Origin of the sequence: Bifidobacterium sp. W8110, from assembly GCF_016101375.1 — a bacterium.
GTDB classification, from domain to species: Bacteria; Actinomycetota; Actinomycetes; order Actinomycetales; family Bifidobacteriaceae; genus Bombiscardovia; species Bombiscardovia asteroides.
Map to the genome: position 1 here is coordinate 1 of NZ_JACFQO010000005.1, position 57,671 is coordinate 57,671.

A 57,671-nucleotide genomic window follows, 5' to 3' on the forward strand; every position below is an offset into this window, starting at 1 on the left:
AGATACCCCAACACCACACTCTGACCAACACACAACCAAACCCACACACAGAACCTAAAACAACGCGTTTAGTTCCTATAGGCCAGGTTCTGGGAGATAGTGTTTTGTTTTGCCAGAGAGGCTGCGGGGGGGGGCTGCAGATGTCTTATTAGGGGAACCGCAGAGATTCCGTATTGCCGATGGCTGATCGAATTAATAAGTGAGTTTTTTCTTCTTTCTATGAATGTGTGGCAGATACTGGTGGTTCGCTCGATTTGTCAATGCGTTGAGTTACCTTTTCCTCTTTAGATTTGTGGACAGGTACTTGAACATTAGGTCATAACTGCTAGTGGTTCTGATGCTGATATATTTCAATCACCATTGGTGCTATTGTTTTTGAAGAGTGTCTGGCAGGTTTAGCCGCTCAATGCAATGAAACTTTAACGAACCGCTGTACCTACCATAAAGGGTGGCACCAATGAATGCTGCTATAGAACTTGGCAATCTGGTTAAAGAGTATGAAACGCCAGCAGGGGTTATCAAGGCGCTGGATCACCTTGATCTGATTGTCCCTGAAGGGGGCATCTTTGGTCTGTTGGGCCCTAACGGTGCTGGAAAATCAACAACGCTCGAAATAGCTGTCGGCTTGAGAAAACCGACTTCCGGATCTGTCAGCATATTTGGCAGGAATCCGCAGACTGATTCGCAGTGGATTCATCAGCGGGTGAGTATTCAACCCCAGGAGTCCACTATCTTTCCCCAGGAAAGAGTGGGCGAGATACTGTCATTTTGGGCCAGTCTTTATGATCACCCGCGCGACGTGGATCAAGTCGCAAAATGGATGGGCTTGGACGAATTGCTGCTCCGCAAAGTAGCGAAATTATCAGGTGGACAAAAACAGCGACTGAACGTTGGTTTATGCATCATAGGGCGGACGAAATTATCCATACTTGACGAACCTTCTACTGGTCTTGATGTAATGGCTCGAGACGACCTTTGGAAGGTGCTTAGGTTTCTGGCTGAAGAAGGTACGACGATTGTCTTATCGACACATGATTTAGATGAGGCGAGGATTCTGTGCCACGAAGTTGCGGTGATAGATCATGGTCAGTCTGTGGCCCAAGGCAGTCCGGAGGAACTCATCAGGAAGCATGCCAAGGGGACGTTGGTATCCTGCCAAGTAACGCCAGATGGAATATCGGACCTTGTGAGCATGCTTCGAACTTTTGGCGTACCGGAAGTCGTTGATAAGACAACCATCTCAATACGTGCCGACGATACGGATCCTGTTATTGCTGTGCTGTCGAGCAATCCTGCGGTTTCCCAATTGCGTATGAACGAACCAAGCCTTTATGATGCCTTCGTGAGGCTGACCGGGCATGATTTTGAATAGTTGATGATACTCATTTTTGATAGGACTCCAGATGACACAAAAACGGGACCTTCGCCCCCTGTTGGCGCTACAGACTCGTGAACTAATCAGGAACACTTCATACTTTATTTTTGTCATAATTTTCCCTTTTGCCATGGCGGGAATGTTCCTTCTCATGTCCGAGATGATGAAAGGACAGGCTGATGCTCCGGACTTCAGCCCATTCGTTATGCCCATGGCGCTCTTTCTGGCAGTGACCGGTACAGCTTTGACCATGACCGCAGGTCCTTTGGCCGAAGTCAGGCAATCAGGAGCCCTCAGGGTACTTTCAACAACGCCGATCCGAAAAGCAGACTATTTGATGACGTATCTTGCTGTAAGGCTCATTATGACGACCCTGCAGATCCTTGTGATAGTAGGTGCTTCGGTATTGCTGAATCTGCTTCCGTTCAGGGATGTAGGTCGAGTTTTTGTCGTGTCCTTATTGGGACTGGTCATGTTTCTTGCCTTGGGGTATTTAATGGGTGGCTGGCTTTCGTCACCGCAGTTGGCAACCAACTTGGGAGCTCTCGTGCAACTGTTGGCGTTGTTTTTGAGTGGCCTGGCCATACCTTTCGCCATCCTTCCGGATTGGTTGACGAATGTTATCAGATGGATTCCGTCGACTCTCTTTGGAGATCTCATTTTCTGGGCATCAAAAAATCCTCTGCAGCAAACGGGCACTATGCTTTCAACTTCCATCGTGCTTGCTGTTACCGCAGTGCTTGTGTTTTTGGCGGTTCGCGGTTTCAAATGGGATGTGGAGTGAGTTTGGAACCCGAAGTGTCATTGATTAAACATCTTTGAAAGTTGAAATATTCAAGCAAGTCATAAGTTATCCATGCCACCAGCCATAGGAGGGTTAGAGGGCCAAACTCGGTTTTTCTCTTGGTTATTTGTCCATGTCTGGGACTGCAGCACCATACTCTGTTGGTCTGATTCAGCTCGTCCACGCTACCCTCAGCGCCTGCGGTTATTTCTCCTGATATGAATCTGATCTTGCCGCCTGCCGGGCGGCGGGGGCCGCTATCATGAGAGCCGGAACAGGATCGAGCGGGTCCTTCGGATTGGGGCCCGATGAAGGAATGCGTACATGGCGGATATGGTTGACAATCACAATGACGACGAAGGCCCGGACCTGGGCAGGACCTACCACAGCGGTCCGGTCATCATGCGCGGGCCCATGATTCCTGAAGCGGACGCCAATGCTGGTTTACTCTCATCGGGCGGTGACACGGACTGGCTGCATATGGATCCTTGGCGGGTGCTGCGCATCCAGGCTGAGTTCGTCGACGGGTTCGGTGCATTGGCGGAGCTGGGGCCGGCAGCCGCCATCTTCGGTTCTGCACGGACCGGCAGGGAGGATCCCAACTATACTGCTGCGCGCAAGATGGGCGGCGACCTGGCCAAGGCCGGCATGGCGGTCATCACCGGGGGAGGCCCCGGCATCATGGAGGCGGCCAACAAAGGCGCTGCTGAGGTCGGCGGCAAGTCCGTCGGTCTGGGCATCGAATTGCCGATGGAGCAGGGACTGAACCGCTGGGTGAATCTGGGCATCACCTTCCGCTACTTCTTCGTACGCAAGATGATGTTCATGAAATACTCCTCGGGCATCATCGTCTGCCCCGGTGGGTTCGGCACCCTGGACGAGATGTTCGAAGTGTTGACCCTGGTCCAAACCCGTAAGGCACCCAGCATGCCCATCGTCCTCTTCGACAGGGCCTACTGGCAGGGGCTCTTCGATTGGATCTCAGACACGGTGAGGCAGCGGGGCATGATCTCTGATCTGGACCCCGATCTGGTCATCCGCACTGATGATCCCGATGAGGCTGTCCAGGCTATCCTGCGTCACCGTGCCTGAAAATTAGGCGAGCGGCAGTCAGCGGGCGCGGGTGGCCATGATCATGCCCGTGCCGATGGGCAGCAGGCAGGATTCCCAGGCATTGTCTTTGCTTATGTCTTCCATGATGGTGCGTAAGGTGGTCGTTTTCTCGGATCTATTGGCCGGGTTGAGCACGCCACCCTTGTCAGGCTCGTCCAGCAGATCGAAGGCATCGGTAAAGATCAGCTGTCCCCGGTCCTTGAGCAAGCGCGGGGCCTGGTCCATAACCTGTTGGTAGTTGTCCCCATTGCCCGAGACGACGATAAGGTCGTAGTCGCTGGGGTTGAGCCTGGGGAAGTAGGTTCGGGCAGCAGCGTTGACCGCCCGCAGCCTCATGCCGGGGTGGGCTTTCTCCATGCCCGCGAATATTTTTTTGACCAGAGAGGTGCCTTGGGCTGTGGAGTCGACGGCGGTGAACTGGCCATGGCCGTGTAGGCCCGTCATCAGGCGCAGGGCTTCGACCACGGAGCCATTGCCGACCAGGATGATGGATGCCGGAGCGTTCCGGCCAGCCAAGAACTGCAGGAAGGCGCCCTGAGACCGGGAGCATTGGGCGAAGCCGGCCTCCGAAGCCTTGTTTCGCAAGGTCTGCAACTTGTCGGATTCGACGTTCAGAGCGCTTGCCTCGGCGAATTCCCATCCTCTGGCGATGTTGTTGTACGAGGTTTTGTCCATGCTAACCATGGTAACGACTAGAGGGCACAAGCCTGTCGCCAGCTCATGCCGCCCTGTGTATGCATGAGTCTGACTACTCCTTGACGGCTTCGACCAGTTTCCACATCTCTTCACCCACGTCGATGCCTCTGGGGCAGGGTCGGGTGCAGGCCCGTATGGACTGGCATGCCTGGATTCCGTCCACCTGGTCAATGGCCTCAAGACGTTCCCGCCGATGGCTGTCGCGGGAATCGTTGATGAATCGAGCCGCTGCAATCATGGCTGCCGGACCGGCAAAGGCCTCACCGCCCGCATAAATAGGACAGGCGCCCTGGCAGAGCCCACAGGCGATACAGGTGCTGAGCAGTTCATACCGGGACAGTTCCTCCGGAGTTTGCCGGTATTCCGACGATGGTTGTGTATCGGCCGCCTTTGATTGGGCTACTTGGCTCGCTGCTTTGGCTAACGGATCCTGGGCAGAATCATGGGATTGCTGCTGACCGGATACGGTGTGATTTTGGTTGCTATCAGGAGAGGAATCATCATGGAGCAGATAAGGCTTGAAGCGTCGAATCTGCTCAAACATGGCATCGGTGTCCACTATAAGGTCTCTGAGCGGGGTGAAGCCGGGAAGCGGGCGAATCTCCACTACTGAAGATTCTGCATGGCCTGATGTTTTAGTTGGGTGTGATGGGTCTGTAAGGTCTGTAGCTTTTGTAGCGGTTGCAGTTTCCGTAGGATCTGTGGCCGAGAAGTCTGTGGCGGTTGAGTCAGAGCCCGAATCCGAATGCGATGACGACGGGGGGTGGGTCGCTGTGCGAGTGCGACGGAAGGCCGGAGGCTGCTGAGCCCGTAGGTTTCCAGTAGCTACACCGGGTGAGGTGTATGCGTTCGGCATGGTCTTGGACGCAGACAGGCAGTCGGCGATGGTGGCTGTGCAGAGCAAATCCGGGCGGCCGTTGATGAGCACGGCATCCGACCCGCACATGCCATGTCCACAGGAGTACCGGAAGTTCAGTGTGGGATCCGCCTCTCGCTTGATCTGCAGAAGGGCATCCAGAACGGTGCGCTGCGGGGCGATGCGGATTGTATACTCCTGCGTCCAATGACGGCCTCGGGTCCGTCGGTTGCTCGCTGCGGCGAAGGGGTTGCTTTTGGCGAATGGGTTGGTTCGTGCCGGACGCTCTGATTGAGATCGTGAGGTAAACCGTGCTATTCGGAAGGTCACCGGACGAGGATCGCGGTCCGGTGCGGATGCCTTGGATCCGTCTAAGCCAGTGGACTGTAATGTCACGGTTGCTCCTGTCCTTGCCGGGATACCCATTGATGTGCGCGGACTCCATCCTAATCCCCGACTGATCAGGATAGGTGTCGAGTATGTGCCTGACTGGACAGATTGGGCTCAGTGTCCATCAATAGTTGCGGCCCTTGGGAGGCATGTCGACGATATGAACAGGCTGCCAGGAGACGTCTTCCTTGGCATCGATCATGGTGTGAACCAGATAGTGTTCGTCATCGCGCTGCGGATAATCGCTCCGGTACAGAGCACCACGGGATTCCTGACGCCGCAGGCTGGCGTTCAGCACAGCCCGGGCCAGGGTCAGCAGGTTGTCCACCTCCATGATGGCGGTCACCTCCTGGTTGAATACTGCTGTACCGCTGTGCGCACGTAGCTGTTTGGCGTCGTCATCCAGTTGATCCAGGCCGCGCAAACCCTTTTCGATGCTGCCCTGATCGCATCGGACGGCAACGGCCTCCTCCATCAGCCGTCCCAGTCGACCCATCAGCGCATAGGGATTGTTCAGGCTGGCATCGTCATCGGGCTTGGATTCTTCGTCTTGGTTGTCAGCCGATGCTGGTTCCGAGGGGTCGGTTTTACTTGCGCCAGACAGCAACTCATCCAGGAAGGCCTGACGCCTTTGCAGGACCTGCGTGAGTGAAGGTGCGTCGGCCATGTCGTTTGGCTTGTTGGCATTGGCCATGGCGGCAGCGATGGTCTGTCCGGTTCTGGCACCAAAAAGGCAGGCATCCAGCAGGGAGTTGCCGCCCAGCCGGTTGGCTCCATGAACGCTGACACAGGAGCACTCGCCAGCAGCGTACAGTCCGTCGACGATTCGACGGCGGCCATCCCGCCAACGATAGACGCGGCCCCGATCGGTGATGGGTATGCCTCCCATGGTGTAGTGGGCGGTGGGTTTGACCGGAACCATATCCACAGTGGGATCCAGGTGGGCGTAGCGATGGATGGTCTCTGTGACCTGGGGGAGCAGAGCGGTCATGCGCTGGCCGTCAATGCCGGTCATGTCCAGCCAGACGCAATCATGAGGCCCGTCAGGGTCCGATGGATCGGCCACTCCGTGACCTGCATCAATCTCGGCCATGATGGAACGGCTGACGACATCCCTGGCGGCAAGGTCGCCGTGCCCCGGCGCGTAGTCCTGCATGAAGGCTCGTCCCTGACTGTTCCTGAGCACGCCGCCTTCCGCGCGGGAGGCCTCCGAAAGTAGGATGCCAGTGTGGCCCAGGCCGGTGGGGTGAAATTGGATGAACTCCACATCCTCCAACTGCAGGCCGGCCTGCAGGGCGAGCGCCATGCCGTCACCGGTCAGATCCCAGGAGTTGGAGGTCGTATGGAAGAGTCGGCCGGCCCCGCCCGTGCACAGGACGATATTGTCGGCTTGGATGGTCTGCAGCTTGCCGGCATGGGTGTCCAGGACGATCAGTCCTCGGGCATGGCCGCCGGATTCGTCGTCAGCGGGCGGGTCAACGACCAGATCAGTCACATACCATTCCTCAGCAAACTCGACTCCCTGACGCAGGCACTGCTGCCAAAGGGCGTGCAAAATCTGGTGGCCGATACGGTCGGCTGCATAGGCTGCTCTCCTGACTGGATGGCCACCATAATCCGCAGTATGGCCTCCGAACTTCCTCTGGGCGATGTGACCGTCTTCAGTTCTTGAGAAGGCCACTCCATCATGTTCCAGTTCGATGACGATGCCCGGGGCCTGCTCGGCCAGAATCCGCACGGCGTCCTGGTCAGCCAGCCAGTCGCTGCCCTTGATGGTGTCGTAGTAGTGCCAATGCCAGTCGTCCTTTTCCTGATTACCCAGACTGGCCGCGATACCGCCCTCTGCTGAGCCGGTGTGAGAGCGTAGAGGTTGCAGCTTGGAGACGACCAGGACCCTTGGCGTCAAACTGCTTTTGCTCTCTGTGTCCTCTAAAGCTCTATACAGTCCCAGAGCCGTTGACAGCCCGGCCGCTCCGGCTCCGACGATGACGGCATCATAGCGGTTCTTGACCTTCTGCGGATTCATACCATTGATACTGTCACGACCCGTTGATAGCGGCGGCCCTACCAGTGCATGTCTGCTTACGCGAGCAAAATGGATTTTATGACCGAGCTTTCCTTCTCCCAGCAGGTTTATCAGGTCGTCAGGCGGATCCCTCGCGGCAAGGTGGCCACCTATGGCCAGGTCGCCTCCCTGACTGGGCATCCGCGCAACGCAAGGTTCGTGGGTTATGCGCTTCATGACAATCCTGAACCTGGGGTGATTCCCTGTCATCGTGTGGTCTTCCGTGATGGTTCTCTGGCCCCGGGATTCGCCTTTGGCGGTCCTGAACGTCAGCGTCAGCTGCTGGAGAATGAGGGTGTTCATTTTGTTCCTCCCCGTGGCGATGATCCGGCTGGCGCCGACGGCTGGGTAGTGGATTTGGATCGCTGTCACTGGCAGGCCTGACTCTTCGGATGCTCAGCCACGACGCATCCGTCCTGCAGCTTGATCAGACCACGAACCTCCAGAGATCCCAGCAGTTGCATCAAATGCCTGACGGAGAGCCCTCGTCCCTGCCTAGCCAGTTCAGCGCGAAGCCGGCCCGTCATGGGCGGACCATTCCGACGCTGACAGTTGCGGACCGCCGCCAGAACTGTTGTCTCTTCCTTGGTCAGGCGCTCGTCATCCGCTTTTTTGCATTCATTGTCAGTCGCTAAATCTGATGGCGGGATTGAAGAATCCTCTCTGTGCTGAGAGTGGGTTGGAGGTTCGTCTCTATCGGTCCGGGATTGTTTGAGCACGGTTGAGTGCAGATGACCGTCGTGGATGGTCTGCGTCGGATGATTGGAGTCAATCGTCGGTGTGCGCTGCCTGCTCTGCCTGTTCATTTGATTATCATGTGATTCGGCGGTATTGACTGAAGTGGAGGCTTCTTGACGGGCGGACCTGCCGGGGTGAAGTGGTCCATGGGCAGGGTGGCAGATGTCTCGGATATCGGATGCCGACAGGAGCAGCTCCGCTTTCCCCTCATGGATGAGTCGGTTGCAGCCGGTGTTTTCCGGCTGGTCGATTCTACCAGGAGCAGCCAGCACTCGGCGACCCAATTCCACGCCCCAGTTGGCTGTGTTCAGAGCACCGGATCGGTGCCGTGCCTGCGCCACTACGATGGTAGAGGCAAGAGCGGCGATGATCCGGTTTCGTAGTAGGAACCGACGCGCCTCGGGGATTGTGGCGGGCGGCAGCTCGCTGATCAGTGCGCCGCCATCTACCTCAATGTTCTCGAACAGACGGCTGTTGCGTTTGGGACCCATATGCAGCAAGCCTCCGGCAAAAACGGCGACTGTACGCCCGCCACCAGCGGCAAGGGCTCCCCAGTGGGCGGCGGCATCCGTACCCATGGCCCCGCCGGAGACGACCAGGTGGCCTTCGCCGGCAGCCTGTCTGGCTATTTGGTGAGCGGTGGACCGGCCATACTCGTCACATGTTCTTGACCCGACCACGGCCAAGGGACGCTCACAGCAGACCAATGTTTCAGGATTGCCTTGTCCCCACAGGCAGAGGGGAGGAGCCCAATCAGAGCGGCGTGCCAGGTCATCTACTTGGCCCGGCCAACACGGATCGCCTGGGGTCATCACCCAGAATCGGCCTCCGCCGGTCATCATGGTCCGCACCTGGTCGGTGTCCATGGCCAGTAAGGGTGTCAGGCGTCTTCGCCAGGAGTTGCTGATCTTGTGGAACCGGATGAGGTCTTCAGGGCTCGTTTGCCGTCCCCACCGAGCCGTCCCCTTCAGAAAGCGTTCATCCAGTCTCTTGCGAGCTGCATCATGAGGGCTGTCATTCTCCGACGTGTTTGGCGCTTCAAGTTCTATCAGGTTTCGGCACAAGTCGGCCGCTCGGGCCGAGCCCAGAAGACAGGCAACCATAAAAGCATCGGGGCCATCTGCCGCCAGAGTTAGCACGGTTCTGGCAAGCCAGTCGCTTTCGACCATGGTCATCGGTCGCGGCTGGCCGTCGGGCATGGTCTTCATCATGGGTCCGGTCATCTTAGACGGCCCTTGTCCTGAGTAGGAGGCCGGTGGTCACATCGTCGGCGTCGGGGCTGGTCCGCCCGTCCAGGTCTGCCAGAGTCCAAGCCAGGCGCATGGTCCGGTCTGCACCGCGCAGACTGATCCGTTGCCCGCGCAAGGCCTGATCCACGACCGAACGTGCCTTGGCTGATGTGTTCCGGCGCAGCCATTCGCCACTGATCTGGGCGTTGCAGATCCAACCTTCCTTGCGAAAACGCTCTTTTGCCGTTTGGCGGGCGCGGGTCACACGCTTGCGGATCTGAGCGCTGCGCTGGCGTGGACGGTGGTCATCGAATCCCGGGTCGGTCACCGGCGGGACTGTGGTCTGGATGTCGATGCGGTCCATAATGGGCCCCGACAGCCTGTTCCAGTAACGGAGGCGCTCGCGGGCTGTGCAGGTGCATCGCTCGCCGGTGCCGTATCCGTATCCGCAGGGGCAGGGGTTGGCAGCCATGACCAGCTGGAAACGAGCCGGGAAGGTGGTATTGCCCTTGGCCCGGGACAGAAAGATACGCCCGATCTCCAGTGGTTCGCGCAGGGATTGGATCACCCTTGGAGAAAATTCCGGAGCCTCGTCCATAAAGAGGACCCCGCGATGGGCACGGGTGATGGCACCAGGGGTGGCCAGTCCGGCGCCGCCCCCGACCATTGCAGCCATGGAGATCGTATGATGTGGGGCCTCGAAGGGTGGCACATCGGTGATACCATACTGGCTCAGCGTGCCACAGAGGGATCGGATGGAGGCCACTTCCAGCTGTTGAACAGCATCCAGGGCGGGCATGATGCCGGGAAGCCGTGCTGCCAGCATGCTTTTGCCGGCTCCTGGAGGACCGACCATGAGCATATGGTGACCGCCGGCTGCAGCCACCATCATGGCCCACTTGGTCTCCTCTTGGCCGATTACGTCAGCCATGTCCGGCTTGGGCGGAGATGGGTCGGAATTGGCGGAGGAGTTGTCTCCATGACCCGGGTTACTGGGGTGCATACTCGCTATGGCCGTTGACTTGTCGGTGTTCTTGTGGCTGTCTGCTTTGGGGACGGCAATCCTGCTTCGCCCCCCCAGGGCCTGGATAAGCTGACCCAGGTGACATAGTCCCACGATCTCGATATCTGGAACCAGACGGGCCTCTTCAAGGTTGTCTGCAGGGACGAAAGCCCGTGTGATTCCCTGGGCTCTGGCCTGCATCAGGATAGGCAGCAGACCATTGATGGGCAGAATCGTGCCGTCCAGGTTGAGTTCGCCCAGGATGACCGTATGATCCAGGCCTTCCGTCGGCAATGCCCCGCCGGCTTCCAGAACACTGGTCGCAATGGCCAGATCGTGTGAAGAGCCATGCTTGGGTTTTGAAGCAGGGGACATGTTGACGGTGACCCTGGTCTGCGGCCACCGGAATCCACAGGCTGAGCAGGCGGATTTGACCCGTTCGCGTGACTCCGACAAGGAGGCATCCGGCAGGCCGATGATGGAGAAGTAAGGCAGCCCTGGGGAGATGAAGGACTGCACGTGGATGAGAAAGGCCTTGAGACCTATCAATCCCACGGATTCAGCAGATCCAAGACGCATCAGAAGGCCTCCCTGGTATGTCTGAGAAAGACTGATCCCGGATTCCAACCGCCTCTGCTTGAACGGTTGGAGCCATTGGCGGCCTGGGTGGAAGTCTGATAGGAAGCCAGGGGATAGGCGCCCTCGCAATGCATGTGGCTGTCAGGGTCGGACTTGACTGACAGGCTGATGACATCGAAACGGGTGCCACGATGTCGTGCGCCGGGATCTCGGTCGTGGCTGATCAGCCATTGGACTGCTGCGCGACGCAGGTGGGTCTGCTTGCGCGGACCGACAGCCTGTTCCGGGGAACCGAACCGACCGGTGCGTCTGGTCTTGACCTCTACGAATACCAGAATTGAGTCGGAATCCAGGGCGATGATGTCCAGCTCGCCGAACCGGCTTCTCCAATTTCTGGCTAGGATTTTCCAGTTCCGTTGCCGCAACCACTGGCAGGCGTAGTCCTCACCCAATCGTCCGAGCTCTCGGCTGTTGATGTCACCGGCCCTGATTTGTCGTTCAATATCTGCCAGCTCCATGCCTATAGATTCATGGTTGCTCGTATCTGGTTCATTTGTCCAAGATTGCACGTTTTCTGGATCATCAGCGGATTCTTTGAAATCGGGCAGAGCGCTTATGGGCTGTGCGATCGATGGGTCTGCGATTATAGCCTCGGCATCAGTTCCGTCGTTCACGTCATTGATGACTGTGTGGTGATTGGTTGGTCTGGTCAGTGCTTGTGTGTCCATGTTTCCAGGAGACCACTGGAAGGAAGTCGGTGACTAGTCGAACCAGGCATGTGGTCGAACGAGCCTGTGATAGCAAGAAGGTGGACGAACGAGTGGATTTCCGATGCTGACCTTGTATCGATTGTACTCATCTCTGTATCAGTAAGGGAGGTGGAGACGAAAAAGAAAAATATTGAAACAGAGATGAAAATAGAAATGAGAGAAAGCAGAAACAAAGGAAGCAGAAACCAAGGAAGCAGAAACGAGCAGCCCAAGGAAAAGCGAGCAAACGAGGGAAGCAGTGCAATAAGCAAAGGACTCAGCGAACATGCCAAAAGAGCCGGTGACGGTTTCCGCTGTTGTCCTGCACCTGGATGAGGGAACCAGACATTAAAAAGAATTGAAGGAGACCAGGAGGCGCAACCGGTGGATTCCTGAGAAGCACCTTCCGTGCTCCTCTTGTTGAATTGCCTTATGAACAATACGGCTAACTGGTTAGATAGCGATCGGATTTCTGGTCGATAAAGATGCTCTGATGGAGGCGAATTAGACGGGTGTGACGCGGCTCCGTGGAAACCACGTCACACTCAGTTAGCGCCTAATGGACCGGTTGAAGGAATCAGGCCGCGGTGACCACATTCATGTCGGCACGGGAAATGGCCTGGTCGAAGTCCCTGGTGCCCTTGAAGACCTCCCGGGTCCAGGGGTTGATGTGCTGACGGCGTGCACGGACCAGGATGTAGCCCAGTGCGAGCACGTTGGCGGCCAGGGAGAGGATGGAGACCGTCAGGTTGACCCCGGCCTTGTTGACCGACTGGGTTGAGAAGACCGAGTAGTCCTGGAACATGGGCAGGACCTGAGCGAACATGCACCAGATGGCCAGGGTGTTGGCCCGGTTCTGGATCCAGCCCCCCTTGTTCCAGAGGAAGTTGGCGAAGGTGGGCGCCAGGAGGAGGGCCAGGCCGCAGTACCAGGCATGGTTGGGCAGGCAGTTGTAGGTGTAGCAGAAGTTCCACAGGTCATAGGAGATGATGAAGACCCAGGTCATGTCGGGCCAGAGCATGTCGCGACGGTCCTTGGACGCATAGATGCCGAAGATTCCGGTCATGCAGAAGATGTTGATCAGGCCTGCCACCCCATTGAAGATGTTGTGCCAGCCGCCCATCAGGGTGATACCCTCGGTGGACACCCAGGTTCCGCCCCATCCGCGCAAGGCGGATTCGAAGTCGGAGACCACGGCGATCAGGATGTTGATGGCGACGATGATGAAGGGGAAGCACTTGAACCAGTGGGACTTGCCGATCTTGCCCCATCCGTACTTGAGGGCCATGAAGCCGATGCAGCCGGCGGTGGCGGCATAGAGCTTGGCATAGTGGAACCAGCTGGTCATATGGACGTAGGTCGGGTTATGCAGCGCCCAATCGGCCCCGAAGGCCGCCGAGACGTAGATGGTCAGGAAGTACGCGGACAGGGCAGCGGGAATGGCAAGGAAGCAGATGATGCCTCCCGTCTTGCTCCGCCTGGCGACTTCGTTGAGACCGATCAGGCATGCGAAGACCAGAATCCAGCCCAACCATTGGTAGGGGGCATTGGCTCCGTAGACTTGGAACAACATGACGATGTCCTTTCTTCTGTTCTGTGTCAGGTGTTCGTTGGTTTGGTTCTTGGCAGCGGATGTCGGGAAGGGCACCGTCGCCTTACAGGTAGGGCTCCAGGTGGAGCGTCTGGACGGCCATGCGAATGAAGGTTTCGTCGCTGGTGTCCGGCTGCACCCTAAGGAGGGTGATGAACCCGGAAATCAGGACGATCAGCATTTCGCGCACATGGTCGATGGGCAGTTGATCCTGGTGGTGCCTGGCGAAGTCCTGAACCGCCGTCCGGCAGAAGTAGTCGGCTATGGCCTTGGAGACCTCGTCCACGAATCGCGTGTAGAGCCCTCCGTTGCCCGAGTGGATCATCTGCTGTCGGAGCGGGCTGTTGTCGGCGATGATCGACCGGGCCACCTGTACGACGGTCTCCAGAGCTCCCTTGACATCACCGGGTGTCCGCTTCCTGTTCCATTCCTCCATCCGTGACAGAACCTGCTTGACGGACTTGTCCACCATGGCCTGGGCCAGGGTCTCCTTGTCGGGGAAGTAGTGGTAGAAGAGGGACCTGGTCATCCCCACCTGCTTGGCGATGTCCTTGATGGTGATGTGGGAGAATCCCTTGTTCCTGCAGATATCGATCACAGCCTGGACGATTTCGTCGCTTTTCCTGGACCTCTTGCGTGAAGGTCGCGGAGCGAAAGCTGACTTGTCTTCTGTAGCTGCTGCCTGCATGGTTACTTCCTGTCCTTCCGGAGTCTGACGACTCCAGGAACTGAACTTTGACACTATGTCAACATTGACAGCTCAAGTATAAAACCGACTTTGACAAAGTGTCAATTTCGTCTGGATGCCTATCTATAGGCAGATACCGAGTTTCACCTCATGCTGAGGACGGGGGTTATAGGAAGACCCCGAAGCGCAAAATGCTCCGGGGTCCTTTGGAAACCTGTGATCAATGGATTTATATTTATGACGCCATGACCTCAGGTGCAGGCGACCGCCTTAGCCGACCAATCCGGTCAGCAGGCCCAGGTCCAGCTCGAAGCTGACCCCGCGTTGCTGATAGTCAGGCTGATTGCGTGTATGCTGCATGGCCGAGCGGACGAATTCGCCGGCGATCCGGGCGGCATCGGCCAGGCCTCGTCCTGCAAAAAGCGCCCCGCAGAGGCTGGAGGCGAAGGCATCGCCGGTTCCGTGGATCATGAAGGGCAGCTTGTCGTGGATCAGTTCGGTGCGCCCGCTGACTCCGCCGTGATCTGCCGAGGCCACGAAGTTGCGCAGCTTACCGTCCTTCCGGTCAATGCCCTTGATGATGACGTTTTTCGCGCCCATGTCCAGCAGACGGCCCAGACGCTCGCCAACCTGGGCATCGTCGAGGTCCTGGCCTTCGTAGTCGATGCCGGTCAGCAGACTGACCTCGGTCAGGTTGGGCATGAGCAGGTCGGCTCCATCGACCAGATTGGTCACGGCCCGGCACATCTCCTCGGTGTAGGTGGGATACATGGATCCGCCGTCGCCCATGACCGGGTCGACCAGCCGCAGGGCTTCGGGGTATTCCCCATACATGCGCTGAATGATGTCGACCTGTTCGGCGCTGCCCAGGAACCCGCTGTAGATCCCGTCCAGCTCGACCCCCTCCTTCTGCCAGGCATCCAGGTATCCCGGCAGCATCTCGGTGGTGTCGTGGAAGGTGTAGTCCTTGAACATGGTGTGTGCGCTGAACAGGGCTGTGGGCACCGGGCAGACGTCGCATCCGGCTGCAGAAAGGATGGGGATGGCGGCCGTCAGCGAGCACTTGCCATACCCGCACATGTCATGCACAGCGGCGACTCGGGGAATGTACTTGCTGTCGCGCTGGTAGAGCCTGTTCTGATCGTCCGTCTGTCCGGCCATCTCTTGAACTCCTTCATGCCTGCTGAGGCTGTTCGCAGCGGAGCCTTCTCCGTTGCTTACTCGACTCTACAGCGGAGGGATTAAACGGGCACCGCCGCGTGTGGAATGGCGAGATGGAAAAGGGCGCGCTTTCAACCTTTTGGAAGCTGTTATAAAAAAGGACGATACCGAAAAGTCCTTTCTGGCTTGAACTGGTGGGCTTGGGCCGCTTATGGTCACAGTCAAGAACTCAGACAAGGATGAACCTCCCACGGGTACTTCATTCATCAGAAACAGATAGGAATCGACATGACCGACCAGAACCCGCACAAGTACCATTTCGAGACGCTTCAGCTCCATGTGGGGCAGGAGCAGGCCGACCCCGCCACTGATTCCCGGGCCGTGCCCATCTACGCCACCACCAGCTACGTCTTCCACAACTTCGATCACGCCGAGGCCCGATTCGCGCTGAAGGATCCGGGCAACATCTACGGCCGTCTGACCAACTCCACCCAGGGGGTCTTCGAGGACAGGATCACCGCCCTGGAGAACGGCACCGCCGGTTTGGCCGTGGCCTCTGGAGCCGCAGCCGTGGAGTATGCCTTCCGGAACATCACCCAGACCGGGGACCATATTGTGTCCTCCAAGAACATCTACGGCGGCACCTTCAACCTGCTCAAGCACACCCTGCCCCGTGATGGTGTCGAGACCACCTTCGTGGATCCTTCGGAACCGGCCAACTTCGAGTCGGCCATCCAGGAGAACACCAAGCTGGTCTTCTTCGAGACCTTCGGCAACCCCAACGCCGACCTGCCCGACTTCGAAGCCATTTCAAAGATCGCCCATGACCACAACCTGCCGGTGATCGTCGACAACACCTTCGCCACTCCTTACCTGTTCCGTCCGCTGGAGCACGGTGCTGACATCGTCGTGGAATCTGCCACCAAGTTCATCGGCGGCCATGGCACCACCCTGGGCGGGGTCGTCGTGGAAGGCGGCAAGTTCGACTGGGCGGCAGTGCCCGGCAAGTTCCCCACCTTGACCGAACCCGACCCCAGCTACCACGGTCTGCGCTTCTACCAGGATCTGGGGGCTGCGGCCTTCGTCACCCGCATTCGCGCCATCCTCCTGCGCGACACCGGCGCCGTCATCTCGCCCTTTGCAGCCTTCCTCCTCCTGCAGGGGACCGAGACGCTCTCGCTGAGGGTTGAGCGCCACGTTGAGAACGCCCTGAAGGTGGTGGATTATCTGCAGACCGTACCGGAGGTGGAGTCGGTCAGCCACCCGGCCATCGAGGGGCGCCCCGACCATGAACTTTACAAGCGGTACTTCCCGAACGGGGCTGGCTCCATCTTCACCTTCGATCTGAAGGGCGGCAAGGATGCGGCCAGGGTCTTCATCAACAACCTGCATCTGTTCTCCCTGCTGGCCAACGTGGCTGATGTGAAGTCCCTGGCCATCCATCCGGCATCGACCACACACTCCCAGGAGACGCCGGAGGAGCTGGAGGATCAGGCCATCCATCCCGGCACCATCAGGCTCTCCATCGGCACGGAGAACATCGAGGACATTCTGGATGACCTCAAGGGCGCCTTCCAGGCATTGAAGGAGTCCGGGCTGGCCAAGTAATAGGCAATCATACTTCCTTCCTGGTCACGTATATGCGTGATATATGACCGAGAAGGCGAGAAAACAGAAGGTGCCTGTCGAAACCTCATTACGTTTCGATGGGCACCTTTGTATATGCCTTCCCCTTGCCTCTCCAGTGGCAGACAGTACCTGACTGGTCAGGCGGAAATGTCCTGGTGGGTAAGATGGGTGGCATGAAACATGGAGCAAAGACGAGGGCGTCTTCTGATTCGTCGTCCGGCGCGGGGAAACCGAGGCAGATCGCACAGGTGGCCATCAAGGCCCAGGGGCTGACCAAGGACTATGGAAGTGGGGAGAACCTGGTCCATGCCCTGAGGGGTGTGGATGTCGAGTTCGAACGGGGCAGGTTCACGGTCATCATGGGTCCCTCCGGGTCGGGCAAGTCCACCCTCATGCATACCTTGGCCGGCTTGGACACTGCTACCTCCGGGCATGTCTACCTGAACGGGACCGATGCCGCCGGGGTGAAGGGCAAGCGGACCAGCCGTCGTGGAGGGCGGAGGGGAGTGGTCGACCTGACCAAGCTCAACGACAATCAGCTGACCCTCTTGAGGCGCCAGAGCCTGGGCTTCATTTTCCAGAGCTTCAACCTCCTGCCCATGTTTACGGCCAAGCAGAATATTCTCATGCCCCTGATCCTGGATGGGGCCAAGCCGGACACAGCCTGGCTGGATGTTCTGGCCAAGACTCTGGGCCTGGAGGACAGGCTGAGCCACCGGCCCAGCGAGCTTTCGGGCGGTCAGCAGCAGCGTGTGGCCATTGCCAGGGCCCTCATCACCAAACCTTCTATTGTCTTTGCAGACGAACCCACCGGAAACCTGGACACAGCCTCCTCGACCGAGGTCCTCAGCTTCCTGCGGGACTCGGTCCGCGAGCTGGGACAGACCATAATCATGGTCACGCATGATGTCTTTGCAGCCTCTTTCGCCGACCGGGCTCTGGTATTTGCGGATGGGCGAATCGTGGCAGATCAGGACAGACCCACCGTTGATTCCATGAACGCCCTGCTCTCCGAGGAAGTCATGGCCTCCGCAGCTACAGCTGACTCGGCTGCTCATCGCTGAGGGGAATGCTCATGTGGTTCATTGCCAGAAAAATGATGCGGCATGACCTGGGCATGATGATTCCCGCCGGCATCGCCATTGTCATCGGAACACTGTTCATTGCCATGACCTTCCTCTTCGGCAATACCATGGACGTTTCCATGCGGCGGATGGTCTCATCCGATGCTGCCCAGGCCAACTACGCCATCATCCCCGCGGAAGGGAGCCATCCCGATCAGAAAAGGGTGAAGGACTTCAAAACCGAGGAGCTGGCAAAAGTCCCAGGCGTTCACGCAGTCAGATCGGACACCCAGCTTATGGTGGATGTCCGCGCCGGCAGGATCAAGAGCGAGAGCGTGATCGCCATTCCCATGGCGGACTCATCGCTGATGCCGGTCGGTCTGTCCAAGGGATCCTGGCCCAGCGCCGATGACCAGGTGGTCCTACCCGGGCCGACTGTGTCCAGGCTCAGGCTCTCCCTGGGCGACAAGGTGAATCTGAACCTGTCGCCTAATATGCTGTATGTTTCCGAGGACCTTGGGCCGAAAGGGCAGGCCGGCGCTGACCAGGTGGCGGGCAGGTTCATATCGAAGCCCCTGACCTTGTCGGGCGTCAGCTCGAACAAGGGCAACGAGGGCGGCGAATTTGGCGAGTCGGGCGGCGCAATAGTGCTGACCCCCAAGACCATAGATGTCTTTATGGTTACAGCAGGTTTTGGTGGCATAGGTAACCTGTATGCCCAGAACGTTTACCTGAATGTTGGCGGGCAGGGCAGCGACCTTGATGGGAGTCTGGCCTCTCTGCGCAAGCTCATGCCTTCCGGCTATTCCCTTGAGGACCGTCACACTATGGAGGACCGACTGGTCAAGACCGCGCTCGGCGGTTCCCAAAACCCCGTCACCACCTTCCTTCTGGTCTTTGGCACCCTGGCCATGTTCGTGGCTGCCACAGTCATTGCCAACACCTTCCAGGTCATGGTCGCTCGGCAACGTCGCTACCTGGCCCTCCTGAGGACGATAGGCGCCAATAAGAGCCAGGTAAGGGCCAGTGTTCTGATGCGTTCCATCATCCTGGGCGCTGTGGCATCCCTTATCGGGGTCGTTGCCGCCATCGGCATCATGGCCATTCTGGGTGCAGCCAAGGCTCATACAAGTTCCCTCTACTTCCAATTGAAGCTGACTCCGGCGGTTATCCTGGTGCCTCTCGTTTTCGGCATCGTCGTCACGGTCCTGGCCTCCCTTGGCTCCTCTTGGGCCGCCACCAGGGTCAGTCCTTTGGAGGCGTTGAGGCCTGCCGATCTTCTGGAGAACAAGCGGACGAGCAGGATACGTCTGTTTGTCAGCGTGGCCATGATTCTGCTGGGCGTCGCCATGACGGTCTGGTCCCTCTGGCAGGTCAGGCTCAATGTTACGGCAGACAAGGCCAGCAAGCCATCCGGAGATGGGCCGAACATTGTTGCTGCTATGGCTGTCATCGGCATTGTCCTGGCCTTCCTGGGCATCCTTTTCAGTGCAAATCGTTGGATTCCTTTCCTGCTCAAGGGAGTCGGGTCCCTGGTTTCTCGAATCGGGCCCTCGTCCACAATCGCCGTGGCTAACATCGCACGGAATCATTCCCGTGTGGCGGCTACGGGTACCGCCCTCTTGATTGGTGTGACACTGGTTGCCACTCTGAGCACAGGCGCCGCCAGCGCCAAACAGACCATGGCCGACATGCTGGATGAGCACTACTCGGTCGATCTGCAGATCAGCGCTGATGGCTTGGATGCCGAGGCTCTGAACGCCATTCGTCGAATCGACGGGGTTGCGCAGGCCGAGCTGGTGCCCCAATATGCCGCCATGGTCAAATCAGGTGGCGAGAACGGTGCGGGAATGACTATTTTCGCTCTGGATCCACACAAGATCGATTGTCTCCTGAACGCCAAAGTCGGCAAGGATCTTTCCGGACAAGATGCCCTTCTTCTTCCAAAAAGCCTCATGGACAAACAGAAGGATTTTCATGACGGCGGGAATCTGGGACTCAATATACTCAACCCGATTCAAGGCGGCGCTCATGGCGGATCCGCATCGGTGGCTCAAAGACTCTTCGTGACCAGTGTCTATGCGCCTTTCCAGGGAATTGATGCCAACAATTTATATGGCCTGACTGACTCATCCTTGCTAAATGGCATTCAGCCTCAGACGGTGCAGATCTGGGTCAAGATCGATGGCTCGCCAACAGTCCCGGCATTCATGGACAAGGTGAAAGACGCGCTTTCTGGGTATTCGGCTGTTTCCGTCAAGGGTGGGTTGGCTGAGAAGCAGCAGTGGGATCGGACCATCGACAGCCTGCTCATGATCATCCTGGCTCTTCTGGCGGTGGCGGTTGCCATCGCCCTGATCGGCGTGGCCAATACGCTTTCCCTTTCGGTGCTGGAACGCCGGCGGGAGTCCGCCACCCTGCGGGCCATTGGGATGACCCGGAAGCAGATTAGACGGTCACTGGCTGTGGAATCAGGGCTGATAGCCCTGGGGTCGTCCTTGTCTGGCATGGTCCTGGGCCTGCTCTTCGGCTGGGCTGCAGCCTATGAGATATTCTCCTCTCTGGGTACGGTGGCTTTCCCCATTCCCTGGTCCACCGGGCTGGTGATTCTGCTGGTGGCGCTCGTAGCGGCGATTCTGGCAAGTGTTCTGCCCGCAAGGCGCGTCAACCGGACCCCACCGGTCGTGGCTCTTGCTGAGGAATGACGGCAAGCAGCCTTCATCCTGGCATGCTTTGGTCGGCGTCGGGAATGAATGACTCATTCTACCGGGTGATGATTTCCTTGATGCTGCTCGGAAACGATTCAGCTTGAGCTAAGGAAGCTCGTTATTCCTGTAGTCAATCAAGGAGATCTAGGCAACAGCCTCAATTCCTTGGTCCGATGGTTGCATGTTTTGTGACTCATGTCTCTTGTGCTGAACATGATTCGCTTCATCTCCGCAGATGTCCATCCCCGCCGCCCCGTGTTGATTTGGATGGTGCCAGCCTAACAGAAGGAGTTCTTCAGCACACTCATCCGTAAGGATGATTCTCTTCATCGCTCCCAGGGAGCATATCGCGACAGCCGATGGCCGCATAGGGTCGGAAGCTGACGGGAGAAAGGCTTCCTCGCAGATAAGGAGCACCATGCAGAACAAAGCGGATACTTCGTCTTCACAAGGGTTAATTGACAGAGCAGGTCCAGGCGTCGCGGGACCGCCGGCCGTCAGCGCCAGGCAGCTGACCAAGGATTATGGGCAAGGATCGAACGCCGTCCATGCCCTGCGTGGAATTGACGTGAATTTCGAACAAGGTCGGTTCACGGCCATCATGGGTCCTTCAGGTTCGGGCAAGTCAACGCTCATGCACGTTCTGGCTGGTCTGGATACTGTCACCTCAGGTCATGTCTATATGGGCGCTGATCTTCTGCATTCGAAGAGCGGAGATCGTCACCATCCATCGATTGATCAGGCCGGCCGAGTCGACCTGACACGAATGGACGACCGTCAGCTGACCCTTATCAGGAGACGGCATCTGGGATTCATCTTCCAGAGCTTCAACCTATTGCCTATGTTCACTGCCAAACAGAACATCCTCATGCCGCTGGTACTGGACGACGTTCGGCCCGACACCTCATGGATGGAGCAGCTGGTAGAGACTCTGGGATTGTCGGAGAGGCTGGACCATCGGCCCAGCGAGCTCTCGGGTGGCCAGCAGCAGCGAGTGGCAATCGCCAGGGCCCTCATCACCAAGCCTTCGATCGTCTTTGCGGACGAGCCTACGGGAAACCTGGACACGGCTTCCTCGACCGAGGTGCTCAGCTTCCTTCGGGATTCGGTCCGCGAGCTGGGGCAGACCGTCATCATGGTCACGCATGATGCCTATGCCGCATCCTACGCCGATCGTGCGCTGGTCTTTGCCGACGGACGGATAGTCGCGGACCGACAGAATCCGACAGTGAAGGCCATGAATGACCTTCTGGCTGAACAAGTGTCGGCTGGCGCTGCAGGCGATTCCCAGGTACGGGACTAGGGGGTGCACTGTGTGGCGGATAACCCGTACGATGATGAAGCGCGATGCACGTATGATGATGCCGGCTGGTCTGGCCATCGTTATCGGCACCCTCTTTATGTGCCTGACGCTCCTTTTTGGCAACGTGGCGAAAGCCTCCATGCGTCGCGAGATCAGCGTGGATGCTGGTCAAGCCAACTATGTTGTGGCCTCCAGAGAGGATCAGGACAAGCCAATCCTGTTCGACGAGTTTGACGGCAAAGGACTGTCGAACTTGCAGGGGGTTCGTGGTCTGCGCCCTGATGTCAGCCTCTTGGTGGATACGGAAGCGAACGGTCAATCCAGCAAGGGGATTCTGGCCATTGTGAGTGCCAGGCAGGAACTCATGCCTGTTGATCTGGTCCGGGGGCAATGGCCGGATTCAGATGATCAGGTTGTGCTGCCGCATCCCGTCTCCGACAGGCTCCAGGCGGGCCTGGGTGATAAGGTGCGCCTCCATCTGTCCACCTTGATGCTGCCAGGTAGTGATAGCGATAGTGCTCAGGATTCTGCAAGCAAAGAACGCCTTGTTGACCAAGGAACCGTGGACTTGACCATCTCAGGCATCAGCAAGAGCCGTGGTCGACAGTACGATGCCTTCGGTGGAGCTGTGGTGCTGAGGGATTCTCGGATTGAGCGTCTGCTGAGTATGGCGGGAATAGTTGGACCGGAGTCTCCTCCTGTGAATAATGTCTATCTGCAGGTTGATGGCCAAGGCAAGGAGCTTCAGAACACTCTGCAAAATATCAGGCGATACGTTCCCAAGGGATACCAGCTGGAGGATCGTCGTACCATGGAGGACAGGCTGCTCAGAGAGCAGACCGGTGATGGTGTGGACATCACAACTCTTTTCCTCATGACTTTTGGTTTGCTGGCCATGGTGGTGGCTGCCTTGGTGATTGCCAACACCTTCCAGATCATGGTGGCCAGACAGCGCAGGTATCTGGCCCTGCTGAGGATTATTGGTGCTGATCGACGGCAAATCAGGGTAGGCGTGCTGCAGCAGGCCCTGCTTCTTGGCGTCATATCGTCCCTGATCGGCATCCTGCTGGCCATGGGCTTGATGGGCCTTGCCGGTTGCCTTGGTTTGCATTCGGGCACCATGAAGTTTGAACTCCTGCTTACACCCTCCTCCCTCCTGGTTCCGTTTGTGCTCGGTGTTTTGGCAACCCTGGTGGCTGCCTTTGGATCTAGTCATAGGGCTATCAGAGTCAGACCGCTTGAAGCCCTGCAGCCAGTGGATTATCAGGAGCAGGGCAGCAGGAATCGGACCGGTTTACGAATCAGTATCCTGCTGGCTGTCATTGGTCTGGCGTTGGTGACCTGGTCATCTTGGCGCGTAGGGGAGTTAGTCCGGACAAACTCTGGCGACACAGTCCAGACCAGTAATCAGCAGGAACGATTGCTAGGTCTCGCAGTATTGGGTGTTTTGCTGATCTTTCTGAGTGCGCTGGTAGGGGCTCGGCGATGGATTCCGGCTCTTCTGCGTTGTTTGGGTAAACCTGTGTCCAAGATTGGACCATCTTGCAGGGTCGGAGTGGCGAATATCGCTCGAAATCCCTCACGGGTCGCTGCCACAGGTGTTGCTCTGCTGATTGGCGTAACTCTGGTCTCCACTCTGGCTACGGGTGCGGTAACCGCTAAACGTACTTTGTTCAAGGATATTGATCAGCGTTATTCCGTGGATATTGAAATATCTGGTCAGGGGCTGAACAAGAGAAATGTGCGGGCCATTGAGCGTGTCGAAGGTGTTGCAGATGCAGAGCTGGTGCAGCGATTCAATGCCAAGGTCGAGTCAGGAGGCCCCTCACAAGCTTCCATGACTGTCTATGCCTTGGATGCTTCACGGATCAAGCGAGTGCTTCATGCCGATCTGGGTCCAGGTATGCAAAGGTCGGATGCGCTGCTGGTGTCGACCAGAACGATTTCCAAGCATTCCGGTTACCGGGATGGAAGTCGGCTGAAGTTGTCGATAGCCGATCCTCAGGCGGACGATGAACGTGAAAAGGAGGCAGATGCAAGAAGAACATTGACTGGGGTCTTTGCCGGATTCGGCGGGCTGGATACCAGTGGCGTCTATGCAATCACGGACTCCCGGAATGTCGCTGGGATTGACACCAAGACGCATGAAATCTGGATTAGGACGCAGGGAGATTGCGATACCGCACTGCTCTTGGATGACATACGTCAGGCTGTAGGAGAGCATGACGACATGGCTATGAGCGGAGGGCTGACGCAAATGAGGACATGGAGCGAAAGAATCGATTCCTTGTTGGCAATCATGGTGGCGTTGCTGGGCGTTGCTGTGATTATCGCCCTGATAGGGGTTTCCAACACTTTGATGATGTCGGTGCTGGAACGCCGTCGTGAGACTGCCACGCTCAGGGCAATCGGCATGAGCAGCGTCCAGGTTCGTCGATCCTTGGGAGTCGAGGCCTGCATGATAGCCCTGGGAGCCAGTCTGGCTGGAATCGTTCTAGGAACGCTCTTCGGATGGATAGGAGCCTACCAGGTCTTTGTGCCCTTAGGGTCCGTGACTTTCACCGTGCCATGGTCGGCTTTTGTGCTGATACTGCCAGTGGCCTTGCTGGCTGCTGTGGCAGCCAGTGTGCTGCCAGCCAGGGAGGCAGTCAAGGTTTCACCCATTGAGGCTCTTAGTGACGATTGATGCTGCATGACGTCCAGGTTCATACCAGATGGTTTTCGTAAGCGAAGACCACCGCCTGGACGCGGTCGCGGGCATTGATCTTCTGGAGAATGTGAGTGACATGAGTTTTCACTGTGGGCAGTGAGATCCCCAGATTGTCGGCAATCTCCTGGTTGCTCAGACCTTGGGCTATGTGAACCAGAACCTGCAGCTCACGATCAGTGAGCAGGTCCGCTTCGGGATCGCGATAGGTCGTTCCCGATGGCATGGACCCGGTCGCAGGCATGTCATGGGCCATGTGTTCTATCAGACGTTTTGTAGCCGAAGGGGCAATGATCGCGTTGCCCCGGTGGACTGTACGGATGGAGGACAGGAGGGTTTCAGGCTCGGTATCCTTGAGCAGAAATCCCGATGCGCCGGCTTTTATAGCGGCCATGACGTATTCGTCAAGATCAAAGGTGGTCAGCACAATGACCCTGGGCTCCGGACGATCTGGTGACAAAGCAGTGATTTGGCGGGTGGCTGTCAAACCATCCATGCCAGGCATGCGGACATCCATGAGGATCACATCGGGCCGCAGGCGTGAGGCCAGATCCACTGCTTGCTCGCCGTCCGCTCCTTGGCCGACCACGGTCATGTCATCCTGGGAGCCGATGACCATGGCAAAGCCAGCCCGGACCAGATCCTGGTCATCCACGATGGCAACGCTGATGGGTTCGGTCCGTTCCATGACTGCCTGCTTCTTTCCGCTAGATGGTAGCCAGCGCTACCATTCGATTTTATCTGAGTTGAGTGTGGCTTGGAATTACAACTGGATTTAACTTGGATCCAGGGTAATCGCTGTCTGGTTGATTGTTGATTGAGTAATTGCTGGCTAAGCGACTGTCGTCGGAGAGACTTTCAACTGGTGAAGTTATGCTCGTCAGCAATCGATTTCCCGAGTGCCTAATCTTCGGGTGCGTGGTTCATGGAGTGCTCAATTTTTCGATTGTGCTGATTACCTGACACGGTCATTTTCCTGTTTGCTATCCATAGGAGGTGCTCATCATGAAGAACGCTCACGCCTGGAGATTGGGTGGTCCTGTTGGTCCGATGGGGCATGCTCTGGTTCCTTATCCTGTTGCGATTGTTGCGAATAGTTGTCAAGCTGATCATCAAGATCTACTGGCAGGGGTTTGGCTGGGTGAAGAGCAGGTATATGTGGGTTTTTACGGGTGGGCTCGCCAATATGGTTCCTGTCTGAGTTGAGGCTCTTGTTTGGGGAATCGGCGGTGTCAGTGTTTGAGCGCAAACCGGTGCTGGAACTATGACGCAGGACGGTGAGCAGTTGTCGCATGCGAGCCAGGGCCTGGCGTCCTTGAGAAGCAATGTCGCCGAAGGCTTGCGCTACCTGCTCTGGGGAAGGGTTCACCCCCTTGACTTGATAATGGTTCAACTCGGAGATGGCTTTGGTAGTGGATGCAATGACTGTATTCAGGGTTGCAGCCACTTCTACCTGCATGGTAGAGCCAATGAGTTCGCGCTCTTGATTGGCTGCCAGAGCCTGGCTTTCCTGCAGGGTCTGGTTTAGCGCGCGCTCGCGTTCCTGCTGGAGGAGCAGGACCGAACCACGAGTACGTCGGCGTGAGGCAATCAGAATGGTCAGCAGACAGATCAAGGCCGGTGCGGCCATCACTATGAAAAGTGTTAAATGGGATACAGAGAAAGATGATTTTGCCGGGCCTTCTGTCATGTAGGCCAGAATGGTTGGACACCCTTGGTTATTGGCTACACATCTGACAGCCCATAAAACCGTATCCGTGATGACCGCCAACGGAACCCACCGTCGGGTGGTGTATTTACCGTAAACCATTGCTGAATATACAGCGACTGGGGATAAGACTGCAGCTTCTGGCAGCCAGGGCGAGAAGAGCAGCAGCAGGGCGGCAACTGCAGACACTATGGCGGCGCAAATGCCGGGACGGACCCTGCGCACAATCAGAGGCAAAGCGATACCTAGCGTGGCGATGACCTTTACTGGCCGGCCCGGATCATATTGTCGCATGACAGGTGCTATAGCAACAGCTTGACCTGGATTCTCTACCAATACGAGTCCGATTACCAAACCCAGGTCGGCCGTCAATGGATGGCGTTGAAACCAGACGAAGAGCGTGGAGACAATCGAGCGCAGGGACCATTGAGCTTGTCGATTGGCACGTATCCCCGCTTCAGGGTCGGACTTTGGCGGAGTGGCAAAAGGAATCCACGCTTGGAGGTGGTACCCGCCTTCTGTTTCGGGACCAGTTTGAAGGTTGCCTCCAAGAGAAGTCAGTCGTTCGCGCATCCCTATAAGACCGAAACCTGAATGCGTAGGTCGGTCCATCTGTGGCGGAGAATCTGAATTGGTAGAGGCATGGTCAAATGGGCGGTCGTCAATGGTTAGACACAAACCGTCCGTGAGCCACTGTTCTTCAACTAGCACAGCCGAAGCCGGAGCGGCATGCTTGCGAACATTGGTCAATGCTTCTTGCAGCACCCGGTAAGCAGTTATGGTGCGGCTGCGATCCAGCTTTTCTGGGCAGGGTCGGCCTTCAATGCGTCGGCTGAATTGGGATTCTGGCTGAGCAAGTCGGGCGGCATCTATCAGGTCTGACCATGATTTATAGCTGGTCGGCGGATTGTTTGAAGAGGTGGCAACCGAAGGCCAGATACGCGCACTGTCGGCCGTATCAACGTTGGCCTTGGCAGTTTTGGTGGCTGGACTCTCTTTGATTATGTGAAGATGGCCGCTGGCTTGGCTCGGCTGAGTGCAATCTGTTCCGGCTGGATTCAGATTATGAGCGTTCCCGGATTGACTAGCGGAATTCGTTTGGGCAGTTGTTTGAGATTGGTCAAGCGGCTGGATATGGGCTGGGTCCGTTGGTGGTGGGGAAGAAGAGTGTTGGCCTGGAAGAGAATCCGCTGTCTTTTGGCTGGTTTCGGGTGCCGGGTTGGTTGGAGTCTTGAGTTTGCCGAAAAGCGAGCTCAGCTCACGTAGGGCGCGGCGGCTCTCTTGATCAATGGTGCGCATGATCTTGAGAGCAAGGTTCGTATCGGCTGTGGCTGCGTATCTGCCGGCATCTGCCTGCACGATGACGATGGACAGAGTGTGGGCGACGACATCGTGCATGTCACGTGCTATGCGGGCCCGCTCAGCGCTGGCAGACAGGGCCGCGCTTTGTTCTGCCTGCAGGGCCAAGGCGTGGTTGCGTCGCCGGGCCTCATCAATGGCATCCCTTCTGGTCCGCGTCCAGTAGGCTGCAACGATGGCTATGAGCAGCAGAAGCCCCTCGATCAGCAAATTCGATAGGAAGGTGATTGCCAGATCTTTGAATGAGGTCGGCAACATTGAGATGTGATCCGGCCGCGTCTTGCCCGGAGGCAGAAACCCCAAATCGACCAATGTGAAGATAAGGCAGGATAGGGGCGTCATGACCCAGGCCACGGTCAGATAGAGTCGACGCCAGGATGGACGTCCGTAGAGCAGACAGGAATAGACCATCACCAGGCAGACTGCGTCGGAGAGCATGATGGCAGGTCCCAACAGGAGCTGAGCCAGAGCCACAGCGACGAAGATCCCGGCTGCTACGTTCGGGAATCGGCGACGGATAACGACAGGGGCTATGAGCAGGACCGTCCACATCAGGATTAGGTTTTCCTGCAAGGGAATCAGGGCCCCATCTTGTAGATTGGCGCTGGAGCCGCTCACCAGCAGAAACAGAAGGATGGCGAAGAGAGCGTCAGTCAGTAGCATTCGATTATTGGACCTGGTGATTGGTCGCTGCGCTGTTTGACTGACTGTGTTCATGGAATCAACAATATTCGGGGACAGCGGGAGGTGCCATCAGTCCGAGGGATGATGAGGTCAAACGCGGTCCCAGGCTGTCGCAAGGCGGATGAGCCGGAGCAGTTGTAAGATGTATTTAACAATGGCGATAAGAACAGATTCAGTGCTTGGATTCAGACGGCAATAAAAGCGGATATCGGACTTGCCCTCAGTTGGTAATGGGTATGGATGCCATATTTGCACTCAAATGGTAACAAGTATGCATCCAGTATCCATCCATCCAGCCTGTATCGCACAGATACCAGTCAGGCCGACGAATCGTCGTGCATTTTTCGCAACGGTTCATCGGCCTGACAACGCAAGGGAGGGGGTCAGCAGCGCTCTACTTGTATAATCGGTGGACCCTGACCAGCGGACCCTGGTTACAAGATCCCGGTGGTCAGGATTCCGATGGCTCGACCTTGATGGCTCCGGCCCCGAACGTCCAAACTCAGGAGAAACGTAGCCTAATCTGCTCGGCCGTGCCGTAGGAGGCCTGCGCCCCCTGCCCGGTGGCGGCGTAGGCGGAGACGTAGGAGGCCAGCTGTGCGGCCTGCACAAGGGTCATGTCGGAGGCAAGGCCGGCCAGCACGGTGCCCATGAAGGCGTCCCCGCAGCCGGTGGTGTCCACGGCGTCCACATGCACGGCGTGAATCCGGTAGGTCTGGCCCTGGTCCAGCACCATGGATCCCTCACCGCCCAGGGTGACGATGGCCCGGTGGAAGCCGAAGTCCTGCATGGTCTGGTTGATCCGGTCCCAGTCGGCCCCCAGCCAGTCGCCGTCCTCGGGCTCGTCGATGCCCAGCAGCTGGGCCATCTCATGTTCGTTGACCAGGATCAGATCCGAGTTGGCGATCAGGTCGGCGGGCAGGTCGGCGCGGAAGGGGGAGTCGTTGAGCAGCACGGTCATGCCGGCCTCGTGGCCCATGCGCGCGGCCTCGGTGACCGTCTCGATGGGGCTCTCCAGGCACAGGCCCAGCACCTTGGCCGAGGTCAGGGCCTGGCGGGAGCGGTGGGCGTAGTCCACATCCACCTTGCCGTTGGAGCCGGGGGAGTAGACGATGGTGTTCTCGCCGCGCGCATCCACGGTGATGACTGTGGTTCCGCTGGCTCCGGGCACGGTCATCACATGGGAGACGTCTACTCCGGCGTTGCCCAGCTGCCCCAGCAGGAAGTCGGCGTTGGAGTCGGATCCCACTGCCCCGAAGAGCCTTACCTGGGCACCGATGCGGGCCGCGGTCGCCGCCTGGTTGGCCGACTTGCCCCCGGGCAGCACCTGCAGGGGACCCCCATTGATGGTCTCGCCGGGCTTGGGCAGCCGGTCGGTGTTGACGGTGTAGTCCGCATTCATGGACCCGACCACCGAGATGGATCCCGTGATGGTATCCAGTCCCTTGAGCACCTGGTCGGGTGCCGCCGCCATATCTTGAATCATGTTTCTCCGTTCCTTGATGAGCTTGTCCGCCTTGATGATCACGCTGTGACAGGTTCAGGGATCCTGGCCGGTGTGCGCGGGCGGGCGACCCACCGAGGCGCAGTGGCGGTAGCTGGTCTGCAGCCGGACGGACCGCACGGGCGAGCCTGCCATCAGAGCCAGGAGCATGTCCACGCAGCGGGTCCCCATGGTGTCGATCTGCTGGGAGATGGTCGACACGGCCGGGGTCAGGATGCGGAAGACGGGCAGGTCGTCGAAGGTGATCATGGACAGGTCCTCGCCGATGCTGATTGCTCGCGACTGTGCCGTTTTGATGGCGCGTATGGCATCCAGGGAGGATCCGAAGAGCACGCCGGTGATTCCCTGCCGGGCCCAGAGGTCGATCATGTCGGGGTCGAAGGTGCCGGGCTCTACCTGGTCGGCCAGGGGGTCGTCCATGCCTTCGATGCCTGCCAGCAGGTCCCGGTAGACGTTCAGGCGTTCGCGGAAGGTGGCCGATTCCCTGAGGGGTCCGGGCACCAGGGTGATGCGTCGGTGGCCCTGGGCGTGCAGATCCTCAAGGGCCTGCCTCAGGCCGGGTTCGGGGTCGGCGTCCACGCAGGGGATGACCCGCCCGTCGCGTCCGGCGGCACCTTCGGCGGCACGGTCCACGCAGACCAGGGGCAGCCCGCGTCTGGTCAGCTCCTCCAGGGTGTGCGAGGAACGCGGCCCGGGCACGATGATGGCTCCGTCGATGTGCTGGCCCAGCAGGTTGCGCACCTGCGCCCGGTCCTCGCCGGGGTCGCCCTGGGTGGAGGTGCAGATCAGGGTCTGGAAGCCGTGGTTGAGCAGCTGGCCCTGGATCAGGTAGGCCAGGTCCGCGAAGTAGGAGTTGCGGATGTCGGGGATGAGCAGGCCGATGGTGCGCGAGTGGGCGGAGTGCATGGATCGGGCCCGGGAGTCCGGCACATAGTGCAGGTCGTGGATGACCTGGTTGATGCGCTGTCGTGTGGCGGGGGAGATGCGCCCGGAGTCGTTGAGGGCTCGGGAGACCGTCGATACGGAGACACCGGCCCGTTGGGCCACATCCCTGATCGTCGCGTACGCCATCATGGCCTTTCGTCGAAGTGGTCGGCCGCCGGGCCGGACTGCCGACCTCGGCGGTTGCCTGACCGCCGCCATGGGCAGGCGAGCGGTTCTGACAGCCTTCAGTTATATCAGTGCGGTAACGATACCGCAACTTTCACAGCATGGCCCGCCGATGGCTGGCTGTGAGTTGAGATGAGCGAGGCTCAATGCTCGGGGATGAAGCTGCTGTTTGCGTGATTATGCTGGGATAGGGAGATGGACAGCGGCCAGGCTGGTTGGAGGTTGTTAAGCCTCCTGGCCGGCCTGGCCGCGTTTCCTCCTCTCCCGGGTGGGGGCGGGGGCGTGCATGCCTGCCCCTTGGCTTCTCGCCTGCAGAAGTGTGGTGGGGGCGCGGGAGGGAAGTGTCGGCTCTCTTGGGGTTTGAGCCTTGACTGACACGTTTCCTCCCTGCTCCCCCATGTGGGCCGGGGGCGGGGGGATTGATACGCCGCCCGGCCGCTCTTACTCGTGCGAAGCGTGAACCAGTTGGCGTGTTTCCTTCCGGTGGCGGCGTGATGCCAGGACCCCGCCCATGCCGGTCATGCCAGTGGCCAGGGCGAGCAGGATGCCTTCCCCGCCTGCCTGGGGGAGCACGCCTGCAGGCAGGTACGTGTACCTCAAGGAGGTGTCGGGCGTTTGGGGTGCGCCGCCCAGCGTGTAGTCCACGCTGACGGTGACCGTGCCCGGCAAATGTGCGGGCGTGGTCACGGTCACGCTATTGCCGTCGCCGCGCGTCAGCCCTGATGCGGGGGTCTGGTCGAACCTGACGCCGGTGATCACCAGAGCCAGGTTGAACGACACCGGCACAGGAGCCGACTTGCTGTCTGTGCTGCCGTCGCCGAGCTGGCCATCGCTGTTGTCTCCCCATGCCCAGGCGTTGCCGTCGCTGCCCAGGGCCAGGGAATGATCGGTTCCGGCGCTGACCTGCAGGTAGGTGAAGTCCGCTGGCAGGTCCGGGTAGGTGCTGCGGTCGGGCGTCTTCACCCTGACCGGCGCATGCCGGTCGGTGCTTGTCCCGTCGCCGAGCTGGCCATTGACGTTGTATCCCCAGGCGTAAACGTTGCCGTCGCTGCCCACGGCGAGGGAATGATTGGCTCCGGCGCTGACCTGCAGGTAGGTGAAATCCTTGGGCAGGTCCGGGTACGTCTTCCGGTCGGGCTTCCTCACCATGACCGGCGCATTCCGGTAGCTGCTGCCTGTCCCGTCGCCGAGCTGGCCATACTCGTTGTTTCCCCAGGCGTAAACGTTGCCGTCGCTGCCCAGGGCCAGGGAATAATATTGTCCTGCGCTGACCTGCAGGTAGGTGAAGTCCGCTGGCAGGTCCGGGTAGGTGCTGCGGTCGGGCGTCTTCACCCTGACCGGCGCAGTCCGGTTGCTGCTTGTCCCGTCGCCGAGCTGGCCATAGTAGTTGGATCCCCAGGCGTAGACGTTGCCGTCGCTGCCCAGGGCCAGGGAATGAGCGTATCCGGCGCTGACCTGCAGGTAGGTGAAGTCCGCTGGCAGGTCCGGGTAGGTGCTGCGGTCGGGCGTCTTCACCCTGACCGGCGTGTACCGGCTGCTGCTTGTCCCGTCGCCGAGCAGGCCATTGCCGTTGTATCCCCAGGCGTAAACGTTGCCGTCGCTGCCCAGGGCCAGGGAATGATTGGTTCCGGCGCTGACCTGCAGGTAGGTGAAGTCCGCTGGCAGGTCCGGGTAGGTGCTGCGGTCGGGCGTCTTCACCCTGACCGGCGCATGCTTGTCGCCTCTTGTCCCGTCGCCGAGCTGGCCAGTGCCGTTGTTTCCCCAGGCGTAGGCGTTGCCGTCGCTGCCCACGGCCAGCGAATACCCGCCTCCGGCGCTGACCTGCAGGTAGGTGAAGTCCGCTGGCAGGTCCGGGTAGGTGCTGCGGTCGGGCGTCTTCACCCTGACCGGCGCATTCTGGCTGCTGGTTGTCCCGTTGCCGAGCTGGCCAGTTCTGTTGGATCCCCAGGCGTAGGCGTTGCCGTCGCTGCCCACCGCCAAGGAAAAACTACCGTTTGTTGATGCGCTGATCTGGTTGAATCTGATGCCGCGGCTGGCGTTGTCGGGCGGGGTGATGGTGGTGGTCTGGTTGCCTAGCTGGCTGCCCTTATTGGGGCTGATGCTCCATCTGCTGTTCCTGCTTGTGGGCGTCCAGTGGGCGGTCAGGGTCAGGTCCTTGTCGACGGGCCTGCTGAAATCGTAGGCGACCTGACCGGTGAACCATCCGTCGAACAGGTAGCCTTCCCGCGTCGGGTCGGGGGAGGGCCGCTTCACCCTGCCGTACGGGGCGGAGACATGCTGGTCTGCTGGCATGGGGTTTCCGCCGCCCGTGTCGAAGCGGACCGTGAACGCGGATCCTGGCTCCGCAGCCCGTGCCAGCGGCTGGTCGACCGTGTACGCAAGGCTCCTGGCGAAAGGCTGCCCGTCCTGCCTGCCAGTGATGAGGATGGCGGCTTGTCCCGGCTGGCGGGCGGGCATGCCCGCCCGCCAGGCGCTGCCGGTCTTGCTGAAGTTGAGCGGCTGGCCGTCCAGGCTGGCTGATTCCAGGATGGGCGCAGCAGTGGTGTCGAGCCTGTCGGGCTTGCCGGGCTGGCCCTGCCCGTCCATGCTCCACGTGAGCATGCCGCCCTGCCTGCTGATGGCGGTGACCCTGCCGCCGATGCTGACGGCTTGGGTGTACTGCTGGTGCCCGTCGTCCGCCCGGGTGGGCTTGCTGCCTGGCTGCCAGGCCCATATACTACCGTCCTTGCCGGTGATGATGGCCAGGCTGTCGTTGGCGGTGATCCTGCTGGCTTTCATGCCTTCCGGCAGGCTGACGGCTGCAGAATCAGCTGTGCTGTCGGCCAGGTACCAGGCTTGTCCGTCCGCGTCCAGGAGGAGGGACCCCTGGTTGAGGGTTTGGGCCTGGATGATGCGCGTGTGCGGATTCTGTGTAAGGCGTTCGGATTTTGTGTTTCCGGTGTTGCTTGCGTCCCGGGTCCAGGCTTGCCCGTCGGAGTCCAGGGCGAGGATCCGGCTGCCGGAGGCGACGGCTGTGACGGCCTGCGCCTTTCCGGGCAGGCTGGTTGTGGCCTGCTCCGCGGGTTTCGGGTCTTGGCTGGCCTGGTAGTGGTGGATCTGTCCCTGCCGGTCCACGGCCAGGAGCCGGTCATCGTTCATGCTGATGCTGGTGAATTGGGTGCTCCGGCCGGTGTCAAGAATTGTGGGTGTCGCTTGCCCCCAGGCCCAGGTGTAGATCTGCTGGTCGGATCCGAGTGCTGCCTGCCATCGGCCGCCGGCTGCGGCCTGCAGGTAGTGGAACCCGTCGGGAGCCTGGGCGGGGAGAGGAGCCTGCTTGGGTGTGCCGTCCTGCGTCCAGGTGTAGATGCGGCCGTCGCCGGTCAGGCCGACAGTCTGGTCTCCTGCGGTTTGGACGCTGACGTAGTAGGGTTCCTGCGGGCTGGGCGGGTTGATGGTCAGCCGGGCGCCGGAGGCGGGCCCGTGGTCCGGGCTCAGCGTCCAGTCCGTGGTCTTCGACCACTGGGCTTTCAGAGTCGTGTCCTGCAGGATGGGGGTCTGGAAGTCGAAGGGCTGGCTGTCAAGCGTCCATCCGTCGAACCGGAAGCCTTCACGTTGTGGGTTCTGTTGCGGGGGAGCGGCGAGAGTGCCAGTTTTCACAGTGGACTCGGTGGATTTACTGCCGTCGTCGGGGTCGAAACGCACTGTATGCGTGGCTTGATCGTCTGCTTGTTCGGCTGATTGAGCCGGAGCGGAGTCTGCGCTGCCGGGTGTGCCCGTCGTCGATGACGGGGCGTCTGGCGTGGGGTTTAGTGGTGTGGTGGTTTGTATTGGTAAGGGTGTGGGTAGTGGAGTTTCTGGTGCGTTGCTGTGGAGAGTGCCGGGGGTTTGCTCAGCTACGCGAGGGGTCTGACGACCCCCCCCCCCCCGGTGAGGAAGGAGCGTCCGCCTGGGCGGATGCGACGCCCAGGCCCGCCAGCATTCCCAGCAGGATGGTCGTCACCGCCATGATGCGACGCAGATGGGAAACCAGATGCATGAAACCGAAACCCCTTCACCAAACACCAAGCGGTATCAACACCGCATGCCTATTCAACGTTCTGCCTGCCAGCGCCCACCCTGCATCAAATTGCAGGAGCCATGCGCAAGCCAGTCGTCTTTCGACGTCCCCCGCTTTTCACCCTACCACCCAGCCCGCCGACAACACACAAGCCAGGTCCAACCGCCCGGCGACAATGAACCCGACTGATCTCAAAGAAAGGAGCCAGTGTATGACCAACCAGGGATACTATCTGCCGGGACTCTACGTTCGGGAGGGATCCATTCCTGTTCCTCTGGACTGGGCGGACAGTGAACCTGGCGTCTGGCGAGCCGAAGATCATTCGGACCAGGCGGTCATCCGCTGCTTCTACCGCGTGGTCTGTGCCCCCGAGCACATCCACGACGACCTGCCGCTGCTGGTCTACCTGCAGGGCGGACCCGGCTCGGGCGCCCCACGGCCGCTGAACGCCACTGCCGACGGGTGGATGGCCGAGGCCCTGCGCCACTTCCGCATTGTCCTGCCCGACCAGCGGGGTACGGGCCGATCCAGCGCCATCGACGGCTCCACCATGGCCTCCCTGGGCGAGCCCCGGGCCCAGGCCGACTATCTGAAGCATTTTCTGGCAGACTCCATCATCCGGGACTTCGAGCACCTGCGTCGCACGGTCTTCGCCGGCCATCCCTGGGTGGCCCTTGGGCAGAGTTTCGGCGGCTTCCTGACCATGGCCTACCTGTCGAACTTCCCCCAGGGGCTGGCTGCGGCCTTCACTACCGGGGGCGTGCCCCACATCCCCACTGATGCCCATGAGCTCTACTCGCATACCTTCACCAAAATGGCCCAGCGGTCCCAGGCCTTCTACCAGCGCTATCCGGGGGACCAAGACCGTGTGGCGGCCATTGCCGACCGACTGGCCCAGGGCGATGTAGTTCTGCCCGGAGGCGACCAACTGAGCGTGGAGCGGCTGCAGACCCTAGGCGCCGACCTGGGCAAGAGCGGCGGGTTCGAGCGCCTCCACTGGCTGCTGGACTCGGCCTTCCTGGACGGCGACGGCAGCCTGCCCGCTTCCGGCACCAGCAGCTCCCGGGCCACCCTCTCGCAGGCCTTCCTGGAAGGGGTGCGGGCGGCCACTGCGGTCACACCGCTCTACTGGCCCCTGCAGGAGTTCATCTACGCCGATGGGGACTGCGAACCCCTGCGCTGGGCTGCGCAGCGGGTGCGCGATGCCCGTCCTGAATTCGACACTGCTGCCCGCCCGCTCATGTTCACCGGGGAGGCGATCTTCCCCTGGATGTTCGAGCAGGAGTCGGCCCTGCGCCCCTTCGGCCAAGCGGTCAGCCTGCTCATGGAGGAGGGCTCCTGGGGCCACCTGTACGATCCCGAGCGTCTGGCCGACAATCAGGTTCCCCTGCAGGCTGCGGTCTATGCCGACGACCTCTACGTGCCCTCCGAGCTTCAGCTGGACACCCTCTCGCGCGTGGGTCACGCCCATGCCTGGGTGACCAACGAGTTCGAGCACGACGGCCTGCACGGGGACAGGGTCTTCGCCCACCTCTACCGGCTGGCCTTGGAGCGCGGCGATCTGGAGGGGCTCTTCCCGGCGCGCGGCTAGACTTGAGGGCATGAACACGGACTCATTGACTCTCGGATTCATCGGATACGGCAACATGGCCCAGGCCATGGCCCAAGGCCTGGTCGACGCTGGTCTGCTGCCCGGCGGCCGGATTGTGGCCTGCGCGGCCCACTATGACCGGCTGGTGGAGCGGGCGGCCCAGCTGGGGGTGCGGCCCATGCACTCCGGAACCGAGGTGGCAGCGGCCGCCGACCTGGTGATTCTGGCCGTCAAGCCGGGGCAGGTGGCCCAGGTCTGCGAGCCCATCCGCCATGAGCTGGCTGATCCGGACCGCATGGTCCTTTCTGTTGTAGGCGGCATGACCCTTGAAAACTATGCCGACCTCCTGGAGGAGGGTACCCACCTGATCTGCGCCATCCCCAACACCCCCATTTCGGTAGGGCAGGGGGTTCTGGTCACCCAGGAGGAAGACACCCTGACCGACCAGCAGCGGGAGCTCTTCACCCAGGTCTTCGACCCGGTGGCCATGATCGAACGGCTGCCCCGGGAGCTGGTCTCGGTGGGCACGACCATCGCCGGATGCGCGCCCGCCTACACGGCCATGTACATGGAGGCCCTGGCCGACGCCGGGGTGGAGCACGGGCTGCCCAGGCAGGCGGCCTACCGGCTGGCGGCGCGAATGGTGGAGGGAACCGGAGCCCTCTACCTGGCCACCGGCACCAACCCCGGAGCCATGAAGGACGCGGTCTGCTCGCCGGGCGGAACCACCATCAAGGGGGTCGCCTCCCTGGAGAAGCACGGCTTCCGTGGAGCGGTCATCGAGGCCATCGATGCGGTGGAGCGCGGCGACTAGGGGGAGCCACGCCGGGGCAGTCCGGGCAATAGACTGGTGCATATGTCGTTAACCATAGGAATCGTCGGGCTGCCCAACGTCGGCAAGTCCACACTCTTCAACGCCCTCACCCGCAACAACGTTCTGGCGGAGAACTACCCCTTCGCCACCATCGAGCCCAACACCGGCATCGTGCCCCTGCCCGACGACCGGCTGCCCGTCCTGGCCAAGCTGGTCCACACGGACAAGATCGTGCCCGCCACGGTCACCTTCGTGGACATCGCCGGCATCGTCAAGGGGGCCTCGGAGGGGGAGGGGCTGGGCAACCAGTTCCTGGCCAACATCCGCGAGGCCGATGCCATCTGCGAGGTGGTTCGCGCCTTCAATGACGACGACATCGTCCACGTCAACGGCAAGGTGGATCCGGCCGACGACATCGACACCATCAACACCGAGCTGATCCTGGCCGACATGCAGACCATCGACAAGGCCCTGCCCAAGCTGGAGAAGGACCAGCGCGGCGGCAAGATCAAGCCCGCCTACCTGGACACCGTCCGCAAGGCCAAGGAGATTCTGGGCCAGGGGCGGACCATCGACCAGGCGGCACAGGCCGGGGACATCGACAAGGACGAGCTCTACGACCTGCATCTGATGACCGCGAAGCCCTTCATCTACGTCTTCAACGTGGACGACGACGAGCTGCAGAACGAGGACATGAAGAAGCAGCTGGCCGACTCCGTGGCTCCGGCGCCCGCCATCTTCCTCAACGCCCAGTTCGAGTCCGAACTGACCGAGCTGGACGAGGCCGACGCCCGCGAGATGCTGACCGATGCCGGGCTCAAGGAGTCCGGCCTGGACCAGCTGGCCCGGGTGGGCTTCGACATCCTTGGCCTGCAGACCTTCCTGACCGCCGGGGTCAAGGAGGTGCGCGCCTGGCAGATTCACAAGGGCTGGACCGCCCCGCAGGCCGCCGGCGTAATCCACACCGACTTCGAGAAGGGCTTCATCAAGGCCGAGGTTGTCTCATACGACGACTTCGTGGCCGCAGACGGATCCTATGCCAAGGTGCGCGAGGAGGGCAAGATGCGCCTTGAGGGCAAGGACTACGTCATGCAGGACGGCGACATCGTGGAGTTCAAGACCGGCATCCCCTCCGGCTCCAAGAAGTGAGCGCCAAGCCTGGGTTCGCCATTCGTCGGGGTCATGGGCTGCCGCTGATCTTCGTGCATGGGTCCGGCGTGGACCACCACATCTTCGACGACCTGGACCCCGTCTTCGAGCGGATGGGCGGATTCGAGCGGATCTACCTGGACCAGCCCGGCTTCGGCCGCACGCCGCCCGACCCGTCCATTCTCGACCTGGACGGCCTGGCCCGGTGGCTGGATGACCAGGTGGACATTTTCAGCGGCGGCGGCCCCTTCGCCCTGTTGGGCAACTCCCTGGGCGGGCTGCTCAGTCGCCATGCTGCCGCCGGCCGGTTGGACCGCTGCCGGGGGATGGCCCTGCTCTCCTCGGTGGTCGATCCGGTGACCGCCCAAAGACGCCTGCCCCCGCGTCAGGTGCTGGTCCGGGACGACCAGGGCCTGGCCGACGTGGACGAGTTCACCAGGCATGCCTACCGGCAGATGGCTGTGGTGGAATCCCGGGAGCATCTTGAGGCCTACCAACGCACCATCATGCCCGGCATTCGTTCGGCCGATGCCGATACGGTGGCTCGAATGGAGGGGCACTACCAGCTGGATATGGACTTTGACCAGGTCTGGTCCGGATTCATAGCCCCTGTGCTCCTCGTCTGCGCCCGCCAGGACGACCGTGTGGGCTACTTGGACCAGTTCGACCTGGCCTGCCGCTTCCCCAGGGCCTCCTACTCGGTGCTGGACCGGGCCGGCCACAATGTGCAGATTGAGCAGACCGCCCTGGTCTGCGACCTGCTGGAGGACTGGGCCAGGCAGGTGCTGAAAGGCTGAGTCCGCCCTGGTTCCTTCCGCCGCTAAAATGAACTGTGCATACAGGTTCGTTCAATGGCGAGGAAGGGGAAGGACATGGCTGTCTGGGGATTGGATAGCAAACGCCTTAAGCGGCGTGTGCTTGCCATGCTCCGTTGGCTGCTGGACCCTGTCCGCCGCACGCCTGTGGTAGTGACAACCGCCCTGTTGACGCTGCTGCTGACAGTTCTGATCGACAATCTGTTCCAGCCGGTGGATGCGGCTCATGCAGAACGATCGGCAGATGCGAGCACTTCCAGTACATCAACCGTTTCGGTGAGACAATTTCCCAAGGCGCATCATCCCTGCAAATCCAAGTCCTCCTCTTCATCAGCGGCAAAGAAGCAGACAAAGGTTCAGAAGACAGACCCTGATGGCTCCTCCACTCAGCCTGTCGATTGGCTCAAGCCTTCGCAGCAGGTCGATTACCCGGATCCTGCGGCCCACCCTGGCATCTCCTTGGAGGTCAGCCTTCAGGATCAGCGGGTCTACGTGCGTGATGGGTCTCAACTGCTCTACACCATGTATGCCTCGACAGGTATGGATGACTCTACGCCCAGGGGCAACTTCCGTATCCAGGCCGAGCGCGGCGACCACTTCTACAACCCCAGCGAGGGGATGGGCGCCCGCTATTACACCAGCTTTCTGAACCACGGGGTCTTCCTCTTCCACTCGGTTCCCACTGATCTTAGTGGCAGCTACATAAAGGAGGAGGCTGACTTGTTGGGCATCCGACCCAGCTCTCATGGCTGCATCAGGCTGACCGTGCCTGACGCCTTGTGGATCATGCAGTCCGTGCCCATAGGCACTCCCGTCCTGGTCAACTGAATTCCAGTCGGTGCCGGAACATCCTCGTCCAAAATGTGACCATTCGCCGTCGTGTCTGCCCTCGGTTTTCTAATTTTGCTCTACCACAGAGAGAACTATCGAGAGGAAGTGGTCAGGAATCATGCAAAAGGTGCAGCGGTTCAGTGACTGGTTGACTAAGTGGTTCATTCTGGTGGTCCTGGTTTGGGCCGCCATCAACTTCTTTGTCCCGCAGATTAGCATTTGGGCCCGCAGCTACACCAACTACTTCCTGAGCATTATTCTCTTCGGCATGGGACTGACCCTGAGCCTGGACGACTTCAAGCGAATCGTCAGGATGCCGCTCATGGTCATCGTCGGCACCATAGCCCATTACCTGATCATGCCCCTGCTGGCCGTGCTGCTCTGCCGCATCTTCCGGCTGGACGGCATGATCGCTGTGGGTGTCATCCTGGTGGGTTGCTGCCCCTCGGGGACCTCCTCCAACGTCATGTCCTACCTGTCGCGCGGCGACGTGGCCCTGGACGTGTCCATAGGCCTGCTCTCCACCCTGTGCGCGCCCTTCATGATCCCCATGCTGATGAACCTGCTGGCCAGCCAGTATGTGGCCATCCCCACCAAGCAGCTCTTCCTGACCGCCCTTGAGGTGGTGCTCATCCCCATCGCCCTGGGCCTGGCCGTCCACGCCTTCTTCAAGGAGAAGGTCCAGAAGGTGACCGTGGCCCTGCCGGCAGTCTCGCAGATCGCCATCCTGATCATCATCGGCGTGGTGGTCTCCGTCAACCATGCCAAGCTCTTCACCGCCGCCACCGCCCTGGTCCTGCCGGTGGTCATGCTCCACAACCTGTGCGGATACGGGCTGGGCTTCCTCTTCAGCCGGCTCATGTACCGCATCTACCCCAAGGGGTTCCGCTACGCCCAGCAGAAGGCCATCACCTTCGAGGTGGGCATGCAGGATTCCGGACTGGGTGCGACCCTGGCCTTGCAGGCTTTCGCAACCGACCCGATTGTGGCCATTCCCTCCACCTTCTTCAGCGTCTGGCACAACATCTCCGGCTCGGTGCTGTCCGCCTGGTGGCGTCGGCATGACGACCGTCTGGGGATTGCCGCAGACTCCGCCCAGGGTCGTCCGGAACCGGCTCGCGCCTAGTTTCTGCAGCCCCTTGCCTGCGAGCGAACTGGCCCGGACAAAATCTAATCTCTACATGCCGGGTCCGGCCAGCAGAAAGCCCAGGGCCGTCAACAGAGGCGGCAGGAAGATTGAAGCTGCTAGATAGCCCAGGGCTGCCAGGTGCCGTCTCTGTCGAGCCAGGGCCAACACTTCGTTGACCGCTGTCGAGAAAGTGGAGAAGCCACCCAGCAGTCCTGTGGCCAGCAGCAGCCGTCCCCAGTTAGGCAGTCCGTGGAAGGTGGCCAGGGCGGCCACCAGCCCTGCAGCCAATCCGGCCAACAAGTTGATGACTATGGTCGACAGGGGCAGATCCACCTGCCAGCGGGCCTTGACCAGGGTATCCAGCAGGTAGCGCAGTCCGGCCCCCATGCCGCCGCACAGGCAAATCAGCAACGTAAACGTAATGGTCATCGCACACCCGCCTGGATGCGTGCGGCCAAACGCGCTCCCAGCCCTGCCATGGCCCAGGAGACCAAGAGGCCTCCGACGAAGGAGACCAGCAGGTAGGCAAGGGTTGCCTGGACTTGACCGCCCGACAGGCCTTGGACCAGTTCCAGCGAGAGGGTAGACATGGTCGACAGCCCTCCGCACAGGCCCATGCCCAGACCCTTGTTGGTCATCTGCCTTCGGCGCTCATGTGCGCTCTTGGGCAGCCCGGCCAGGAAGGCGTTCAGCAGGGCGTAACCTGCGCAGGCGATCAGGTTGGCCAGGAGGGTTCCTGGATGCAGTGGGCCGCTCTGGCTCGGCAGCAGGCTCAGGGCGTACCGGCAGCCGGTGCCCAGTGTTCCGCCCAGTATCACCACCAGGGCCGTGGCCATATCAGGTCCGGTAGGGGGTTTGGTCATTGAGGTCTCGGTTCCCGACGGATCAGCGTCCGCAGGGTCAGGCTGGATGGCATGTGCCTGCACCCGGCCCACAGACGGGTCGTCGAATCGTGGTGCAGGAACTATCAGCAGTTTGCGGTTCGGGGCTCAAGCCCCGGGCGGGTTCCATCGCCCGGAGCCCATTCTAGGAGCCCAAGGGGACCGCAGCCGTCGCAGCTGCGAGACTGTTCACTCGGTGTGGTTCTCCGGGTCCAGGGTCAGCCGGTCGTCGTCGGCATCGTAATCGAAGAGCTCGCCGTAGCGGCCCCAGGTGATGGCGGTGTCGAACTGCTGGACGGCCTCCTTGTCCGAGTGGTGGGCCCGCAGCAGGTCCAGGATCAGGGAGCCATGCAGGCTCTTGTCGTCGCTGTTCTTCAGGGCCCGGTCGATGATGCGGATCAGCGGAACGTGGTCCATCAGCATCCGTGAGAACATCTCCTTGCTCTCCAGAATGTCCGCGTCGTGCCAGGCACGACCCTGGTCGGTCAGCCTGACATGCCCGTTGTCCGCCTGGAAGATGCCCAGCATGAGTCCGGCGTCGATCAGGGGGAAGAGGTCGTCCACCTCGAAGGAGAGCTTGGCGGCCAGGTCGGCCAGGTCCATGCCGTTGGGCTGGTTGACCATGACGTCGGCCAGGCCGGCCAGGCCGCCGGGGGTGGCGTCGGGCAGGTTGCGCTCGGCCGTGTCCTCGTCCCGAACCGAGTCCCGCACGGCCTGACGGTTGCGCACCTTGGTCTGCAGACGGCGGCGGATGTCCTCGCTGTCACGCTGGCCGGTCAGGATGGAGTAGAGGTAGTCCACGCAGGACTGGAAGAGGTCGGACTGCTTGTCCCGAGGCCTGTCCAGGTTGATGGGCACGTTGGCGATGACCCGGCCGGGATGCGAGTCCAGGACCAGGACCCGGTCGGCCATCTCCACGGCCTCCTCGATGTTGTGGGTGACGATCAGGACCGACTTGACGCTGCCCGCCTCCTCGGACCAGACCTTGAGGACCTCCTGGCGGAGATTCTCGGCTGTCAGCACGTCCAGGGCCGAGAAGGGCTCGTCCATGAAGAGGGCATCAGGCTTGAGGACCAGGGCCCGGGCGATGCCCACACGCTGGCGCATGCCGCCGGATAGCTCCTTGGGGTAGGCGCTCTCGAAGCCGTCCAGGCCAATGGCGTCGATGGCGGCCAGGGAGAGTTTCTCGCGCTCCTTCTTGGGAACTCCTCGGGCCTGCAGGCCCAGTTCGACGTTGTCCTTGACGGTCAGCCAGGGCATCAGGGCGAAGCTCTGGAAGACCAGGGCCACGCCGGGATTGGGCCCGTCCAGCTGCTTGCCCCGGTATTCGACGCTGCCCTTGCTGGCCGGGACCAGGCCGGCCAGGATGCGCAGCAGGGTGGACTTGCCGGCGCCTGAGCGGCCCAGGATGGCCACCACCTCGCCCTCGTGCAGGGTGAAGTCGATGTTGTCCAGGACGGTCAGTTCCGCGCCCTTGTCGGACTGGTAGGTCTTGGTCACGTGCTCGGCCGTGATGATCCCATTGGAATTGATCTTGGTCATTGTCGAACCTCTCAGACTTCTCATGTCAGGGAATAGCGCCGTTGTGCCAGTGATTGCAGGGGAGACCAGAAGAACCGGTCGGCCAGGACCACGAAGATGCTCATGACGGCCACCCCCAGGATGATGCGGGGGGTGTCGCCGGTGGCGGTGACCTGGGCGATGTAGGCGCCCAGGCCCTTGGCTGTCAGTTCGGTTTTGCCGTAGGAGACCACCTCGGAAACGATTGAGGCGTTCCAGGCCCCGCCGGCCGCTGTGATGCCGCCGGTGCACCATGAGCCGAACAGGGCCGGCAGTATCAGGGTCTTCCATCGTTGCCAGCGGTTCTGGCCCAGGCTGCGCGACATCTCCAGCAGATCGTCGGGAATGGAGGAGGCCCCGGCGATGACGTTGAAGAGGATGTACCACTGGGTGCCCAGGGCCATGAGCAGGATGCTGCCCCAGTTGATGTCGATCCGCCAGATGATGAAGATCATGGTGACGAAGGGGAAGATGAAGTTGGCCGGGAAGGAGGCCAGGATCTGCACCAGGGGCTGCAGGTAGCGGGAGATGCGCGGATTCATGCCGATCAGGGCGCCTATCGGGACCCAGACGATGGTGCAGACCACCATCAGGATCAGCACTCGCAGGAATGTCAGCAGACCAAGCTGGAAGACATGCCCGACCTCGCCCAGGCCCAGCGGACGGATGACCAGACGGTCCAGCTGCCAGAGTCCCCACAGACCGATCAGGGCCAGGCAGACCCACCAGACCAGGTCGCTTGCCCGCCTGCGTCCGCCTCCACGGCTCCAGCGCGCTCCCGTGCGACCCAGGGGGCGGGTGATCCGGTCCAGCAGGTCGGCCAGGGGGTGTCCTACCAGGCCCAATAGGTCCTTGACTCCGGACAGGCGGATGACCGTCAACACCAGGCTGCGTCGTGGTTCGGTGGACTGGCTGCTGGTGTAGCGGAACTTCTCGGCCCAGGCGGTCAGTGGCTTCCAGAGCAGGAAGTCAATCAGCAGGACCACCACGATCATGGTCAGGATGGCCAGACCCACCTTGCCCAAGTCTTGTTCGGCGGTGGCCTCCTCCACAAAGGAGCCGATGCCGGGCAGGGCCAGGGTCCTGTTGTTGACCGAGATCATCTCGGAGGCGGTCAGGAAGAACCAGCCGCCGCCCATGCTCATCATGCAGTTCCAGAGCAGGGGGATCATGGAGTTGGGTACGTCCAGCTTCCAGAAGCGCTGCCATCGGGTCAGGCGCATCAGCCTCACCGCCTCGTCCAGGTCGGCGGGCTCGCTGGTCAGGGAGTTATAGAAGGAGAAGGCCATGTTCCAGGCCTGGCTGGTGAAGATGGCGAAGATGGAGGCCGCCTCCACGCCCATGATGGACCCGGGGAAGAGGACCAGCCAGATGGAGATGGTAGCCGACAGGAAGCCCAGCACAGGCACCGACTGCAGGATGTCCAGCAGGGGGATGAGCACGGCGCCCAGGCGGCGGGAGCGCGCGGCGGCCAGTCCGTACAGGAAGGCGAAGACCAGGGAGATGATCAGGGCCGCGAACATGCGGAAGAGGGAGCGCAGCGCGTAGTAGGGCAGGTTGGTCGGGTCGGTGGAGACGTGCGAGGGTACGCCGGCCGGGCCGATGGGCGCGCCCAGGGCCGGCAGCAGATAGGCCAGGGCCCCCAGCAGAACCAGTGCGCCTATGGCTACGGCCAGGCCCGTCCATATACGGGTGGAGCGCGATGCCTGGCTGCGGTCGTCGTTCAGTGGCGAACGGAGCATTCCTGGCAGTGCGACAGTATTCACGATGGCCTCCCTCCAAGGTGCGGAACATCCCTGTCGGCAGCCTCGAAGACGGCGTGGCAATCGGCCCATGAGCCGATCATTGTCATCGTTCAAGCTTCGGCTTCGCATGGTATTTGGCCCTGCATTAGTCCCTGCCTTGATCCGACGGGGACTGTTGACCTGCGCGGGGTGTCTCCACCACTTTGCGGCAGCATGCCTTGTCCATGCGGTAGCTTCACCTACCGACCACCCAATAACATAGATGGGCCCAGGAGCAGTGTCAAGCATTTGCGAAACCAGCGTTGCCGTCCTTGCCAGGGCTGACAATGACAAGGGTCTGCACGCAGTCGGTGCAGGCGCGAAATGGAATGTAAAAGGAGTGAATCCCTATGAAGATCGTGGCAGTCACGGCCAACCCCGAACCCAAGAGTCTGACCGATGCGGCGGGCAACGCCCTGCTGGACGGTGCGGCCGAGGGCGGGGCTCGCACCGAGTTGATCGACCTTTGCGCCGAGGGGTTCAATCCCGTCTTCGGCATGGAGGACAGGACCCACTACCTGGGCCAGGGACCCATGCCCGAGGATGTTCAGGCCATGCAGGAGCGCATCAAGGATGCGGACGTGCTGGCCCTGGTCTTCCCCGTCTACTGGTACAGCATGCCGGCAATCATGAAGGGCTTCATTGACCGGGTCATCTGCCGGGGCTTCGCCTATAACGCCGATGGAACCCCGGGAGCCCTGGCCGGGCGTCGGGTGGAGCTGGTCATGCTGACCGGTGGGGAAAAGGAATGGTACCAGTCCAGCGGCATCGGTGAGGCCTTGGACAACCAGCTGCGCAGGCAGACTTTCCTCAAGTACTGCCAGGTCGCGCAGGTGGAGACCATCTATGTGGACAATCTGGACTCAGGCAACGATGAGCAGCAGGAGCGGGAGGCCGCTGACCGGCACCTGGTGGCCCTGGCCCTCAAGGGCCGTCAACTGGCCGCAGGGACCGAGCCCGGAGCGGATCGGGATGTTCAGTGACGCTCAGCATCGGGTTCGTCTTCGATGACACCCTGGATGTGTTTGACGGGGTCCAGCAGCACATTCTGACCCTGGGACGGGAGCTGGGCAGGCGGGGCCACAAGGTTCAGTATCTGGTCGGGCAGACCGCCCATCCGCCGGTTGACGGGGTTCATTCCCTCTCCCGCAACGTCATGGTCTCTTTCAACGGCAACAGGATGCGCATACCTCTGCCTGCGCCCAAGGCGCCCATCCGCCGGGTCCTGGAGGCGGGGCACTTCGATCTGTTGCACGTCCAGGCACCATACAGTCCCTTCCTGGCAGGGCGGGTCATTCGGTCCGCAAACCCGTCAACGGCCCTGGTAGCCACCTACCACATCGCCCCCACGGGAAGCCTGCAGCTGCTGGGCGGCCGGCTGCTGGGGATGATCAACCGCAGGACCCATAGACGCATCGACAGGGTCATCGCAGTCTCGCCAGTGGCGGACAGCTATGCCCGGAAGACTGCCGGTGTGTCCAGCAGGGTGGTGGCCAACCCTGTGGACGTGGCTGTCATGCGCCGGGCCCGTCAGGCCGCCGGCGACCAGGAGGTGGCGCGCCTGCACGGCCAGGGGCAGCATCTGGTCTTTCTGGGACGGTTCGTGGCCCGCAAGGGGGCTGGGATCCTGATTTCGGCCCTCCGGGCGGGGGAGCGGGCCGGCATCCTGCCCGAAGGCCTGCATGTGACCATGGCCGGCAAGGGTCCGCTGCTGGAGGACTGCCGTCGAAAGGCCGCCGTCCTACGCACCCCGGTGGCCTTCCCCGGCTTTGTGGACGAGAAGGACAAGCCCGCCCTGTTGGCCTCCTCCGACCTGACCGTCTTTCCCTCCACCGGGGGCGAATCCTTCGGCATCGTCCTCTTGGAGGCCATCGCTTCGGGCACGGCTCCGGTGCTGGCTGGGGACAATCCCGGCTACCGGTCCACCCTGATGGGCGATGAACGGGCTCTGGTGACCGTCGACTCGCCCAACACCCCCGAACTGCTGGCCCGGCGAATCGCCCAGGCTCTGGGGGACCCCTCCTGGAGGCGGAAGGTGCGCCATGACCAGCTGGCGCTCCTGGACCGCTACGACGTGACCACCGTGGCCGATCAGGTGGAGGAGGTCTACCGGCAAGCCATTCAAGACCGCCGTCTCATGTAGGCTGGGTACATGTCATTCTTTGATTTCTTCGGTTCCATGTTCGACCCTGAGGGTGGTCCAGGCGGACCAGGCCGGCGTCGCAATGAAGACGACCCGGTCATCCTGCACGTGCAAACCGATGGGGAGGGTCCCAGCCAGGGGGGTGGCGGCACACCCCGCTTCCCCGGACCGGGTGACCCCCGGCTCACCTCCCGCAAGAAGGGCAGTGACGGGCCTTCCCGGGGCTCGAGGATCCTCGCCGTGGTTGTGGCCGTCCTCCTGGTCGTCTTCCTGCTCCTGTTCGCGCTCAGCCGCTTCATCACTGACGTCATGTGGTTCTCCCAGCTGGGAGCGGCGCAGATCGTCTGGACCCAGCTGGGCATCAAGGTGGGTCTGTGGCTGGCCTACGCCCTGTTGCTGGCTGCGGTGACCATGCTCTCGGCCAGCCTGGCCATCCGCAGCCGTCCCGATTCGCCTGACGGATCCACCATCAGGGTCAGGGGCGATCTGATCGAGGTGGGCAAGGGAGTCTCCTCACGCACGGCGCTCAAGGTGGCCGTGGTGGTCTCCTTGGTCGTCGGCGTCTTCTTCGGCTTCCAGTTCAACGCAGACTGGAAGCAGGTGCTCCTGCTCTTCAATGCCCAGTCCTTCGGGGTGCGCGACCCCCAGTTCGGCCTGGACACCGGCTTCTATGTCTTCATCCTGCCCGGTCTGCAGCTGTTGGTCTCCTCCCTGCTGATGATGCTGTTGGCGGCAACGGTCTTCAGCCTGGTCACCAACTTCCTCATGGGCGGCATTCGCCTGACCATGCCCGTACACGGACGCGGCATTCTGGAGATGACCCGTTCCGCCCGCAGGCAGGTGGCCGTCTGGCTGGTCCTGTTCATGCTGGTCTGGGCCGGCGACACCGCCCTGGGCGTCTTTGGCAGGCTGACCGAGGAGGGCGATCGGATCACCGGCGCCTCCTACACCTCGGTCAAGGCGGCCATCCCCGTCACCCTGATCATGTCCGTGGTCATGGCTCTGCTGGGCATCATCCTGGCCGTCTGGATTCTGCGCTCACCAACCCTGGAACCCGGCCGGGTCCATGCAGGATCCCTGGGTTTGGCAGTCAGGCAGTGGCGGATTCCCGCCCTGGCTGTGGCCGTCACTGTTGTTCTGTCACTGTTGCTGACCGTCTTCTGGCCGGCACTGGTCCAGCGCTTCCGGGTCAACCCCAACGCCCAGGAGATGGAGTCCGCCTACATCCAGCGCAACATCGCCGCCACCACCAAGGCCTACGGGCTGGACAAGCTCAAGACCGAGGCCTATGACGCCACCACCGAAGTCCAGTCGGGCGCACTCTCCCGTGATGCGGAGACCACTGCACAGATTCGTCTGCTGGATCCCCAGGTGGTTTCCCCCACCTTCCGCCAGTTGCAGCAGTCCAAGCAGTACTACACCTTCGAGGACACCCTGGCCGTCGACAAGTACGACATCGATGGAGTCAGCCAGGACACGGTCATCGGCGCTCGCGAGTTGGACCTGGAGGGCAACGACAACCGCAACTGGGTCAACGACCACACGGTCTTCACCCACGGCTACGGGATCGTGGCCGCCTACGGCAACAAGGTCACCCCGGATGGGCAGCCCGAATTCTTCGAGCAGGACATCCCTACCAAGGGCAAGTTGACCGACAGCCAGCACTACGAGCCGAGGATCTACTTCTCGCCCAACGCGCCCGAGTACTCCATCGTCGGCGCGCCCCAGGGCTCCTCAGGCTGGGAGTTCGACTATCCCACCGGCTCCAAGGGAGCCACCAACACCTTCAAGGGCAACGGCGGCCCCTCGGTGGGCAACTTCCTGGCCCGGGTCCTCTACGCCATCCGCTTTGGATCCGACCAGATCCTCTTCTCGGACCGCGTCACCCCCGACTCGCAGATCCTCTACAACCGCTCACCCAAGGAGCGCGTGGCCCAGATCGCCCCCTACCTGACCCTGGACGGTCGTGTCTACCCGGCTGTGGTGGATGGACGGGTCAAGTGGATCGTCGACGGCTACACCACCTCTGACGCCTACCCTTACTCCCAGAAGGTGGATCTGGGGCCCATCACCCAGGACACGACCACCCTGAGCTCGGAGGCCGTCAAGGGCCTGGGCTCCCAGAAGGCCAACTACATCCGCAACTCCGTCAAGGCCACGGTCGATGCCTACGACGGCTCGGTGGATCTGTATGCCTGGGATGCCAAGGATCCGGTGCTCAAGGCCTGGCAGAAGGTCTTCCCCGGCCAGGTCAAGCCGCTCTCGTCCATCTCGGGCGACCTGATGAGCCACATGCGCTACCCGGAGAGCCTGTTCAAGGTGCAGCGCCAGCTCCTGTCCCAGTACCACGTCAACTCGGCCAGCCAGTTCTTCTCCGGCGAGGACTTCTGGCAGACCCCCGTGGATCCGACCGGGACCAGCAAGGAGCAGAAGGCGGGTATCAAGCAGCCTCCCTACTATCTGACCCTGCAGACCCCGGGGACCGACAAGCCCGCCTTCTCGCTGACCTCCACCTTCATCCCCGCCGGAACCTCCACCAGGGAGATCCTGACCGGGTTCCTTTCCGTGGATTCCGACGCCGGGTCGACCAAGGGGGTGATAGGACCGGACTACGGGACCATCCGGCTGATGGAGCTGCCCAAGAACTCCAATGTGCCCGGCCCTGGGCAGGCCCAGAACAACTTCAACTCGGATGCTGCGGTCTCCACCGAGCTCAACCTGCTCCAGTCCGGATCCACCAAGGTCAAACGCGGCAACCTGCTGACCCTGCCAATAGGTGGCGGACTGATCTATATCCAGCCGGTCTACGTCCAGTCCAGCGGCGCCACCAGCTTCCCCCTGCTCAAGCGGGTTTTGGTGGCCTTCGGAGACAAGGTCTCTTCCTCAGCCACCCTGGATGCGGCCCTTGACAAGACCTTCCAGGGCAACTCGGGCGCATCGGCAGGCGATGCCGACAACACAGGACGCACCAATTCCAATGCCGACCAGAGTGAGCAATCCGATAAGGCCCCGGACAAGTCCGCCGGGTCCGGCGGGACGTCTGAGACAGGCGGGCAGGCTCTGAAACAGGCCTTGGACAAGGCCAACCAGGCCATGAGCGACGGCGATGCCGCTCTGAAGAAGGGCGACTTCAGCGCTTACGGCGAGGCGCAGAACCGTCTGCGTGAAGCCCTCAAGGAGGCATCCGACCAGGAGGGCGGCAACAAGTGAGCGCCACCCCGCGCATCCGGCTCTGCCGTCGCGGGGACCTGGAGGCGGTCACCGCCATCTACAACCAGGCGGTCATGGATGGTGGTTCCACGGCGGATACGGCCCCGGTCAGCCTGGACCAGCGCTTGGAATGGCTGCTGTCCCATGATCCGGACCAGGGCCATCCGGTCCTGGTCCTGGAGCAGGAGGGCCGGGTGCTGGCTTTCGGCTCCCTGTCGGCATACTACGACCGGCCCGGCTACCAGGAGACCTGCGAGCTGAGCTACTACGTGGATCGCGACAGCCGTGGACGGGGTCTGGGCGCCCTGATGGTCCATTCCCTGCTGAAGCGCGCCCGGCAGGAGGGCATGCGTCTGGCCGTGGCCATCATCTTCGATGACAATTCGGCCTCCAAGGCTCTGCTGCACCGGTTCGGGTTCAGCCGCTTCGGCCTCCTGCCCCAGGCCGCCTGGGACCGGTTCGTCCTGCATGACGTCTCCTACTGGAGCCTGTCCCTTGAGCGTAAAGGGGTCGGGGAGCCTGTGTAGAATCTCACCGTCCCGTTTGAGAGCAGGAGGTATCACCTACATGGCATCCGATTTCTGGCTGATAGCCGGACTGGGCAACCCGGGTGACGAGTACAAGGGCACCAGGCACAACATGGGCTTCATGTGCGCCGATCTGCTGGCCGAACGCTGGTCGGTCAACCTGCGCGACCATAAGGGTCTGGCCCAGCTGGGCCGTGGCACCCTGGATCTTGAAGGACGCCGTATACCCTTCTTCCTGGCCAAGCCGCTGACCTTCATGAACGACTCCGGCGATGCCCTGGCCTCGATCTGCTCCTACTACCACATACCGGTTGGGCGGGTCGTGGTCATCCATGACGACATGGATCTGGAGTTCGGCCGGATCAAGGTCAAGGCCGGTGGGTCCTCGGGCGGGCATAACGGCATCCGTTCCATCGACCGTTCCCTGGGCAGCAACGCCTATGCCCGGGTCCGCATGGGTGTGGGGCATGCCCGGAGGGGTCCGGACGCCCATCGCCGCACCGTGGATTGGGTTCTGGGCACCTTTGTCGGCGATCAGCGCAAGCGCCTGCCCGAGTTCCTGGGCGACGGCGCGGATGCCGCAGAAATCGTGATCACCAAGGGCCTCAGCCAGGCTCAGGAGCTGTTCAATGGTCGATGAGCACATTCAGTCAGTGCAGGAGACTGGTAAGAAAGAGCCCCAGGAATCGCTGAATGGGTCCCTGCGTCCTCTTCTGGACAACCTGCAGGCGGATGCCGCCTTCAAGAGGTTGGTCCAAGGAGACTCCGAGCCTGCTGCCGACACCGACACCTCCCTTATGGTCCAGGCTCCCCAGGGCATCAGGCCAGCCCTGGCAGCTGCCGCAGCCGGACGTGCCCCGGTCGTTCTGGTGGTCCCCTCCGAACGTGATGCCCAGGAGATGACCGGCGCCATCCGCTCCTGGTATGAGGGCGACCCGGGTGATGTGGCCCTGCTGCGCTCCTGGGAGACCCTGCCTCACGAGCGGCTCTCGCCCCGGGCAGACACCGTGGCCTCCCGGATGGCCGTCTTCAGGCGGCTGGCCCACCCGGTCCAGGGCGACCCTGACTTCGGACCCATCCGCATCCTGGTCATGCCCGTGCGCTCCTTGCTGCAGCCGGTGGTCAAGGGTCTGCAGGATGTGGAGCCCCTGGTCTTCCTACGCGGCCAGGACCTGCCCTTGGACCAGGCAGTCGAAGCTTTGGTCCGCAACGCCTACACCCGGGTGGACCTGGTCATGGAACGCGGCCAGTTCGCCGTCCGAGGCGGCATCCTGGATGTCTTCGTCCCCACCATGGCCCACCCGGTGCGCATTGAGTTCTTCGGCGACGAGGTGGACACCATCCGCAGCTTCCACGCCTCAGACCAGCGCACCTACGGCCCCGACCTGGACCGGATCTGGGCGCCGCCCTGCCGCGAGTTGCAGCTGACCGACCAGGTCCGAGCCCGCGCACGCTCCCTGATCGGGAGCATCCCCAACGCCGACGATATGCTGGAATCCATCGCACAGGCCATTCCGGTGGAGGGCATGGAATCCCTTCTGCCTGCCCTGGTCGACGACCTGGTGCCGGTGGGGTCCATGCTGCCCGAGGGCGCTCTGATTCTGCTGTCTGAGCCGCAACTGCTGGCCCGCTCCGCCCAGGACCTGGTCAAGACCGCCAACGAGTTCCTGGCCGCCAGTTGGCATGTGGCGGCCTCAGGACAGGGCTCGGGCGCACCCATCAGCTTCGACAGGGCCAGCTTCCTGGACTACGACGAGGTCATCTCATCTTTGGAGTACAGCAGGGGGGAGGTCTGGAAGCTGACCGACCTGTCGGTGGATCCGGACCGGGAGGGGGCCGAGCGTCTGGATGCCCTGGCCCCGGACCAGTACCGAGGCGACGAGGATCGGGCCGCCTCGGGCATTGCATCCCTGCTGGAGCGCGGCGACCGGGTTGTGGTGACCGCTCCGGCCCAGGGAACGCTGAGCCGTCTGCGTCGGGCCGTGCAGACCACGGGGATCACTGGGTTGGAGTACCACCGCTCCCTGGCTGTGGACGGCTTCGTGGACCAGTCCGCCCATCTGGCCCTGCTGACCGAACGTGACCTGACGGGCCGCACCAGTGTGGCCGCCGGCAGCAAGACCTCCAACCGCCGGCGCAAGGCCATCGACCTGGACGAGCTCAAGCCCGGTGACTATGTGGTCCACGACCAGCACGGCATCGGCCGCTTCCTGGGCATGCGCCAGCGCAGCGTGGGCGTGGGCCCCAGCAAGGGCAGCCGGGAGTATCTGGTCCTGGAGTACGCCCCCTCCAAGCGCAACGCGCCGCCAGACAAGCTCTTCGTGCCGGCCGACCAGCTGGATCAGGTCAGCCGCTATATCGGTGCCGAGATTCCCAGGCTCAACAAGCTGGGCGGATCCGACTGGTCAGCCACCAAGGCCAAGGCCCGCAAGCATGTCCACAAGATTGCCCAGGGCCTGGTCAAGCTCTACTCGGCCCGGCAGCGCACCAAGGGCTTCGCCTTCAGCCCCGACACCCCCTGGCAGAAGGAGTTGGAGGATGCCTTCCCATACCAGGAGACCCCCGACCAGCTGACCGCCATCGACGATGTCAAGGCCGATATGGAAAAGCCGGTGCCCATGGATCGCCTGATCTGCGGGGATGTGGGCTTCGGCAAGACCGAGATAGCCATCCGTGCCGCCTTCAAGGCGGTCCAGGACGGCAAGCAGGTAGTGGTCCTGGTGCCCACGACCCTGTTGGTCCAGCAGCACTACCAGACCTTCACCGAGCGCTTCCAGGGCTTCCCGGTGGATGTGGCCGCCATGAGCCGCTTCCAGACCGCAAAGGAGAACCAGACCACCATGGAGGGCCTGGCCAGCGGGGCCGTGGACGTGGTCATCGGCACCCATAAGCTGCTCAACCCGCGCATCAGCTTCAAGGATTTGGGTCTGATGATCGTGGACGAGGAGCAGCGCTTCGGCGTGGAGGCCAAGGAGACCCTCAAGGCCATGCGAACCAACGTGGACGTCCTGTCCCTGTCGGCCACGCCCATTCCGCGCACTCTGGAGATGGCGGTGACCGGCATCCGGGAGATGTCGACCCTGGCCACGCCACCCGAGGACCGTCTTCCGGTGCTGACCTATGTAGGTGCCTACGAGGATGCCCAGGTGACTGCGGCCATTCGCCGCGAGCTCTTGCGCGGGGGCCAGATCTTCTACATCCATAACCGAGTGGAGGACATCGGCAAGGTCTCGGCCAAGGTGCAGACCCTGGTCCCAGAGGCCAAGGTGGGTGTGGCCCACGGCAAGATGGGGGAGAAGCAGCTGGACGGGGTCATCCGCGACTTCTGGCATCGGGACATCGATGTGCTGGTCTGTACCACCATCGTCGAGACCGGCCTGGATATTCCCAATGCCAACACGCTGATTGTGGACCGGGCCGACCGCTTCGGGCTCTCCCAGCTCCATCAGCTGCGCGGCCGGGTGGGACGTGGCCGGGAGCGCGCCTACGCCTACTTCCTCTACGACCCCAGCAAGCCCATGACCCAGACCGCCCACGACCGGCTTGCCACCATCGCCCAGAACACGGCCCTGGGATCCGGCTACGACGTGGCCATGAAGGACCTGGAGCTACGTGGCACCGGCAACCTGTTGGGCGACGAGCAGTCCGGACATATCGAGGGGGTCGGCTTCGACCTTTACGTGCGCATGGTCTCCGAGGCGGTGGAAGAGTACAAGGAACCCGGGCGGACCGAGCCGGTCACCGTCAGCATCGACCTGCCTCTGGAGGCCTCAATCCCGGTGGACTACATCGATTCGGACAAGCTGCGTCTGGAGGCCTACCGCAAGCTGGCCTCGGCCCGCAACGAGCAGGATCTGCGCGACCTGCATGAGGAGCTGACCGACCGATACGGTCGTCCGCCGGCCCAGTTCGACACCCTCTTCGCCGTAGCCAGGCTGCGGGCCAAGGCTCGCTCCCTGGGCATAGCGGAGATCGCCTCCCAGGGCTCCAGGGTGCGCATCAGACCCGTGACCATGCCCGACTCCCTCCAGGCCAGGATCGCACGAATATACAAGGGCAGCCAGTACCGCCCGGTGACGCAGACCCTGCTGATTCCGGCGCCATTCGCAGGCTCGCTGGGTTCGGGACCCATGGATTCGGCGGCCATGACCGCCTGGGTGGACACCCTGCTGGACGACCTTGCCTGGGGGCTGCCCAAGTCCTCCGACGATGGCACGCCAGCGGGTCCCTCGCCCGTCCAACAAAACTAGTATCCTGTAAGAGACATCACAACAACTTATTGAAGGAGCAGTTGTGGCAGCAATTGAAAGCGTGTTCGCGCGCGAAATTCTTGATTCCCGTGGCAACCCGACCGTCGAGGTCGTTCTGCAGACTGAGGACGGCGCCGAGGGGCGTGGTCTGGTTCCCTCCGGTGCTTCCACCGGCGAGGCCGAGGCCTGGGAACGTAGGGATGGCGACAAGAAGCGCTATCAGGGCAAGGGTGTGCTGGACGCCGTCAAGGCGGTCAATGAGACCATCGCTCCCAACGTCATCGGCATGGACGCCACCGATCAGCGCGCCCTGGACGAGACCATGATTGATCTGGACGGCACCCCCAACAAGGGCAAGCTGGGCGCCAACGCCATTCTGGGCGTCTCCCTGGCTGCGCTCTATGCGGCCGCCGAGTCCGCCGAACTGCCTCTTTACCGTTACCTGGGCGGCACCAACGGCCACATCCTGCCCGTGCCCAACATGAACATCATGAACGGCGGCGCCCACGCTGACTTCGCCACCGACATCCAGGAGTACATGATCTCCCCCTACGGCTTCGACTCCTACCGGGAGGCCCTGCGCGCCGGCGTCGAGGTCTACCACACCCTCAAGGGCATCCTCAAGAAGGACGGCCATGAGACCGGCCTGGGTGACGAGGGCGGCTTTGCCCCCAAGATGAAGTCCAACGAGGACTCCCTGAAGTACATCGTCGACGCCATTCAGGCCGCCGGCTACGAGCCTGGCAAGCAGATCGGCCTCTGCCTGGACGTGGCCTCCTCGGAGTTCTACAACAAGGACACCGACAAGTACCACTTCGACGGCGAGGATCGCGACGCCGACTACATGCTGGACTACTACCAGGGTCTGGTCGAGAAGTACCCGCTGGTCTCCATCGAGGATCCCTTCGCTGAGGAGGACTGGGGCGCCTGGCAGAAGATCACCGCCGCCATGGGCGACCGCCTGCAGTTCGTGGGCGACGACCTGCTGGTGACCAACCCCAAGAGGCTGCAGAAGGGCATCGACCTGAAGGCCGCCAACTCCCTGCTGGTCAAGCTCAACCAGATCGGCACCGTGACCGAGACCCTGGACGCCATCGAGCTGGCGACTGCCAACGGGTTCACCTCCATGGTTTCACACCGTTCCGGCGAGACCTCCGACACCACCATCGCCGATCTGGCCGTGGCCAAGAACACCCGCCAGATCAAGACCGGTGCTCCGGCTCGTGGCGAGCGCATCGCCAAGTACAACCGTCTGCTGGAGATCGAGGAGGAGCTGGGCTCCACCGCCGAGTACGCCGGCTACAGCGCCTTCAAGGCCTGCAAGAAATACACCAAGTAAGGCCTTGCTGGTCGGGTCTCGGAGCCTTTACAGGTTTTGATCCGACCCTGAAGTCTCTCACCCGTGGTGGTCCGCGTCGGCTGCCGCGGGTATTTTTATGGGTATGGCCAACAATAAACGTGACGGCGCCGACCGGCGGACAAGCAGGCGGTCGTTGGGACCCATCACTTTCTTTGTGGCGGTCATCATCGTGGCCCTGGGGCTGATTCAGCTGGTCTCCACCTTCCACGCCTACGCCATCAATCTTTCCGAGCTCAACGGCCTGCGCAACCAGCAGGCCCAGCTTGTCGAGCACAAACGTGATCTGGAGAACCAGATCAGACGCTGGGACGACAAGGCCTATGTGACTGCCCAGGCCCGGGATCGGCTGGGATTCGTCTTCCCCGACGAGGATGCCATCCGGGTCCTGCATCCGGAGGCGGTCACGGGAAGCAAGGACGAGGACCAGGCCGGAAGCAAGGGGGTCCGGGCCCCGAGGAAGAACTCCCTGCCCTGGTATCAGGAGATGGCCTACTCCTTCGCCAAGGCCGACCAGAATCCTGCTGCCGATAGGGGCAAGGGGCAATCCAGTCCGACCGGCTCTGCCAGTCCATCTGGTTCAAGTAGTCCAGGTGGCTCTGATGACCCCTCTCCATCCGAGGGCGGGGGAGCGCAGTGAACTCCGAAGGATCGGATTTCGTCACGTCGTTGGTTAACGAACTTAGTAGCAGGAAACGATCAGGAAAGATGAGGACAGCGTGATCAAGGCCCAGGGAAGGCCCCAGGCAGCAGTGGAATCTCAAGCCGCGGACAAGGTCCGGGTCGAGCCCAAGGTCGGGC

The 57,671-nt window shown here is 61.2% G+C and carries 44 protein-coding genes and 2 riboswitches (1 of these 46 running past the window's edge); of the genes, 25 read left to right on the top strand and 19 right to left on the bottom strand.

The window, feature by feature from the left end; genetic code table 11:
• Window positions 1-457 precede the first annotated feature (457 nt).
• The 3 genes from H3T88_RS07525 (at window position 458) to H3T88_RS07535 (ending at window position 3,251) form a co-directional block, all read left to right on the top strand.
• The gene (locus H3T88_RS07525) at window positions 458-1,372 is read left to right on the top strand and encodes an ABC transporter ATP-binding protein (RefSeq protein ID WP_198204155.1); all 915 of its coding nucleotides are present in this window, start codon (window positions 458-460) and stop codon (window positions 1,370-1,372) included.
• Window positions 1,373-1,403: 31 nt separating this feature from the next.
• Window positions 1,404-2,159, top strand: a complete 756-nt coding sequence (locus H3T88_RS07530) for an ABC transporter permease (protein ID WP_198204156.1) — start codon at window positions 1,404-1,406, stop codon at window positions 2,157-2,159.
• Between the two features lie 324 nt (window positions 2,160-2,483).
• Window positions 2,484-3,251, top strand: coding sequence for a TIGR00730 family Rossman fold protein (locus H3T88_RS07535; protein WP_198204157.1), 768 nt, complete (start codon window positions 2,484-2,486; stop codon window positions 3,249-3,251).
• Window positions 3,252-3,269: 18 nt separating this feature from the next.
• Here the strand turns inward: H3T88_RS07535 and H3T88_RS07540 are convergent, their stop codons facing one another.
• The 3 genes from H3T88_RS07540 to H3T88_RS07550 all read right to left on the bottom strand — a co-directional run bounded on the left by H3T88_RS07540 (window position 3,270) and on the right by H3T88_RS07550 (window position 7,240).
• Window positions 3,270-3,947: an O-methyltransferase gene (locus H3T88_RS07540; protein WP_198204158.1), complete on the bottom strand. Its 678-nt coding sequence runs from the start codon at window positions 3,945-3,947 to the stop codon at window positions 3,270-3,272.
• Window positions 3,948-4,020: 73 nt separating this feature from the next.
• Window positions 4,021-5,220, bottom strand: a complete 1,200-nt coding sequence (locus H3T88_RS07545; protein ID WP_415873734.1) for a succinate dehydrogenase/fumarate reductase iron-sulfur subunit — start codon at window positions 5,218-5,220, stop codon at window positions 4,021-4,023.
• A gap of 118 nt (window positions 5,221-5,338) precedes the next feature.
• Window positions 5,339-7,240 carry an FAD-dependent oxidoreductase gene (locus tag H3T88_RS07550; RefSeq protein ID WP_198204160.1) on the bottom strand — a complete coding sequence of 634 codons (1,902 nt, stop codon included), beginning with the start codon at window positions 7,238-7,240 and terminating at the stop codon, window positions 5,339-5,341.
• A 78-nt stretch (window positions 7,241-7,318) separates the two neighbouring features.
• Between H3T88_RS07550 and H3T88_RS07555 the strand changes: the two genes are divergently transcribed.
• Window positions 7,319-7,663 carry an MGMT family protein gene (locus tag H3T88_RS07555; RefSeq protein ID WP_198204161.1) on the top strand — a complete coding sequence of 115 codons (345 nt, stop codon included), beginning with the start codon at window positions 7,319-7,321 and terminating at the stop codon, window positions 7,661-7,663.
• On the opposite strand, the gene H3T88_RS07560 is transcribed toward H3T88_RS07555, so the two are convergent.
• The 3 genes from H3T88_RS07560 to H3T88_RS07570 are packed head-to-tail and all read right to left on the bottom strand — an operon-like array spanning window position 7,648 to window position 11,556.
• A complete protein-coding gene (locus H3T88_RS07560; RefSeq protein ID WP_198204162.1) occupies window positions 7,648-9,240 on the bottom strand; it encodes a DNA-processing protein DprA in 1,593 nt (530 codons plus the stop codon). The two genes, H3T88_RS07555 and H3T88_RS07560, sit on opposite strands and share 16 nt — an antisense overlap.
• Before the next feature lies 1 nt (window position 9,241).
• On the bottom strand, window positions 9,242-10,828 hold the full coding sequence (locus H3T88_RS07565; protein WP_198204163.1) for a YifB family Mg chelatase-like AAA ATPase: 1,587 nt from the start codon (window positions 10,826-10,828) through the stop codon (window positions 9,242-9,244).
• A complete protein-coding gene (locus H3T88_RS07570) occupies window positions 10,828-11,556 on the bottom strand; it encodes a YraN family protein (protein ID WP_232347258.1) in 729 nt (242 codons plus the stop codon). Before H3T88_RS07570 ends, H3T88_RS07565 begins: the two co-directional genes overlap by 1 nt.
• Window positions 11,557-11,604: 48 nt before the next feature.
• Between H3T88_RS07570 and H3T88_RS07575 the strand changes: the two genes are divergently transcribed.
• On the top strand, window positions 11,605-11,913 hold the full coding sequence (locus H3T88_RS07575; RefSeq protein ID WP_198204164.1) for a hypothetical protein: 309 nt from the start codon (window positions 11,605-11,607) through the stop codon (window positions 11,911-11,913).
• A 241-nt stretch (window positions 11,914-12,154) separates the two neighbouring features.
• Here the strand turns inward: H3T88_RS07575 and H3T88_RS07580 are convergent, their stop codons facing one another.
• The 3 genes from H3T88_RS07580 to H3T88_RS07590 form a co-directional block, all read right to left on the bottom strand.
• Window positions 12,155-13,150 (bottom strand): DUF5692 family protein, encoded by a 996-nt coding sequence (locus H3T88_RS07580; protein WP_198204165.1) that lies wholly within the window; start codon window positions 13,148-13,150, stop codon window positions 12,155-12,157.
• An 82-nt stretch (window positions 13,151-13,232) separates the two neighbouring features.
• The gene (locus tag H3T88_RS07585) at window positions 13,233-13,856 is read right to left on the bottom strand and encodes a TetR/AcrR family transcriptional regulator (protein WP_198204166.1); all 624 of its coding nucleotides are present in this window, start codon (window positions 13,854-13,856) and stop codon (window positions 13,233-13,235) included.
• Window positions 13,857-14,126: 270 nt separating this feature from the next.
• On the bottom strand, window positions 14,127-15,017 hold the full coding sequence (locus H3T88_RS07590; protein WP_198204167.1) for a pyridoxamine kinase: 891 nt from the start codon (window positions 15,015-15,017) through the stop codon (window positions 14,127-14,129).
• A gap of 288 nt (window positions 15,018-15,305) precedes the next feature.
• Here H3T88_RS07590 and H3T88_RS07595 point away from each other — a divergent pair, with 288 nt between their 5' ends.
• From H3T88_RS07595 to H3T88_RS07615, 5 genes are all read left to right on the top strand, one after another.
• Window positions 15,306-16,625, top strand: coding sequence for an O-acetylhomoserine aminocarboxypropyltransferase/cysteine synthase family protein (locus H3T88_RS07595; RefSeq protein WP_198204168.1), 1,320 nt, complete (start codon window positions 15,306-15,308; stop codon window positions 16,623-16,625).
• A gap of 194 nt (window positions 16,626-16,819) precedes the next feature.
• On the top strand, window positions 16,820-17,710 hold the full coding sequence (locus H3T88_RS07600) for an ABC transporter ATP-binding protein (protein ID WP_232347259.1): 891 nt from the start codon (window positions 16,820-16,822) through the stop codon (window positions 17,708-17,710).
• 11 nt (window positions 17,711-17,721) lie between these two features.
• Window positions 17,722-20,415, top strand: coding sequence for an ABC transporter permease (locus tag H3T88_RS07605; RefSeq protein WP_198204169.1), 2,694 nt, complete (start codon window positions 17,722-17,724; stop codon window positions 20,413-20,415).
• 421 nt (window positions 20,416-20,836) lie between these two features.
• Entirely contained in the window at window positions 20,837-21,721 is an 885-nt protein-coding gene (locus tag H3T88_RS07610; protein ID WP_198204170.1) for an ABC transporter ATP-binding protein, read from the top strand.
• 31 nt (window positions 21,722-21,752) lie between these two features.
• Window positions 21,753-24,407, top strand: a complete 2,655-nt coding sequence (locus H3T88_RS07615) for an ABC transporter permease (RefSeq protein ID WP_198204171.1) — start codon at window positions 21,753-21,755, stop codon at window positions 24,405-24,407.
• Window positions 24,408-24,426: 19 nt separating this feature from the next.
• Here H3T88_RS07615 and H3T88_RS07620 read toward each other — a convergent pair whose 3' ends face one another.
• The 6 genes from H3T88_RS07620 to H3T88_RS08765 all read right to left on the bottom strand — a co-directional run bounded on the left by H3T88_RS07620 (window position 24,427) and on the right by H3T88_RS08765 (window position 34,808).
• The gene (locus tag H3T88_RS07620; protein WP_198204172.1) at window positions 24,427-25,116 is read right to left on the bottom strand and encodes a response regulator; all 690 of its coding nucleotides are present in this window, start codon (window positions 25,114-25,116) and stop codon (window positions 24,427-24,429) included.
• 315 nt (window positions 25,117-25,431) lie between these two features.
• On the bottom strand, window positions 25,432-28,212 hold the full coding sequence (locus H3T88_RS07625) for a DUF7134 domain-containing protein (protein ID WP_442859978.1): 2,781 nt from the start codon (window positions 28,210-28,212) through the stop codon (window positions 25,432-25,434).
• Window positions 28,213-28,681: 469 nt separating this feature from the next.
• Entirely contained in the window at window positions 28,682-29,665 is a 984-nt protein-coding gene (locus H3T88_RS07630) for a ribokinase (RefSeq protein ID WP_373564659.1), read from the bottom strand.
• A 54-nt stretch (window positions 29,666-29,719) separates the two neighbouring features.
• A complete protein-coding gene (locus tag H3T88_RS07635; protein WP_198204174.1) occupies window positions 29,720-30,754 on the bottom strand; it encodes a LacI family DNA-binding transcriptional regulator in 1,035 nt (344 codons plus the stop codon).
• 480 nt (window positions 30,755-31,234) lie between these two features.
• A complete protein-coding gene (locus tag H3T88_RS08860; protein ID WP_332461027.1) occupies window positions 31,235-34,474 on the bottom strand; it encodes an RCC1 domain-containing protein in 3,240 nt (1,079 codons plus the stop codon).
• Window positions 34,475-34,661: 187 nt separating this feature from the next.
• The gene (locus H3T88_RS08765) at window positions 34,662-34,808 is read right to left on the bottom strand and encodes a hypothetical protein (RefSeq protein WP_232347260.1); all 147 of its coding nucleotides are present in this window, start codon (window positions 34,806-34,808) and stop codon (window positions 34,662-34,664) included.
• A gap of 232 nt (window positions 34,809-35,040) precedes the next feature.
• Between H3T88_RS08765 and H3T88_RS07645 the strand changes: the two genes are divergently transcribed.
• From H3T88_RS07645 to H3T88_RS07670, 6 genes are all read left to right on the top strand, one after another.
• A complete protein-coding gene (locus tag H3T88_RS07645; RefSeq protein ID WP_198204175.1) occupies window positions 35,041-36,420 on the top strand; it encodes an alpha/beta fold hydrolase in 1,380 nt (459 codons plus the stop codon).
• 10 nt (window positions 36,421-36,430) lie between these two features.
• Window positions 36,431-37,234, top strand: a complete 804-nt coding sequence (gene proC, locus H3T88_RS07650; protein ID WP_198204176.1) for a pyrroline-5-carboxylate reductase — start codon at window positions 36,431-36,433, stop codon at window positions 37,232-37,234.
• Window positions 37,235-37,276: 42 nt separating this feature from the next.
• On the top strand, window positions 37,277-38,383 hold the full coding sequence (gene ychF / locus H3T88_RS07655; protein WP_029678472.1) for a redox-regulated ATPase YchF: 1,107 nt from the start codon (window positions 37,277-37,279) through the stop codon (window positions 38,381-38,383).
• Window positions 38,380-39,180 (top strand): alpha/beta fold hydrolase, encoded by an 801-nt coding sequence (locus H3T88_RS07660; RefSeq protein ID WP_198204177.1) that lies wholly within the window; start codon window positions 38,380-38,382, stop codon window positions 39,178-39,180. The genes ychF and H3T88_RS07660 overlap by 4 nt, the downstream gene beginning before the upstream one ends.
• A 54-nt stretch (window positions 39,181-39,234) precedes the next feature.
• On the top strand, window positions 39,235-40,026 hold the full coding sequence (locus H3T88_RS07665) for a L,D-transpeptidase (protein ID WP_198204178.1): 792 nt from the start codon (window positions 39,235-39,237) through the stop codon (window positions 40,024-40,026).
• Between the two features lie 121 nt (window positions 40,027-40,147).
• The gene (locus H3T88_RS07670) at window positions 40,148-41,155 is read left to right on the top strand and encodes a bile acid:sodium symporter family protein (RefSeq protein ID WP_198204179.1); all 1,008 of its coding nucleotides are present in this window, start codon (window positions 40,148-40,150) and stop codon (window positions 41,153-41,155) included.
• A gap of 51 nt (window positions 41,156-41,206) precedes the next feature.
• On the opposite strand, the gene H3T88_RS07675 is transcribed toward H3T88_RS07670, so the two are convergent.
• The 4 genes from H3T88_RS07675 to H3T88_RS07690 form a co-directional block, all read right to left on the bottom strand.
• The gene (locus H3T88_RS07675) at window positions 41,207-41,587 is read right to left on the bottom strand and encodes a fluoride efflux transporter FluC (RefSeq protein ID WP_198204180.1); all 381 of its coding nucleotides are present in this window, start codon (window positions 41,585-41,587) and stop codon (window positions 41,207-41,209) included.
• The gene (locus H3T88_RS07680) at window positions 41,584-42,021 is read right to left on the bottom strand and encodes a FluC/FEX family fluoride channel (RefSeq protein ID WP_198204181.1); all 438 of its coding nucleotides are present in this window, start codon (window positions 42,019-42,021) and stop codon (window positions 41,584-41,586) included. The genes H3T88_RS07675 and H3T88_RS07680 overlap by 4 nt, the downstream gene beginning before the upstream one ends.
• 88 nt (window positions 42,022-42,109) lie before the next feature.
• Window positions 42,110-42,182: riboswitch (Fluoride riboswitch) on the bottom strand.
• A gap of 46 nt (window positions 42,183-42,228) precedes the next feature.
• Entirely contained in the window at window positions 42,229-43,581 is a 1,353-nt protein-coding gene (locus tag H3T88_RS07685; protein WP_101432515.1) for an ABC transporter ATP-binding protein, read from the bottom strand.
• A gap of 20 nt (window positions 43,582-43,601) precedes the next feature.
• Complete coding sequence (locus H3T88_RS07690; RefSeq protein WP_198204239.1) at window positions 43,602-45,341, bottom strand: ABC transporter permease; 1,740 nt, start codon at window positions 45,339-45,341, stop codon at window positions 43,602-43,604.
• 98 nt (window positions 45,342-45,439) lie between these two features.
• Window positions 45,440-45,598: riboswitch (M-box (ykoK) riboswitch) on the bottom strand.
• A 135-nt stretch (window positions 45,599-45,733) separates the two neighbouring features.
• Between H3T88_RS07690 and H3T88_RS07695 the strand changes: the two genes are divergently transcribed.
• The 9 genes from H3T88_RS07695 to H3T88_RS07735 form a co-directional block, all read left to right on the top strand.
• Entirely contained in the window at window positions 45,734-46,366 is a 633-nt protein-coding gene (locus tag H3T88_RS07695; RefSeq protein ID WP_198204182.1) for an NAD(P)H-dependent oxidoreductase, read from the top strand.
• A complete protein-coding gene (locus tag H3T88_RS07700; protein WP_198204183.1) occupies window positions 46,363-47,526 on the top strand; it encodes a glycosyltransferase family 4 protein in 1,164 nt (387 codons plus the stop codon). The genes H3T88_RS07695 and H3T88_RS07700 overlap by 4 nt, the downstream gene beginning before the upstream one ends.
• Before the next feature lie 9 nt (window positions 47,527-47,535).
• Window positions 47,536-50,736, top strand: coding sequence for a UPF0182 family membrane protein (locus H3T88_RS07705; RefSeq protein ID WP_198204184.1), 3,201 nt, complete (start codon window positions 47,536-47,538; stop codon window positions 50,734-50,736).
• The gene (locus tag H3T88_RS07710) at window positions 50,733-51,263 is read left to right on the top strand and encodes a GNAT family N-acetyltransferase (protein WP_332461028.1); all 531 of its coding nucleotides are present in this window, start codon (window positions 50,733-50,735) and stop codon (window positions 51,261-51,263) included. Before H3T88_RS07705 ends, H3T88_RS07710 begins: the two co-directional genes overlap by 4 nt.
• A 40-nt stretch (window positions 51,264-51,303) precedes the next feature.
• Entirely contained in the window at window positions 51,304-51,903 is a 600-nt protein-coding gene (gene pth, locus H3T88_RS07715) for an aminoacyl-tRNA hydrolase (protein WP_198204185.1), read from the top strand.
• On the top strand, window positions 51,893-55,513 hold the full coding sequence (gene mfd / locus H3T88_RS07720; RefSeq protein WP_198204186.1) for a transcription-repair coupling factor: 3,621 nt from the start codon (window positions 51,893-51,895) through the stop codon (window positions 55,511-55,513). The genes pth and mfd overlap by 11 nt, the downstream gene beginning before the upstream one ends.
• 43 nt (window positions 55,514-55,556) lie before the next feature.
• On the top strand, window positions 55,557-56,852 hold the full coding sequence (gene eno / locus H3T88_RS07725; RefSeq protein WP_015021986.1) for a phosphopyruvate hydratase: 1,296 nt from the start codon (window positions 55,557-55,559) through the stop codon (window positions 56,850-56,852).
• Between the two features lie 103 nt (window positions 56,853-56,955).
• Complete coding sequence (locus H3T88_RS07730) at window positions 56,956-57,510, top strand: FtsB family cell division protein (RefSeq protein WP_232347261.1); 555 nt, start codon at window positions 56,956-56,958, stop codon at window positions 57,508-57,510.
• Window positions 57,511-57,589: 79 nt separating this feature from the next.
• On the top strand, window positions 57,590-57,671 hold the 5' end (the start) of the coding sequence (locus H3T88_RS07735; RefSeq protein ID WP_332461029.1) for a DUF501 domain-containing protein. The gene runs 632 nt beyond the window's last position; only the first 82 of its 714 coding nucleotides appear in the window; it begins with the start codon at window positions 57,590-57,592; its stop codon lies off the right edge, out of view.

Coding starts and splice junctions, on each gene's coding strand:
- H3T88_RS07565 (WP_198204163.1), bottom strand. CDS start 10,828: ATGCGTCTTGGATCTGCTGAATCCGTGGGATTGATAGGTCTCAAGGCC.
- H3T88_RS07550 (WP_198204160.1), bottom strand. CDS start 7,240: ATGAATCCGCAGAAGGTCAAGAACCGCTATGATGCCGTCATCGTCGGA.
- H3T88_RS07620 (WP_198204172.1), bottom strand. CDS start 25,116: ATGGAACGGACCGAACCCATCAGCGTTGCCATCGTGGATGACCAGGAT.
- H3T88_RS07685 (WP_101432515.1), bottom strand. CDS start 43,581: ATGACCAAGATCAATTCCAATGGGATCATCACGGCCGAGCACGTGACC.
- H3T88_RS07555 (WP_198204161.1), top strand. CDS start 7,319: ATGACCGAGCTTTCCTTCTCCCAGCAGGTTTATCAGGTCGTCAGGCGG.
- H3T88_RS07730 (WP_232347261.1), top strand. CDS start 56,956: ATGGCCAACAATAAACGTGACGGCGCCGACCGGCGGACAAGCAGGCGG.
- H3T88_RS07600 (WP_232347259.1), top strand. CDS start 16,820: ATGAAACATGGAGCAAAGACGAGGGCGTCTTCTGATTCGTCGTCCGGC.
- H3T88_RS07610 (WP_198204170.1), top strand. CDS start 20,837: ATGCAGAACAAAGCGGATACTTCGTCTTCACAAGGGTTAATTGACAGA.
- H3T88_RS07570 (WP_232347258.1), bottom strand. CDS start 11,556: ATGGACACACAAGCACTGACCAGACCAACCAATCACCACACAGTCATC.
- H3T88_RS07590 (WP_198204167.1), bottom strand. CDS start 15,017: ATGGCCGGACAGACGGACGATCAGAACAGGCTCTACCAGCGCGACAGC.
- mfd (WP_198204186.1), top strand. CDS start 51,893: ATGGTCGATGAGCACATTCAGTCAGTGCAGGAGACTGGTAAGAAAGAG.
- H3T88_RS07595 (WP_198204168.1), top strand. CDS start 15,306: ATGACCGACCAGAACCCGCACAAGTACCATTTCGAGACGCTTCAGCTC.
- H3T88_RS07675 (WP_198204180.1), bottom strand. CDS start 41,587: ATGACCATTACGTTTACGTTGCTGATTTGCCTGTGCGGCGGCATGGGG.
- H3T88_RS07585 (WP_198204166.1), bottom strand. CDS start 13,856: ATGCAGGCAGCAGCTACAGAAGACAAGTCAGCTTTCGCTCCGCGACCT.
- H3T88_RS07695 (WP_198204182.1), top strand. CDS start 45,734: ATGAAGATCGTGGCAGTCACGGCCAACCCCGAACCCAAGAGTCTGACC.
- H3T88_RS07630 (WP_373564659.1), bottom strand. CDS start 29,665: ATGATTCAAGATATGGCGGCGGCACCCGACCAGGTGCTCAAGGGACTG.
- pth (WP_198204185.1), top strand. CDS start 51,304: ATGGCATCCGATTTCTGGCTGATAGCCGGACTGGGCAACCCGGGTGAC.
- H3T88_RS08765 (WP_232347260.1), bottom strand. CDS start 34,808: ATGCATCTGGTTTCCCATCTGCGTCGCATCATGGCGGTGACGACCATC.
- ychF (WP_029678472.1), top strand. CDS start 37,277: ATGTCGTTAACCATAGGAATCGTCGGGCTGCCCAACGTCGGCAAGTCC.
- H3T88_RS07575 (WP_198204164.1), top strand. CDS start 11,605: ATGTGGTCGAACGAGCCTGTGATAGCAAGAAGGTGGACGAACGAGTGG.
- H3T88_RS07540 (WP_198204158.1), bottom strand. CDS start 3,947: ATGGACAAAACCTCGTACAACAACATCGCCAGAGGATGGGAATTCGCC.
- H3T88_RS07670 (WP_198204179.1), top strand. CDS start 40,148: ATGCAAAAGGTGCAGCGGTTCAGTGACTGGTTGACTAAGTGGTTCATT.
- H3T88_RS07615 (WP_198204171.1), top strand. CDS start 21,753: ATGATGAAGCGCGATGCACGTATGATGATGCCGGCTGGTCTGGCCATC.
- H3T88_RS07690 (WP_198204239.1), bottom strand. CDS start 45,341: ATGCTCCGTTCGCCACTGAACGACGACCGCAGCCAGGCATCGCGCTCC.
- H3T88_RS07665 (WP_198204178.1), top strand. CDS start 39,235: ATGGCGAGGAAGGGGAAGGACATGGCTGTCTGGGGATTGGATAGCAAA.
- H3T88_RS07625 (WP_442859978.1), bottom strand. CDS start 28,212: ATGAACACAGTCAGTCAAACAGCGCAGCGACCAATCACCAGGTCCAAT.
- H3T88_RS07580 (WP_198204165.1), bottom strand. CDS start 13,150: ATGTTGTTCCAAGTCTACGGAGCCAATGCCCCCTACCAATGGTTGGGC.
- H3T88_RS07645 (WP_198204175.1), top strand. CDS start 35,041: ATGACCAACCAGGGATACTATCTGCCGGGACTCTACGTTCGGGAGGGA.
- H3T88_RS07525 (WP_198204155.1), top strand. CDS start 458: ATGAATGCTGCTATAGAACTTGGCAATCTGGTTAAAGAGTATGAAACG.
- H3T88_RS07535 (WP_198204157.1), top strand. CDS start 2,484: ATGGCGGATATGGTTGACAATCACAATGACGACGAAGGCCCGGACCTG.
- H3T88_RS07560 (WP_198204162.1), bottom strand. CDS start 9,240: ATGACCGGACCCATGATGAAGACCATGCCCGACGGCCAGCCGCGACCG.
- H3T88_RS07680 (WP_198204181.1), bottom strand. CDS start 42,021: ATGACCAAACCCCCTACCGGACCTGATATGGCCACGGCCCTGGTGGTG.
- H3T88_RS07605 (WP_198204169.1), top strand. CDS start 17,722: ATGTGGTTCATTGCCAGAAAAATGATGCGGCATGACCTGGGCATGATG.
- H3T88_RS07705 (WP_198204184.1), top strand. CDS start 47,536: ATGTCATTCTTTGATTTCTTCGGTTCCATGTTCGACCCTGAGGGTGGT.
- H3T88_RS07530 (WP_198204156.1), top strand. CDS start 1,404: ATGACACAAAAACGGGACCTTCGCCCCCTGTTGGCGCTACAGACTCGT.
- H3T88_RS07635 (WP_198204174.1), bottom strand. CDS start 30,754: ATGGCGTACGCGACGATCAGGGATGTGGCCCAACGGGCCGGTGTCTCC.
- proC (WP_198204176.1), top strand. CDS start 36,431: ATGAACACGGACTCATTGACTCTCGGATTCATCGGATACGGCAACATG.